General features: G+C 62.1%; 52 protein-coding genes and 1 other RNA gene. 21 read left to right on the top strand and 32 right to left on the bottom strand.

Annotated features, from left to right (window positions below; genetic code table 11):
* Positions 1 to 259 precede the first annotated feature (259 nt).
* Positions 260 to 1,789 (bottom strand): terminase family protein, encoded by a 1,530-nt coding sequence (locus tag K8I61_13235; GenBank protein ID MBZ0272996.1) that lies wholly within the window; start codon positions 1,787 to 1,789, stop codon positions 260 to 262.
* 110 nt (positions 1,790 to 1,899) lie between these two features.
* Here K8I61_13235 and K8I61_13230 point away from each other — a divergent pair, with 110 nt between their 5' ends.
* The 7 genes from K8I61_13230 (at position 1,900) to K8I61_13200 (ending at position 4,599) form a co-directional block, all read left to right on the top strand.
* Positions 1,900 to 2,091 carry a hypothetical protein gene (locus K8I61_13230; protein ID MBZ0272995.1) on the top strand — a complete coding sequence of 64 codons (192 nt, stop codon included), beginning with the start codon at positions 1,900 to 1,902 and terminating at the stop codon, positions 2,089 to 2,091.
* A 15-nt stretch (positions 2,092 to 2,106) separates the two neighbouring features.
* Complete coding sequence (locus tag K8I61_13225) at positions 2,107 to 2,538, top strand: hypothetical protein (protein ID MBZ0272994.1); 432 nt, start codon at positions 2,107 to 2,109, stop codon at positions 2,536 to 2,538.
* A gap of 3 nt (positions 2,539 to 2,541) precedes the next feature.
* Positions 2,542 to 2,796 carry a DUF5049 domain-containing protein gene (locus K8I61_13220; protein MBZ0272993.1) on the top strand — a complete coding sequence of 85 codons (255 nt, stop codon included), beginning with the start codon at positions 2,542 to 2,544 and terminating at the stop codon, positions 2,794 to 2,796.
* A gap of 162 nt (positions 2,797 to 2,958) precedes the next feature.
* Positions 2,959 to 3,147, top strand: a complete 189-nt coding sequence (locus K8I61_13215) for a hypothetical protein (protein ID MBZ0272992.1) — start codon at positions 2,959 to 2,961, stop codon at positions 3,145 to 3,147.
* Complete coding sequence (locus K8I61_13210) at positions 3,134 to 3,364, top strand: hypothetical protein (protein MBZ0272991.1); 231 nt, start codon at positions 3,134 to 3,136, stop codon at positions 3,362 to 3,364. The genes K8I61_13215 and K8I61_13210 overlap by 14 nt, the downstream gene beginning before the upstream one ends.
* The gene (locus tag K8I61_13205; GenBank protein ID MBZ0272990.1) at positions 3,361 to 3,657 is read left to right on the top strand and encodes a hypothetical protein; all 297 of its coding nucleotides are present in this window, start codon (positions 3,361 to 3,363) and stop codon (positions 3,655 to 3,657) included. Before K8I61_13210 ends, K8I61_13205 begins: the two co-directional genes overlap by 4 nt.
* Positions 3,658 to 3,660: 3 nt before the next feature.
* Positions 3,661 to 4,599: a tyrosine-type recombinase/integrase gene (locus tag K8I61_13200; GenBank protein MBZ0272989.1), complete on the top strand. Its 939-nt coding sequence runs from the start codon at positions 3,661 to 3,663 to the stop codon at positions 4,597 to 4,599.
* A gap of 131 nt (positions 4,600 to 4,730) precedes the next feature.
* On the opposite strand, the gene K8I61_13195 is transcribed toward K8I61_13200, so the two are convergent.
* The 17 genes from K8I61_13195 to lexA form a co-directional block, all read right to left on the bottom strand.
* Positions 4,731 to 5,291 carry a hypothetical protein gene (locus K8I61_13195; GenBank protein MBZ0272988.1) on the bottom strand — a complete coding sequence of 187 codons (561 nt, stop codon included), beginning with the start codon at positions 5,289 to 5,291 and terminating at the stop codon, positions 4,731 to 4,733.
* Between the two features lie 100 nt (positions 5,292 to 5,391).
* Positions 5,392 to 5,643, bottom strand: coding sequence for a helix-turn-helix domain-containing protein (locus K8I61_13190; protein ID MBZ0272987.1), 252 nt, complete (start codon positions 5,641 to 5,643; stop codon positions 5,392 to 5,394).
* Complete coding sequence (locus K8I61_13185) at positions 5,640 to 5,963, bottom strand: hypothetical protein (protein ID MBZ0272986.1); 324 nt, start codon at positions 5,961 to 5,963, stop codon at positions 5,640 to 5,642. The genes K8I61_13190 and K8I61_13185 overlap by 4 nt, the downstream gene beginning before the upstream one ends.
* 28 nt (positions 5,964 to 5,991) lie before the next feature.
* On the bottom strand, positions 5,992 to 6,366 hold the full coding sequence (locus tag K8I61_13180) for a DUF4406 domain-containing protein (protein ID MBZ0272985.1): 375 nt from the start codon (positions 6,364 to 6,366) through the stop codon (positions 5,992 to 5,994).
* Between the two features lie 11 nt (positions 6,367 to 6,377).
* Positions 6,378 to 7,160, bottom strand: a complete 783-nt coding sequence (locus tag K8I61_13175) for a hypothetical protein (GenBank protein ID MBZ0272984.1) — start codon at positions 7,158 to 7,160, stop codon at positions 6,378 to 6,380.
* The gene (locus K8I61_13170; protein ID MBZ0272983.1) at positions 7,157 to 10,573 is read right to left on the bottom strand and encodes a PriCT-2 domain-containing protein; all 3,417 of its coding nucleotides are present in this window, start codon (positions 10,571 to 10,573) and stop codon (positions 7,157 to 7,159) included. Before K8I61_13170 ends, K8I61_13175 begins: the two co-directional genes overlap by 4 nt.
* Positions 10,566 to 12,785: an AAA family ATPase gene (locus tag K8I61_13165; protein ID MBZ0272982.1), complete on the bottom strand. Its 2,220-nt coding sequence runs from the start codon at positions 12,783 to 12,785 to the stop codon at positions 10,566 to 10,568. The genes K8I61_13170 and K8I61_13165 overlap by 8 nt, the downstream gene beginning before the upstream one ends.
* Entirely contained in the window at positions 12,782 to 13,225 is a 444-nt protein-coding gene (locus tag K8I61_13160; GenBank protein ID MBZ0272981.1) for a hypothetical protein, read from the bottom strand. The genes K8I61_13165 and K8I61_13160 overlap by 4 nt, the downstream gene beginning before the upstream one ends.
* Positions 13,225 to 13,692 (bottom strand): DUF669 domain-containing protein, encoded by a 468-nt coding sequence (locus tag K8I61_13155; GenBank protein ID MBZ0272980.1) that lies wholly within the window; start codon positions 13,690 to 13,692, stop codon positions 13,225 to 13,227. Before K8I61_13155 ends, K8I61_13160 begins: the two co-directional genes overlap by 1 nt.
* 15 nt (positions 13,693 to 13,707) lie before the next feature.
* Positions 13,708 to 14,442, bottom strand: a complete 735-nt coding sequence (locus K8I61_13150) for an ATP-binding protein (protein ID MBZ0272979.1) — start codon at positions 14,440 to 14,442, stop codon at positions 13,708 to 13,710.
* A gap of 13 nt (positions 14,443 to 14,455) precedes the next feature.
* Positions 14,456 to 15,463 (bottom strand): PD-(D/E)XK nuclease family protein, encoded by a 1,008-nt coding sequence (locus K8I61_13145; protein ID MBZ0272978.1) that lies wholly within the window; start codon positions 15,461 to 15,463, stop codon positions 14,456 to 14,458.
* 26 nt (positions 15,464 to 15,489) lie between these two features.
* Positions 15,490 to 15,699: a hypothetical protein gene (locus K8I61_13140; GenBank protein ID MBZ0272977.1), complete on the bottom strand. Its 210-nt coding sequence runs from the start codon at positions 15,697 to 15,699 to the stop codon at positions 15,490 to 15,492.
* The gene (locus tag K8I61_13135) at positions 15,696 to 16,565 is read right to left on the bottom strand and encodes a hypothetical protein (protein MBZ0272976.1); all 870 of its coding nucleotides are present in this window, start codon (positions 16,563 to 16,565) and stop codon (positions 15,696 to 15,698) included. The genes K8I61_13140 and K8I61_13135 overlap by 4 nt, the downstream gene beginning before the upstream one ends.
* A gap of 116 nt (positions 16,566 to 16,681) precedes the next feature.
* Complete coding sequence (locus K8I61_13130) at positions 16,682 to 16,894, bottom strand: hypothetical protein (GenBank protein ID MBZ0272975.1); 213 nt, start codon at positions 16,892 to 16,894, stop codon at positions 16,682 to 16,684.
* A gap of 103 nt (positions 16,895 to 16,997) precedes the next feature.
* Complete coding sequence (locus K8I61_13125) at positions 16,998 to 18,155, bottom strand: hypothetical protein (protein ID MBZ0272974.1); 1,158 nt, start codon at positions 18,153 to 18,155, stop codon at positions 16,998 to 17,000.
* Positions 18,109 to 19,305: a hypothetical protein gene (locus tag K8I61_13120; protein ID MBZ0272973.1), complete on the bottom strand. Its 1,197-nt coding sequence runs from the start codon at positions 19,303 to 19,305 to the stop codon at positions 18,109 to 18,111. The genes K8I61_13125 and K8I61_13120 overlap by 47 nt, the downstream gene beginning before the upstream one ends.
* A 20-nt stretch (positions 19,306 to 19,325) precedes the next feature.
* Complete coding sequence (gene lexA / locus K8I61_13115) at positions 19,326 to 19,961, bottom strand: transcriptional repressor LexA (protein ID MBZ0272972.1); 636 nt, start codon at positions 19,959 to 19,961, stop codon at positions 19,326 to 19,328.
* 166 nt (positions 19,962 to 20,127) lie between these two features.
* Here lexA and K8I61_13110 point away from each other — a divergent pair, with 166 nt between their 5' ends.
* Genes K8I61_13110 through K8I61_13095 form a run of 4 tightly spaced genes read left to right on the top strand, consistent with a single transcriptional unit; the run spans position 20,128 to position 22,754 of the window.
* Complete coding sequence (locus K8I61_13110) at positions 20,128 to 20,328, top strand: hypothetical protein (GenBank protein ID MBZ0272971.1); 201 nt, start codon at positions 20,128 to 20,130, stop codon at positions 20,326 to 20,328.
* Complete coding sequence (locus K8I61_13105) at positions 20,325 to 20,795, top strand: DUF2924 domain-containing protein (GenBank protein MBZ0272970.1); 471 nt, start codon at positions 20,325 to 20,327, stop codon at positions 20,793 to 20,795. Before K8I61_13110 ends, K8I61_13105 begins: the two co-directional genes overlap by 4 nt.
* Positions 20,792 to 22,324 carry a recombinase family protein gene (locus tag K8I61_13100; GenBank protein ID MBZ0272969.1) on the top strand — a complete coding sequence of 511 codons (1,533 nt, stop codon included), beginning with the start codon at positions 20,792 to 20,794 and terminating at the stop codon, positions 22,322 to 22,324. Before K8I61_13105 ends, K8I61_13100 begins: the two co-directional genes overlap by 4 nt.
* Positions 22,317 to 22,754 (top strand): hypothetical protein, encoded by a 438-nt coding sequence (locus K8I61_13095; protein ID MBZ0272968.1) that lies wholly within the window; start codon positions 22,317 to 22,319, stop codon positions 22,752 to 22,754. Before K8I61_13100 ends, K8I61_13095 begins: the two co-directional genes overlap by 8 nt.
* Here the strand turns inward: K8I61_13095 and K8I61_13090 are convergent.
* From K8I61_13090 to K8I61_13070, 5 genes are all read right to left on the bottom strand, one after another.
* The gene (locus K8I61_13090) at positions 22,751 to 24,406 is read right to left on the bottom strand and encodes a hypothetical protein (protein MBZ0272967.1); all 1,656 of its coding nucleotides are present in this window, start codon (positions 24,404 to 24,406) and stop codon (positions 22,751 to 22,753) included. The two genes, K8I61_13095 and K8I61_13090, sit on opposite strands and share 4 nt — an antisense overlap.
* A gap of 374 nt (positions 24,407 to 24,780) precedes the next feature.
* Positions 24,781 to 25,139, bottom strand: a transfer-messenger RNA (tmRNA) gene (gene ssrA, locus K8I61_13085).
* Positions 25,140 to 25,278: 139 nt separating this feature from the next.
* Positions 25,279 to 26,064: an acyl-CoA dehydratase activase gene (locus K8I61_13080; protein MBZ0272966.1), complete on the bottom strand. Its 786-nt coding sequence runs from the start codon at positions 26,062 to 26,064 to the stop codon at positions 25,279 to 25,281.
* 27 nt (positions 26,065 to 26,091) lie between these two features.
* Complete coding sequence (locus tag K8I61_13075; protein MBZ0272965.1) at positions 26,092 to 27,408, bottom strand: 2-hydroxyacyl-CoA dehydratase family protein; 1,317 nt, start codon at positions 27,406 to 27,408, stop codon at positions 26,092 to 26,094.
* Positions 27,405 to 28,499 (bottom strand): 2-hydroxyacyl-CoA dehydratase family protein, encoded by a 1,095-nt coding sequence (locus K8I61_13070; protein ID MBZ0272964.1) that lies wholly within the window; start codon positions 28,497 to 28,499, stop codon positions 27,405 to 27,407. The genes K8I61_13075 and K8I61_13070 overlap by 4 nt, the downstream gene beginning before the upstream one ends.
* 290 nt (positions 28,500 to 28,789) lie before the next feature.
* On the opposite strand from K8I61_13070, the gene K8I61_13065 reads away from it, so the two are divergent.
* Positions 28,790 to 29,893, top strand: a complete 1,104-nt coding sequence (locus tag K8I61_13065) for a saccharopine dehydrogenase NADP-binding domain-containing protein (protein MBZ0272963.1) — start codon at positions 28,790 to 28,792, stop codon at positions 29,891 to 29,893.
* 2 nt (positions 29,894 to 29,895) lie between these two features.
* Here K8I61_13065 and K8I61_13060 read toward each other — a convergent pair whose 3' ends face one another.
* The gene (locus K8I61_13060) at positions 29,896 to 30,951 is read right to left on the bottom strand and encodes a saccharopine dehydrogenase NADP-binding domain-containing protein (GenBank protein MBZ0272962.1); all 1,056 of its coding nucleotides are present in this window, start codon (positions 30,949 to 30,951) and stop codon (positions 29,896 to 29,898) included.
* A 109-nt stretch (positions 30,952 to 31,060) separates the two neighbouring features.
* Here K8I61_13060 and K8I61_13055 point away from each other — a divergent pair, with 109 nt between their 5' ends.
* Positions 31,061 to 31,861: an SDR family NAD(P)-dependent oxidoreductase gene (locus K8I61_13055; GenBank protein ID MBZ0272961.1), complete on the top strand. Its 801-nt coding sequence runs from the start codon at positions 31,061 to 31,063 to the stop codon at positions 31,859 to 31,861.
* On the opposite strand, the gene K8I61_13050 is transcribed toward K8I61_13055, so the two are convergent.
* The gene (locus K8I61_13050) at positions 31,827 to 33,272 is read right to left on the bottom strand and encodes a glycosyltransferase 87 family protein (GenBank protein MBZ0272960.1); all 1,446 of its coding nucleotides are present in this window, start codon (positions 33,270 to 33,272) and stop codon (positions 31,827 to 31,829) included. The genes K8I61_13055 and K8I61_13050 overlap by 35 nt on opposite strands.
* 5 nt (positions 33,273 to 33,277) lie before the next feature.
* Positions 33,278 to 34,735: a B12-binding domain-containing radical SAM protein gene (locus K8I61_13045; protein MBZ0272959.1), complete on the bottom strand. Its 1,458-nt coding sequence runs from the start codon at positions 34,733 to 34,735 to the stop codon at positions 33,278 to 33,280.
* 334 nt (positions 34,736 to 35,069) lie between these two features.
* Here K8I61_13045 and asnB point away from each other — a divergent pair, with 334 nt between their 5' ends.
* Positions 35,070 to 36,989, top strand: coding sequence for an asparagine synthase (glutamine-hydrolyzing) (gene asnB / locus K8I61_13040; GenBank protein MBZ0272958.1), 1,920 nt, complete (start codon positions 35,070 to 35,072; stop codon positions 36,987 to 36,989).
* Positions 36,990 to 37,056: 67 nt separating this feature from the next.
* Complete coding sequence (locus tag K8I61_13035) at positions 37,057 to 38,004, top strand: flippase-like domain-containing protein (GenBank protein ID MBZ0272957.1); 948 nt, start codon at positions 37,057 to 37,059, stop codon at positions 38,002 to 38,004.
* Positions 38,005 to 38,043: 39 nt separating this feature from the next.
* On the opposite strand, the gene K8I61_13030 is transcribed toward K8I61_13035, so the two are convergent.
* Positions 38,044 to 38,238, bottom strand: a complete 195-nt coding sequence (locus K8I61_13030) for a hypothetical protein (GenBank protein MBZ0272956.1) — start codon at positions 38,236 to 38,238, stop codon at positions 38,044 to 38,046.
* A 515-nt stretch (positions 38,239 to 38,753) separates the two neighbouring features.
* On the opposite strand from K8I61_13030, the gene K8I61_13025 reads away from it, so the two are divergent.
* Together K8I61_13025 and K8I61_13020 are read left to right on the top strand one after the other, a co-directional pair.
* Positions 38,754 to 39,758, top strand: coding sequence for an SGNH/GDSL hydrolase family protein (locus tag K8I61_13025; protein MBZ0272955.1), 1,005 nt, complete (start codon positions 38,754 to 38,756; stop codon positions 39,756 to 39,758).
* Positions 39,755 to 40,573, top strand: coding sequence for a formylglycine-generating enzyme family protein (locus K8I61_13020; protein ID MBZ0272954.1), 819 nt, complete (start codon positions 39,755 to 39,757; stop codon positions 40,571 to 40,573). The genes K8I61_13025 and K8I61_13020 overlap by 4 nt, the downstream gene beginning before the upstream one ends.
* Positions 40,574 to 40,586: 13 nt before the next feature.
* Here the strand turns inward: K8I61_13020 and K8I61_13015 are convergent, their stop codons facing one another.
* From K8I61_13015 to K8I61_12995, 5 genes are all read right to left on the bottom strand, one after another.
* Positions 40,587 to 42,620, bottom strand: a complete 2,034-nt coding sequence (locus K8I61_13015) for a glycosyltransferase family 39 protein (GenBank protein MBZ0272953.1) — start codon at positions 42,618 to 42,620, stop codon at positions 40,587 to 40,589.
* 197 nt (positions 42,621 to 42,817) lie between these two features.
* Positions 42,818 to 44,374, bottom strand: coding sequence for an HD domain-containing protein (locus K8I61_13010; GenBank protein MBZ0272952.1), 1,557 nt, complete (start codon positions 44,372 to 44,374; stop codon positions 42,818 to 42,820).
* Positions 44,371 to 46,554 carry a hypothetical protein gene (locus K8I61_13005; GenBank protein MBZ0272951.1) on the bottom strand — a complete coding sequence of 728 codons (2,184 nt, stop codon included), beginning with the start codon at positions 46,552 to 46,554 and terminating at the stop codon, positions 44,371 to 44,373. The genes K8I61_13010 and K8I61_13005 overlap by 4 nt, the downstream gene beginning before the upstream one ends.
* Positions 46,551 to 47,894, bottom strand: coding sequence for a protein kinase (locus tag K8I61_13000; GenBank protein ID MBZ0272950.1), 1,344 nt, complete (start codon positions 47,892 to 47,894; stop codon positions 46,551 to 46,553). The genes K8I61_13005 and K8I61_13000 overlap by 4 nt, the downstream gene beginning before the upstream one ends.
* A gap of 9 nt (positions 47,895 to 47,903) precedes the next feature.
* Complete coding sequence (locus K8I61_12995) at positions 47,904 to 48,074, bottom strand: hypothetical protein (GenBank protein ID MBZ0272949.1); 171 nt, start codon at positions 48,072 to 48,074, stop codon at positions 47,904 to 47,906.
* Between the two features lie 164 nt (positions 48,075 to 48,238).
* Between K8I61_12995 and K8I61_12990 the strand changes: the two genes are divergently transcribed.
* From K8I61_12990 to K8I61_12975, 4 genes are all read left to right on the top strand, one after another.
* The gene (locus K8I61_12990; protein ID MBZ0272948.1) at positions 48,239 to 48,922 is read left to right on the top strand and encodes a hypothetical protein; all 684 of its coding nucleotides are present in this window, start codon (positions 48,239 to 48,241) and stop codon (positions 48,920 to 48,922) included.
* A gap of 85 nt (positions 48,923 to 49,007) precedes the next feature.
* Positions 49,008 to 49,253 carry a type II toxin-antitoxin system VapB family antitoxin gene (locus K8I61_12985; GenBank protein ID MBZ0272947.1) on the top strand — a complete coding sequence of 82 codons (246 nt, stop codon included), beginning with the start codon at positions 49,008 to 49,010 and terminating at the stop codon, positions 49,251 to 49,253.
* Positions 49,243 to 49,653 carry a PIN domain-containing protein gene (locus K8I61_12980; protein ID MBZ0272946.1) on the top strand — a complete coding sequence of 137 codons (411 nt, stop codon included), beginning with the start codon at positions 49,243 to 49,245 and terminating at the stop codon, positions 49,651 to 49,653. Before K8I61_12985 ends, K8I61_12980 begins: the two co-directional genes overlap by 11 nt.
* Before the next feature lie 46 nt (positions 49,654 to 49,699).
* Positions 49,700 to 51,829, top strand: a 2,130-nt coding sequence (locus K8I61_12975) for a hypothetical protein (GenBank protein MBZ0272945.1), incomplete at its 3' end; no start/stop codon positions are given.

Raw genomic sequence — 51,829 nt, 5'->3', positions numbered from 1 at the left:
ATGGGTTCCTCGAGATAGAACTCCCACGCCTTGGCCGCGCGCTCGTGCCACTCGGCGGGGATGGAGTCCTTGACGCCGTGCTTCTCGAACACGTTGCCCGCGAGCGACGCCGCCGATCCCATGCGCGTCGGGTCGAGGATGATGGCAAAGGCGGCCAATGGTTCGACTTCGCTCACCACAGAAGGTTCCGGAATGCTCGGAACCTGGGGAGTGTTCTTCTTCGGTACTGTCCGCTCACTGTTATTCACTGTCTCTCCCTTCAAAAAATCGGCTTGGTCGCCAGAGGCAGCAAGAAGACCTCTTCAAAGTGCGTCCCCTGCGCCGCGAACGCCTTGCGGTCCTTGGCCAGCAGCGCACAGCGCACCGCATCGATGATGTGGTCGCGGCCCTTGCTGTAGGTCACGCGGCCGTCCGTCATGGTGTAGGTCTGCGTGGCAAATTGCTCTTCGATCTGGCGGTCGTCGCGCGGGAAGGTAATCAGCCTGCGTCGCAGCGCCGCATTAATCAGCGCGGTCATGTGTTCCTTCGTGCGCTTCTTGGTCGGCTTGCCCTCCGTATCGAAGCTCACGATGGTGTTGCCGCCGAAGTCGAAGCCCATCAGCCGACCGAGAAAATGGCGGTCCTTGAACTTGTCCAGGCTCGTCAGTTCCTGCGCCACGGCCAGGCCGTTGCCGCCGTTGTCCAGGCCGATGCCCGCGAACTCGAAGTAGATGTCCAGGATGCGGATAAGTTCGGAGAGCCACGGGTACGGCACCTGCTCGCCGTGGACGCGCAGCACCATCGTGAGGCCGAATTCATCCTCGCGGAACACCACCAGTTCCGTCGGATCGCTCGTGTAGCCGGTGTCGATGCCGAGCCAATAGGCGCCCGTTTTCGGCGATAGATTCACGAGCATGTCGAAGCGCTCGCGCACCGCCGCCTCGTCCTCGCATCCCTCCAACTCCTCGCTGGTGATGACGACCAGGCGATAATCCGGCACTTCCTTGCGGCAGGCGTGGAGCGCATCCAGATCGAACGCGCCGAAGCTCGGCTTGCCGTGCTCGCCCGCGACCTCGTGCTGCCAACCCGGCGTGTCCTTGCCGCCGTAGAATTCCACGAGTTCCGCCTCGCGCTCGGGCGTCCACGTCGGGTTGATCCACGACGGCCAGCGGAACACCTTCCACTTTTTCGTTTCCGTCAGCCGGTAGTAGGTCGTATCGCGCAGGCCGTTGGGCGTCGAGTAAATGCGGAACTTGCCGCCCGCGTTGAGGCACTGGCGCAGAGCATTCCACGCCCTCTCCGGAATCCACGCGCCCTCGTCCACCCAAAGGCGGTCCACGTGAAGCGACCGAAACGACGCTTCGCCATAGGGTCCGGCGGGCCGGAAGTGAAGCACCGTGCCGGTGGTGAACTCGATCCGGAAATAGGGACTGCGCTTGATCTTGGGCGTGCCGTTCTTGTTTTTAGCGATGGACGCTTCCAGGTCCGGATTCGCGCCGATCTGGAACTCCACCTCGTCGATGATCGTGTCGAGGTGCCCTTGGTGCGGCGCGGCCACTAGGCCCATGCCGTTACGCGTGGTGAAGGCGTAGTGCAGGACATCGCCCGCCAACGTGATCGACTTTCCAGAATCTCTGCCGTCCAGGTGGATGATGTTGCCGCGCTCGCACCGCAGGTCCTCGGCCTGGTGCTTCCAGAAAACGCGGCGCGATCCGTCGCGGTCGTGCAAGTACGCCTGGCCCCAGAGCACGGGGTCGCCCAGGACGCGGGCGATCTCATGGCGGTCCTTGGGTAGTGCGGTACTGACCATCATGCCGCCTCCCGAAGAATCTCGCATTCGGTCGCAGAAAGTCCTTGACTTGCCCGCCACGTGAAGCGATGTGACACGTCGTAAGCTGCTGAATCGAAAGGAGAAACAGCATGAAGAAAGACAGCGTAAGAGTGGGCGGGACGTATCTGGCCAAGGTGTCCGGCGCGGTTGTGCCGGTTCGCATTCAGGCCGAACACCCGCGCAACGGCTGGGTCGGCGTCAACACCGTCACCCACCGCGAAGTCCGGATCAAGACCGCCGCGCGTCTGCGGCGCGAAGTGAAGCCCCAACAAACCAACTGAGCGAAGGAGAACCCCATGAGCACGAAGACCATCACGATCAAACAGGCCGCCGAGAAGTACGTTGCCCACCTGAAGGAACTCGGCAAGAACGAACGGACCGTCGTCACGTATGGGCGGCACCTCGACCTCGCGGTCGAGCATTTCGGCGAGGGCAAAGACATCGCCAAGTTCTTGCCGGTCCACATCGCCGCCTTCTTCAAGAGCGACGCCGTCAACAAGCTGATCCGCGAACCCAAGAAAGAGGGCGAGGCGCGCCAGGAGCGGCCGCGCAGTCACCACACCATCGACCAGACCAAGCGCGTCTTCCGCATGATGCTGGTGTTCTGCAAGGACCAGGGATGGCTCGATAAGGTGCCGCTGCCCAAGGACGAACTGGCGAAGGTCAAGGAAAGCGCCGAGGCCGATCCCGCCGCTGACGGCGAAAAGCCCGCCGCGAGCGCCGAGTAAGCCATGTCGGACGCCAACGGCAAAGTCCCCATCCCACCCGAGGTGCTGAAGGGCATCGAGGCCGTCCGCGTCTCCGGGCGCACGAACATGCTCGACCGGAATGCGGTCGCCGCCATCGCCCTGGACCTTGGCCACGTCGAGGCCGCCTTCTGGCTCGACGACAAGGCCAACCGCAAGACCTACGCCGAGGGAATCTTCCGAGGCTTCCGAGCCTGCGGAGAGCAGAGTCGAACCGAGGACAAGACAGTCACTCCATAACGCCCACCACGAACACTTTCCCACCTCTTGCGCCCGCCAACGGGCGCTTCTCTTCGGGCCGGAAAAGTTCGCATAAGTGGTTGTTTTCCCTTGACTTTGATGTGTCCCGAAGCCCTCATGCGGCGCGTGAGCACGAGGAACCAAAACAGAAGGGAGAGCCAAGTGACAGAGTTCTACCAGACGCGCATGGGGCACACGTTCTACGAGCACACCATGCCCACCATCGCCCGCGAGCTTGAACGGCTGAACACCGTCCTGGAGCGCATCGCGGCGGCAATGGAAAAACAAAATGCTGGCCAGGACGCAGGCCAGGAAAATCCCAACCAGGAGGTCAACGATGCCAAAGCCTAAATTGCGACGCGGTATGGTCGCGCGGTACGTGGGAACGGTCCACACCTTCATGACAGGACTCAAGGTGAGAGTGAACGAGCCGATCCTGGGCGACAACGGACGGCCCACCGGACTCTGGGACGTCGCACCGTGGATCGAGAAAGAACAGCGGTTCTCGTGGGTCACGAGCGATGCGCGGCGCGAGGATCTGGTGCCGCTGGACGAGGACAAATCATGAACGCCATGCCGGACAAAAACTCGGTCTCCATCGACCTCGCGGCGGTTCGTGACGAGATCGCCGCCGCCCACGAGCAGACGTCTCGGTGGGAGCAGTCGCTCGACCAACCGCCGAGCACGGCCGCCCACTGGACCAAGCTGGCGGGATTCGCAGGACCCAACCTCAAAAAGGCCATGCGCGCCGGGATCGTCCATATCGAGATTCCGGCGGATGCCACGGGCGGGAGTCGCCACGGCAAACCGCGATTCGTGATCGAAGCCGCCCCCGGCTCTGACCCTGGAAAGGAGCAGTGAATCATGCAGACCCTGCGCGACCCTCTCCAGACCCCTGCGACTCAGTACCACCCGTCCCGAACACTTTCGGAATTGATCGAGAGCTACCTGACGCGCCTGGAGGCCGACGGCAAAAGCCCGCACACCCTCAGCTGCTATGGCCGGGATCTGCGTCTGCTGCTCGCCTTCGCGGGCGACGTGGACGCCTCGGTTCTGAGTGCCGATCTGCTGGCGCGGTTCCTTTTGTCGGCTTCGGTCACCACGACGCACACGGGCGCGCCCCGTGGCGAAGCGAGTCTGGGGCGCATAAAGGCCTGCCTCCGCAGCTTCGGGCGCTACGTGGCCAACGTGGGCGCAACGAGGCGCGACCCCGCCGACTGGATCAAGATCAAGCGGCACGACCGGGAAGCGCCGTCGTTCCTCAGCGCCACCGAGGTGAAGGCGCTCGTCAAGGCGGTCGCCACGCGCAAGGGCGTGGCCGCCGAGCGCGATCTGGTCATGCTGCGCGTCCTGCTCGGAACGGGCATCCGCCTGGCGGAACTGGTCGGCCTCGACATCGGCGACGTGCGCCTGGACGAGAAGCAGCTGCGCATCCGGCGGGCCAAGGGAGGCAAGGCCCAGGTGCGCTTCCTGAACACCGAACTGCGGTCGATCCTTCGCAAGTACACACAGCGCCGCCGCAAGGAGATGGCCGAGACCGACGCGCTCTTCCTCTCGAATCGTGGTCGGAGGATTTCCACCCGCCAGGTCCAGGAGCGCATGGGCCTCTGGCTCGCCTGGGCCGGGCTCGACGGTAAGATCACCGTCCACGGCTTGCGCCATACCTTCGCCACGCTGCTCTATGGCCGCACGCACAACCTGCTGCTCGTCGCCAAAGCCCTCGGCCATGCCCGCGTCACAACCACGCAGGTCTACGCCCACATCACCGACGACGATCTCGAGGACGCCCTCGAGAGCCTCTGAGCCGCCCGGCTTTTTATTCACAGAAGGCGTCTTATGCGCGGAACGGCGGAAGGCCGAACCGCGACAGTCCGCGTACTTGCGCCGACCACCGCGAGCGACTTCTGCGCGATAGGTTTCGTGTTCTCGCAGCATCAGTCCTCCGGTTTTTCCTTCGGCGCCTTGATTGGCGCCTCGCCGCGCACGCTCTCCAGCAGCGCCACGGCCCACTCAGCGGGCGACGTCTGCGGCCCGCCGCCAGTGTCCCGCTGCGCCCGCGTGGTCTTGAGTGATTCAAGTTGCTTACGCAGCAGCACATCGAACTCGCCGATGGCCGCGTCAGCCTTGCCCTCGATGGCGCGGTACCACCGCGTGAAGTAAAACGACGCCATCGCCGCCTGAATCTGGTCGGTCGAGTCATTGAGATCGAAGTCACGGCGGATCGCATCGAGCGTCTGGTCGAAGAGTTCCTTGTCCTGCTCGTCGAGCAAACGCTTCACATACGCGCCGTGGGTCAGACCGTGCAGATTTCCCTTCGGACTTCCGCCTTTGTTCTTGGGATTCGCCCCGTGAAAGCGGCAAACCGTGTATCCCTCCACGGCCGGGTGGGTGCAGCGCTCGCCATTGCTCTTCATTTTCGCCTTGCAGCGCCGTATGCGCTTCTTAAAGCGGATGACGACGTCCTCATCCTTCAAGTTCGCATCAGAATCGACCATTTTTTCTCCTTCACATTAGGGCTGCGTCCCGCCGTTTTGCCGACCGGCGGACGGCCTCGTGCCCCAAGACTAAACACTCCCTGACCACGATCTCCAAACCCTAGGCTGTGCTTTTCTTTAGTACGAAATGCGACAGCACGCGGTAGACCGTGGCGCGATGGATCATCATCCGTTCGCTGATTTCCGTGATGGTTTTGCCTTCCGAGTGCATCCGGAATATCTCCAGGTTGCGCCGGATGCGGGCCGCCGCCGCTCGACGCGGCAGATACAACAACCCGCCGCGCGGCACGTGCTCGTAGACCTGAACCAGCAGGTCGGGCGGCAAAACGTCCTTCGCGTTTACGTGCTTCACGCATTTGCTCCGACGGCCAGCGCGCTCACATCGACCACGTCGCGCTCGACGGGCAGGTTGTCGCGCAGGTCCTTCAGAAACTCGTCGCGGTCGCGTTCGCCCATGCTGTTGTAATCGGGGCACGAGACCATGCGGCGCTTGAGGACCGTGTGGTAGCAGTAAGTCCGTTCCTTGTTCGAGGGCGTCTGCCAATTGCCGACGGCGCAGCGGACGCGACGTTCGGCATTAGCGCCGCGCTCGGCCCGTTCGAGATAAACCTTGCAGTGCAGGCAGTTGGCGCAGTGGATGATGCGAGTCGATTTTTCGGTGCCGGCTTTCATGGGTCCTCCGTTGGTGGTGGGGTTGTGACTACTCATTGGCGCATCGCTCGTTGGCGCTGGCCGGTGGAACAAACTCGATGTCGGAGAAAATGGGCAGGCCGCATGCGCGAGCCACTTCAATCTCGCGTGCGGTTCCCTGGGACGCTTGCCATCCGTCGACCAGGACCACGAGGTCAGCGCGTCGGAGCATCTCGATGCCGCCGTCCATGAAGACTGTTTCGGGGGCCGCGCCGGACATGAACGCGGAATTCAAATGCGGGCAGATGACCGCATAACCGAGCGACCAGAGGTGTGCGGCGACTTCGCGGGCCGCCGCAATGTTCATGGCGACGTCGTTGTGGGTGCGGCCGCGATACGGGCCAGCGACGTAGGCGATCTTTATCGGGGTGTTCGGTGCGGTCATCGTCATCTCCATCAAAACAGCGGGGCCTGGTGCTGCTGCGTTGTCGGTTGCTGGGGTTCGGGTCTGGGTGCCGGTAAGGTCGGAGGCGGCAAGACCGCTGGCGATTCGTCCGCCGGTTCCCACGGCTCTTTCTGCGGCCCCACGTAGGTGATCTCGGTGCCGGGGAACGCGTGCATGATCATCGAGATTTTCCGCAGGTCCTCGGCGGATATCTCCATGCGGGCGCTGCCTGCCTGGTCGGTGTATTCGGGAACGAGCGTGAATTCGCCGACCGAGGATTTGACATGGACCTCGACGCCCAGAGCCTTGAACGACGCGACGTCTTCGGGCGTGAGTTCGCGGGAGACTCGTTCGGCGGCCGCGTGTTCGGCAGCGGCTTGGGCGAGGCCGCCGTCGTGCTCCATGATGGCCGAGCGTTCTTCCCAGGAGTCGACCAAGCCGAGGGCATGGTCATGGCGCGGGGGCGGATACGATTTCTCGTCGAGCGTGGCGATGGCATCGAGCAGCGCGGGCTCGCCAATGAAATCGATAGCCCACTCATGGACCGCGCCGAATTTCGCTCGCAACGATTCCCAGGTTTCCTTGGGCAGCTTTCCGGCGTCGAATGCTTTCTTCGCCCGCTCCATTCGGCGGCGGAGCCAGGCGTAGTACGGTGCATCGAGCAGGCGGAAGACTTTACCTGGCTCGTGGGGATAGATCATGTCTTGGACGTGGAAGTCGCCCGAGGCATCGGCTACGGTTTCCAGAGTTGTGGACACGCGGAGTCGGACGTGCAGCTTGCGCTGTTTGCTCATGATTCTTCCTCCTCGATATCGAATGCGGCAAGATCGGCGACGATGTCTTGCGGGTAGTGCGGGTAGTTCGATTTTGGGTCGGAAGCACTACCCGCAGGACATTTCTCTTTGTTTTCAAAGTCTTGCTGGCCGTGCGGGTAGTGCGGGTGGTTTTTTGAGGTTGATGCATCGCATGTATGTGCGGGCGCGTGCGCATGCGTATGCGTTAACGTTTCAGGTACACTACCCGCACTACCCGCAGCGCATTCCAACTGACCGTTTTCATGAGTATTTTGTATGCGGGTAGTGGGGTCGGCACTACCCGCACCACTACCCGCACTACCCGCAAACAGCGGATGGACTGAGGCGGTGCGGTTCTCGCTTTCATCGACCTTCTCAAGACCGTATTCCCACTGCTTGGAATGCCGCTCCCGGCTCATCTTGATCCGGTACAAATCAAACTGGCGATCACGCATCGTGCCGAGAGCGCGGCCAAGACGGATCTTCTGCGAGCGCGAGCCGCCATCGCCGATAACGGTGCCGAGAAGGTCCTTGGCGGTAGCGAGGCCGAGCAGATCGGTTGTCGTGACGAACCGGGGACCAAAGCGATCCCACCATGCCGCGACGAACTCGCGCCATTCACTGCCCTCGGTGTCGGCGATCTCGTAAAGCTCTTCGGCGTTGGCGAGGAAGCCGGGCACCTCGAGCCATTGGAGAATTCCGCCGACGACCTTGGACCATGACTCGAAGGAGCCGAGCACCTGGTCTGTGTTCGGCATACCCGCCGCGACCCAACCGCGAATGATGGTGAGGACAGCGCGTACCAATGCGGGGCGGTTATCCATGACCCACTGTCGCAGCGGGTTGTGCTTGAAGCCGCGCCGCCGTCCCGGTCGATCCATCTTGGCGTCCACACGGATGCGGATGCTGCGGCGGGCGTTTTCCATCGAGAGCGCGGGATTGTTGGCCGTGGCGAACCACATGGCGCGGTTGGGCAACCGGAGCATCTGCGAGGTCTGGAGCAGGCGGTCCGTCCAGATATCCGCCGTGATCGCCGCCGCGATCTGCGACGACAGAAGTCCCTTGCGCAGGTTGTCCACCAGCACGATCTGGGGGGCGGAAGCGAGAATCGCCGTGATCTTTTTGCGCGTGTCGTTTTCGTCTCTGTCGAACGTGGTCACATCGGCGCCGTGCCCCACGCACACGAGGGAAACGGTTTCGGCCAGAAGCGATTTGCCGGTGCCGGGTGTCGGTGCTTCGATAAGATGGATGGGCAGCGGGCCGTGGATCATGCGGCGCACGAACGTAGGAAACAGCGCGGCCATCGCGTGGCATCTGTCCGCGTCGGACGCAAACGGAAAATCAACAAGCAAGTCGTCGAGCAGCAAGGAGCGTGCTTCATCGATCTCATGCGAAGTCGGATTCGCGGGAATATCGCCCACGTCGAAATTGAGAGGACGATGCATCCAGAGTCGCGCCTCGCGGTGGTAACCTGGCGCGGCGATCAAAGAGCCGTCGTGGTCGAACATGGGAGTGGACGAGACCGTTTCAAGGTGCGGCAGGGTCGGGTCCGGCAGTGCCGCCATCACCGCGACGACGTTCCGAGGCGGATGCACGGGAACTTCCATGTCCTTGGTCTGAACGACCCAATTGGCAATCTGTGAGAGGTGCCCGAGAAGTGCGGTCTCACCGACCGGCATGATCACCGGCGCATTGTCGGTCTGGGCTAGGCGCACGAGCCCGCCGGTTCTCTGGAACAACTTGGGCGGATAATTGGAGGCGTGGACCACCGCCCACGCGTCCCCCGTTTCGTATCGCAATTGACGCTTGACGACGACGGTGGGGAGGCGAGGGCGATCATCATAGGTGTCCAAATTGCGCGAGAGAGAACCGCGCGGGGTGTCCAAATCGCCGTTTTGGACAGGGCGTGACGTGTCCAAATGGTTCGTTTGGACAGGCGAAGTGTCCAATTGGACAGGCTCGCGGGTATCCAAATCGTCCATTTGGACAGGTGATGTGTCCAAACCCCGGTACTTGCCATGTCCAAATTTCTCGATCTGACCCGATTTGGACATGCGGTTGAGGGTTTTTTGGACAGCCCAATAATCTTTGTTGAGCCGCTCGGCGATCTCCTTGGGACTCAGCGCTTCCGCTGATTGCGTCAGACATCGCAGGATTTCAGCGCGCTCCGGAGTGGCGGCGGCACTTGTCACCGGCAGCGCCGCCGGATCAATGTCCATGAATGCGGCGATCTCTGCATCGGTCGGCAGCGGCGTTCGCTGATGCGCGGGCGGCGTCCATCCTGCTTTCTTCGCCATGTCGAACAGCGTGCCGAGCGTGACGCCGCCGCCGGACGTGAAGCCGTCCCACTTGAGCGATGGTTCCCCGGCCACATACTTCTCGCCGCGCGCGCTCCACGCTTCCCAGATCGCGAGGCCCGCCTGCGCGTCCCAGTGGTGGAGCGCCATGCCGATATGGAGCCAGTCGTCGTAGGAGCAGTCGGGCGAGATGTGGTCGAGCGCCGCGTGGACCACGGCAGAATCTGTGGGTGCGAAATTTCCGGGAGCCGAGGGTGGACTACTTTTGGGGGCCGACGCCTCTTTTAGTACACCCTTCGTTTTCAAGACGAAGCGCCGGATTTCGTCGGGTACCTGCGCGAGGATATCCTGGAGCCGCGCGGCCGCCAGACGGTCGAACCCATCGGGCGCAAACGGGACAAGGCTTCCGCCGTCCTCAATCCGATAAAACTGATTGCCGCCGTCCTTTGCCCCGTACCAGAACGGCAACCAAACCATGTTGCCCGCGCGGAACGGTTTGTCGCTGACGCTGTTCTGCTTCGGGAAGCATTCGATTCCGCGGCCGGCCCGGATGTCGGCGGATTCGCCGCTGACAAGGAAATGGCCGGTCGGTGCAACGAAATGCGCGAGCAGTCGCGCATCGGCAGCGGGCACTGGCGCTTCGAAAAACACCCAGAGATGCCAACCGTGGCCGCTGCCTGACTTTTCAATATGCGCCGGGATACCGAGCGCACGGCAGCGTTCCACGCAGGCGAGCATCGTCGCCAGTGGATCAGCCAGCGGCAGCGGATGGCCCGGCCCATCGAAGTCGAAGCAGAGCCAGACGGTCGTATTGTCCGGGGCCACGGCATAGCTGCCGACCCGATCAAAGCCGCGCTTGTCCGCGACGAGGCCGTTGGTTTTGCGGTTGATGTAGTTGAGCGCCGGGGCCTTGCTCGGATCGGGGCCGGAAACGTGGAAAGCAATCAGCGCGTCCAGATATGCATCGCCCGTCACCGGACGCGGTTGCGTGATGCGTTCCTGGGTCTTGCGGTCGATCCACGACTGCCGGGCCGCCACGATGTCAATGCGCGAGAAAAAGTATTCACGCAGTAGGCGGCATGCGGTCGCAGCATCAGGACGAGGCGGGTTACTCATTCAGCGCCTCTTTGAGGGAGGCGGCCTCGTTATCTTTTCGCCACAATCCCAGGAACGTACTGCGCTGGTCGTTGGCTTTCTTCGTGGCGCAGTTCCGCACGCCCCAGCGGTCGCCGATGACGATGGTAGTTTGCTTGGCGCGGGAGACGCCGGTGTAAAACAAGTTTTGCGAATGCATGAAGCTGTGGCTCTTGTGGACGATCACCACGGCGCAGGGGAATTCGCTGCCCTGGCACTGATGGATCGTCAGCGCATACGCGAGTTGCAGATCGTTCAGATCGCCCTCGGCGCGGCAGAGGGTCACCTCGGCGTTGTCGAAGCGCACGCGCAGATCACCGTGGGGCAGCAATTCCAGAACGCGCCCGATGGCTCCATTCATGATGCCGAGGTCATAGTTGTTGCGGCGCTGGATGACTTTGTCGTGGAGGAGAAACGGCGGCCTGCGTCCTGGTGGAACGGCGGGCGCCTCGACGCCGTAGAGCTTCCGCTGAATCAGACTCTGCAGTTCGATGTTCAATTCGTCGACGCCCAGGATGTCCTTGCGCTTGGGTGTCAGGAGTTGAACGTCGTCCAGCAGGTCATAGCCGAGCTTGTCGGCCAGGACCGTCTCATACAGATCCCGAATAAACCGCCGCACATCCCACGGGTCTGTGAACTCGTCGATGCAATACCAGGGGCGGCGACCACGCGCATCGACGTGAGCCGAGGTCTTGGCGACGCTCCCCCGCAGGATCGCTGTGCTGTTTTCCTTGAGTTCACCGGCCTGTCGAACCACGTCGGTCAGCACGACGCCAGGCACGATGCCCGTATGGATCATGTCACGTAGCAAATCGCCGGGGCCGACCGGCGGAAGCTGGTTGTGATCGCCGACAAATACGACGGCGGTTTTCTCAAGGTCGATGGCGCGAAGCAGACGCCACGCCAGGTGCAGGTCCACCATCGAGGTCTCGTCAATGATGACGACATCGGCGTCGATGGGGTCGTCGGGGCCGCGCGACCACTCATGGCCGTTGAAACCGAGAAGGCGATGGATCGTGAACGCCTCTTTGCCGACAACCTGTTCGAGGCGCTTGGCGGCTTTGCCGGTCGGTGCGGCGAGCATGACCTTGATGAAATGCTGGTCCAGCAGCTTCGTCAGTGCGCCTACGGTGAAGGTCTTGCCGCTGCCCGCGCCGCCGGAAATCACGGTGATCTGGTGCGTGAGCGCGGCGACGACGGCGTCGCGTTGTCGTGGATTTAATTCGGGACAGAGTTCGCCGTCCCGGACCTTCTGCCAGACGCCCAGCAGGTCGAACACGCAGGGATGGTCCTTGTCCCCGCCCCGCAGCCACTGCTCGACCTCGCGCTCCATCGTCCGGATGTCGGCGCGGGCAATGAGAAAGCGGCCGTCATAGGAATCACAGGAAAGAGCACCATTGGTGATCAAGCCGCTCAGTTCCATCTCGATGATGTCGCGGCTCTGGAGCGAGTCCATGACCAGCAGCTTGTTGGCGCGCTCGATGAGATCAGCTTCTTCAATCCAGGTGTGTCCCTGGTCGAGGGCGTCATCGAGGCAGTCGAGAATTCCGGCGCGCACTCTCGGCGGAAATTCCTTGGGTATGCCCACCTTGCGGGCAATGGCGTCCACGGTTTTAAATCCGTAGCCCCGCAGATCCCGGACAATCAGATACGGATCGCTCGTGATGATTGCGACAGCGTCGTTGCCATATTTGTCGATCAGCGAGCGCACCTGGTGATGCGTGAGGCCGAAGGCGGATAGCTCGGTCGCGGCCGCATTGATGACCTGGTGTCGCATCCATTCGGCACGAATATTCTGCGCGGCCTCGAGCGTGATCGGCCCGGCCTTGGCGACGGCATCGGGATTCTCGACGATGACGCGACCGAAGTCCTTCCCGAACGCCTGGGCGATCCTCCTTGCTTTGACCGGACCCAGCCCGACGAACGCGGGATTGTTGGCGAGATAATGAGCCAGGCCATCGACAGACAGATCGAGATCGTGCGTGAGCGTGTCGGCCTGAAACTGCTTGCCATACTTCGGGTGATTCACCCACGCGCCCTGGAGGATGACCTGCTCGCCGACGGCGGCCACGACATTCCCCGCGAAGCTAACTTCCTCGCCGTCGTTCTTTTTCAAGCGACCCGCCGAATATCGGGACGAGGCGAAGTAGAGCGTCTCCACGCGGCCGCGCAGGTATTGGGTCGATTCGTTCATGGATTACTTTCCGCTTTGATTTTCATGGCGGCGCGCTCCAGAAACTCCTCGGTGAACCGGCGGGCCGCCTGGCGGTCGCCGCAAAAGAACACCGGCACGCGGTGGTCCACGCAGATGGAAACCGCCGCGCCGAACACAGAGTGGGGATGTGCGCCCGATGGATATCGGGCCGAGAGAACGTCGGGCAGGTTCGCCTCGACGACGATGCACGCCTGGGGATAGTCCGCGAGCTTCGTCAGTTCCTTCTTGAACCGCTCGCGGTCGCGGATCACCGAATGGACGAAGTCCTCAAGCGTCTTGCGTTCGACCGCGACCGCCGATTCGAATCCCACGACCGAGTAATCCCCGGCAGGCAGTGCCTGGCGCACCACCTGCCGGGAACCGAAGGTGTAGGGAACCTGCTCGCGGGTGTCGATGATGATGGCGGCCGCGTCCATGATCAGAATGCCGACAGCGGGCCCTTGGCCGTGCTCTGATAGTCCGCGTCCGGATTGTCCAGGACGATGCGCTTGTTGATGTACACGTTGGCGTACTCGCCGCGCGTCTTCTTCGTGACTTCGAGGGCCACGTCCAGCAGTTCACCGAGACGCCCGGGCAGATCGGAGAGCTTGCCGAGTTCGAGGCCGCAGGCGAGCAGGTCGGCCTTGAGGAACTTGATGTTCTCGCTCGACGCCATGACGTTGTTTCGGAACATCATGCGACCGCGTTGCTGCGGGCCGAGCACGCGCAGGTGCCATTTGAGCATGGGCGCGCCGTTCTGCGTGCGGACGAGTTCGACCTTCTCAACCTTGGCCTGGTACTTCCCGTCCGGGACTTCGTCGAACTGGTTGGGCTGCACATCGGCGGCCGCGTAGTCGGCGTCGTAAACGGAGAGATCAGTGGAATCGACGGGGGGTTGGTTCGACATGGATTTGTCCTCCTCTTATTGGGCTTTCTTGTTGGTGTTGGCGGTGGTCGGAGCCGGGCGCCCGAAGGCCTCGGTGAACTTCCGGTAATCGAGATCGATCACTTCGGGCAGACGCCCCGTGCGGTCGCCCGCTTCGTAGTTCGGACTCGGCTGCGTGCGGATGATGCGGCGGATAGTTTGCTTGCCGTCATCGGCGCGAATGAAGTCCTGGTCGAAAAATAAAATCATGTCGGCCATGCCGAGGATGAGTTTGCGAGGCTTTTCGGGAAGCGACGGGACAATCTTGTGGAGCGTGCCGGTGCGCGTCTGGATTTCCTGGACGGTCGCGTGGGAGATCAGCACGAGGCCATAAGGCAACATCGACAGCTTCATCAACACGCGGGCGAACTCGCCCAGGATCAGCGCATAGCCCTTGCCGTAGGCGAGATCCGCTTCGTGCTCGATCTTGTTCTTCGCGCAGATGTGGTTGCGGCACAGAAGCCACAAGTTGTCGACGGTGTCGATGATGATGTTGCGGAAGCCGTGTTTGCCTTCGGCCAGTTCGCGGCAGGCTTCGAGGAAGGCTTCCCAGTCGGGCAGGTCGACCTTGAAAATCGACAGCGCGTTGTGTCCGGCTTCCGTCGCCAGGAACACGGCGTCGGGGAATCCGGCGGCAAAGGTGGTCTTGCCGATCTTGGGCATGCCGTAGCCGAAGATCGTGAACTCGCTGAGTTCGGTTTTCGGTTTCGATTTTTCCTTTGGCAGAATCATGTCCATCTCCTCTTCAAAAAACGGGCGTGTTGCTGGTTGTTGTTGATGTGTCGGAAAGCTCGGTGTGGGGCGGTTCAATGCGATAGTGGTTGTCGCGGACGAGCGGCGAGAAATCGCTGCGGCACAGCGGGAAGTAGCTGCACGGGCGACCGTACTGAAAGCACTGAGACGTGTTCTGATACCAAACGTCGCGGCGGCGGGCGTCGAGGAAGTTCTGCGTCAACTCCCAGAGTTCGGCCTGTAGCACCGCGAAGCGGTCGCGGGAGATATACAGAATCTCCCGGTGGAACATCCCAGGCTCGATGTATTTGATCGCGAGACGAGCCTGGAATTCATCGTCGGTTTCCGGCATGCGGCGCTGCGCCGTGGTCTTGCCGGTTTTGGATTTGGCGATGAGTTCCGCGCGGCGGGCTTCGTACTCGGCCTCGGTTTCGCCCTTTGATTGTTGGAGCTTGGCCTTGATGAGGATGTTGTAGATAACGCCGCTGACGCGGATGCCCAGGGCCTGCTCGACATACCAGGCGTACAGCGTGATTTGAAAATCGGTCCACAGCCGTTCGAGGTAACCGGAGTCGAGCAGCGACGCGGTCTTGTGTTCCAAGAGAAAATGCTCGTCGCCGATCCGGACGATCCCGTCGACCTTGCCCGCCAGAAGGAAACTGCGCGACGTGGCGGCGGTCGCCGGGTTGACGATCTCGCCCTCGAATTTCTTTTCCAATTCAACGACCGCAAATTCCTCGGACGGATACCGACCGGCGTATGCTTGCATGATTGCCGTCGCCAGGTGCCAGTCGCGCTGCTGATCCTCGTCGCCAGCGCGGTTCGGATACGCGCGGTCGATCAGGTCGAGCACCTGCGCGAGGTCGCGGTGCCGATGCCAGCACTCGAGGAACTGATGGATCGCGGAACCGAAGCGAAGGTTCGGATCGGATTCCAGGGCAACAAGGAAATCGAGATACCGCAGCTTGCAGGCCATGCGGCAGTTGCGGAACGAACTCCACATTGAATATGTGGATATCATTCTCGTGTCGGGGCGATTTTTCGCACTCACCTTGGCACCTCCTGCTCGGCCAACTCCCGGCAGAAGAGCGCATACAACGCCGCGCCGCCCGCATCCTTTCCGGCCTCCTCGACGAAATACTCGAAGCCCGGTTCGATGAGGTGTTCGAGTTCCCATCGCCGGAAAAGACCGGGGACGCGCCGGTATTGCTTGGTGTCGGCGTTCTTTTTCAGAAGCGCTTCAAGGTCGAATTTCATGCGACCCTCCCGTTGACGTTGGATTTCGCGGGGGCCTCATTGCCCCTTTGAATTCCCAAGTCATCGGGAATCGAAAACGTGACAGCGTTCGGTGAGATTTTTTCGGCGGCCTTGCGAAGACGGTCTTTGGCGCGATGAAATCGTTGACGAAACGCGGCGGGGGATACTCCCTCCTCGGCGGCCATCTCGGTGAGGGTCTTTCCGAACACGATGTGGTTCACGAGCAGCGCCGCGTCTGGTGCGGACAAGCCTGCGTCCCGAACCAGGCGCGTCTTCAGATCGTCGAGGGATGTGTCGAAGCAGTCCGTTGTCGGAAGTTGAATCGGCTCCCGAAAAGCAGGTCGTTTCGGTTGAGCAATCTCCCCGTCGTCGGACTCGATATCGTCTGCGGCCGCGTCGGCAAGTTGAAATAGTATGTCGAAGCTGACCGTCCCGCTTCGTGCCTTGATTTCTTTCAGCGCCGAGCGGCGCGCCTTGGTCCAGACCGCGACCATGAGCCGCTTGGCGAGCCCTGCCTCGCTCCACAGCGGTTCGTAACCAAGCCGGTCGCACAACGAATCCCATATCGCGCTGGCCGCTTCCGCGTCCGAAACGAATGACTTGCGGACGTGGCAAAAGACCCATTCCATCGTCGGCCACAGGCCGAGCGCCAGGATCGCAAGCCATAACGTCGGGGAGGGTCCGGCGGCGTGCAGTTCCCGCAACGAGCGGATGACGTCATCCTCTTCACCGGTGGGATGCGATCCGTAATCCAGCAGCCACTCGACAAGGTGACCCGGCGAATCGAACCGTTGAAGACATGACCGAGTACCCTTCGCCTTGTCGAAAGCCTTGATGTGGCATGCGGTGGTGAGTTCGAGTTCCATTCCTCGCCGAAAATCCTTCCAGGTGAAGCCCATGAAGCACCCGCTTTCCGGCGGGCGTCTTGCGCCTCACGATGGCCGTTGATGGACCTCCTTGGGCCTCAGGTTGGGTTGTGCTGTTACGCGGTCCTGATCGAAGCCTCGGCTGTTCGTTGGCCGTCGGCGGGGCCGCTCAGATCGATTTCCTGCATGGCTTGGCAGCGGCGGCAGGTGGTGAGCACGGAGCCGCCGGTCACGACGAATTGGAGGGTTTTGTAGCGGATGAAGAGCTTGCCGTTCTTCTCAACGGCCAGCAGCAATCCGCATTCGGGGCAGCGGTGTTCGGTGGTCATTTGTTCCGTCCTTTCCGCGACGTTTTTTCGTCGCTGGACGGAACGCTACGAGATCGATCTGGTTGACTTGTGGTTGAGTTCTGGTTGGTTTCTGGTTGGCGGTCTAGGAATCGGACTCAAGCGGAAAAATCAAGGCATATTTCAGGCCGGGCTCTGGTGAAAAGTGATAGGCGGTGGATGCGTCGTCCACCTTCACCGTCTTGATATAAAGGTAATCGGGCTTCTTGGACTCCGGATCGATGGCGCTGCGCGTCCGTTGGACTTGCTCGGCCATCGCCTTATCCGGATCGGTGGAACTGCCTCTCGCGATGTGACTGAGAGTGTTGAACTGCTCAGGGAGGAGCGCCGCTCCTCTTTCCACCAATTCTCGAAGAACCTTCAAGTGGTACATAGCTCGGAACTTTTCGGGCTGCTTGCGTTTGAGCTTTGGATACCAAATCTCCTGCCGGATACCATCGACGATCAGGTCGTAACCGGATTTCCGAAGCCCCAGTATTTCGTCCATCTCTTGCTTGGTGATCCCATTGCAGCCTTCATGCGAGAACAACTTGGCAACGTGTCCCGGTTCGACAACTCCACCGTGTAGAGCCCTTTTACGAAATACCTCCAGGAGATCCGCTGGAGGGGCTGACGCGACCAACGTCTCGCCATTCCACACGATGGATTCGTTTAACGGCAAAAGGCGACTGCGATGGTTGTTCAGCATTCTCTCGTGCTGGTCATCCAGATATTCGGACGAAGGAGTCATTAAAATGAACGGGGTTGTTTGATCGGCGAGCAAGAAATCAAGCGCCCGTAGAAACTGCTCCTCGTCCGGCGCGAGCGACAGAAAAACGGGAAAGGCTTGATTGGCGATTGGAACGTAGCTGCCGACTCGCCATAGATGCCAAAAGGAATCGTCTCTAGATGGCCTGACGCTGAATTGCAATTGACTGGCCAGATGTTTGGCGAAGGTCGCCACGTCAAACTTGTGAATGATCACGTCCTTGCGGGTCAGTTGCAGCGTGTCACATTCCGGCGGGCTTTGGCCGCAGAAGGCGGCGAACCGATCATGCTCATGCTGCACGATGCGTCGCGGGCAATTGACGTCCCCGGGCGATGGACATGGATACGATTTGGCAAGGCTGTCCGTCGGCTTGAAAAAGGAACGGACAGCGTCCCATTCCTCTCTCAAGTCGCGTCGCCATACCGCTTCGACGTCGCCCAGGTCGGACCTAGACTGAAGCAGTCGCCAAAACCGGGTCAGGGTGGATTTCGTCATCTTCCATCGACTCGACTATGAATTTGCGCTCTTTCATCCAGGTGTACAGCAGCAATCCGTCCTCGTCGCGGGTGAATTTGGTTCCACGCGGGACACGGATCGTAAAAGAGCGCGTCGCCTTCACGTCGGCGTACTTGACCTCGAACGTTGCGCTCGTATGGCGGCCGCCTTTCGGAAACTCCTTGTCGCGAGCTTTGTAGGCCGCAAAAAGGTCATCCGCCTTCCGCACCTCGATCTCGTTTTGCTTCCCACCCCAGAAAAAGGTCAACTCTTTGAGCGTAACCCTTTCCAGTCCTGGAATATCGGAGCATGCCAAACAGTCCTCGCCCTTCTCGAACAGCGGTTCGAGCGTGTACTTGTCATCTTTCTTGAAATAGTCCCCGTCGCCGAAAAGGTGCTGGCCGAATGACTCCCGATAGAGCGCCGTGGCCTTGGCGTTCTCAGCGTTGATTCGAAGGTCCCCGACTTCGGGATCGTAGACGACGACGTCGAAGTGCTCCGGTTGGAAATAGACCGCTCCGGATTTTCCCTTCTTGATCGATCCCTCGCGGCGGAAGGGCAACCCGTGCCGAATCATGAACCAGGTACCGTCCTTGTGTTGCAGCGTGAAAACCTTGCAATTCCGTTCCCGTTTCATCTTTGCGAGCCAGTCATCCACATCGGCGACGATCTTTTTGAGCGCGGTCGGATCGACCTTCGCAAGCGGCGCTGAGATGTGACTCGGAAACGTTTCGAACGAACGCCGAGTCGCGAGGTTCTGTTCCGCGTGTTTCTCCTCAAGGAAGTCTCTATCCTCAAGCCACGTCTGGATTGCGACCTCCATCGGAGTTGGATCGGACAAGAAATCGAAAGATATCTGCTCGCCCGCCGGACGCTTGTGGTTCTCGTCCAGGATTCTGGTCATGTCCTCAGGCTTGGACATCTCGTGGATGAAGAACAACGCCTCGATCAGGTTGTCATCCATCTCGGCATCGGGCGCCGCCAGAACGGACGCCAGCTTCTCGTAGTCAAAATCCGTGGCTCCATCGAAGACAATGCCTCGCGAGGTGAAGAAAGGCTCGTGCGGCGCGAACAGCTTTTTCAGCCACTCCGGTCGCGCCTGCTTCAGAACTTCCACATGAGCAAATCGGTTCCATTTAACGGTCGCCATTGCGTTCCCCCCTGTCCCTATTAATTGATGTCAACCACGGGGCCGCGTTGAACCCCGATGACCTTCCCTTGAACCAAGATTTCATCGAACCGGAAAAACGTCGGTTTAAGTTTCTTGTTGGCCGGTCGAAGTTCGACCTGGCCCCTGTGCAGATAGAACCGCTTGACCGTCGCGCTCTCGCTATGGATGAGCGCGACAACGATCTCACCATCCTCAGCGAACTGACGCGGCTCGCAGATGACCAAGTCGCCGTCGAGAATGCCCGCCTCGCGCATCGAGTCACCTTTGATGCGCAACGCGAACAGGTCGGGCTTCATGTACATGGCCGCGTCGACTACGACCGTACCCGCCCACTCCTGTTGGGCGTATATCGGCAACCCCGCCGCGATGCGGCCGATGATCGGAATCTCTCTCGACCGATGTTCTGCCTGGGATTCTCCCGCGCGATTCAGCAAATGGACGGTGCGGCTGTATGGGCCTTCTCGGCGAACGTAGCCCTTGTCCTCCAACGTCTTGAGCATCTGGAGAACGGCGGCGTGACTGATTCCGAGGTCGGCACCGGCGCTTCGCAGGCTTGGAATCCTGCCGTGCCGCTTTAGCTCGCGCTCCAGGTAGGTGAGTAGTTCACGCTGCCTGATCGTCAATTCTTCCCGCATGTTCTCGCTCCCTGTTTCGGGTTCCGGAGAATGGGAAATCGTAGGGCAGCCCACTTCGAATGTCAATGCAAATGTGAAGGCAAAAGGAAAGATGGAAGCAAGAGGCTGTCACGTTTTTCGGCGCGGATGACTTGGGAAGTCAGGAGCCTTTTGAAAGGGAGAATCCATGACGACAAGTCGATCCATTGCCCAAGGCGGGGCCATTTCTGATATCGCCTCAATCCTGGCCACAGCCATCGTGCGCATGCATCTGCGCGATGTGCGTAACCGTCTGAAAAAGAACGTGAAATCAGAGAATGGCCTTGAGGTTTCGTCTGCTAAGAGCCTTCATCGTCTCGAACCGAAGCACGGAGAAGAGAAACGATGAAACAAGAAACCAAGGTTCTCAAGCAGATCGCGCAGCTGCCCGGTCTGTCGTTCGAGGAACTCAAGGAGCGATGGCGCGCCCTAAACGGCTCGGAGCCGCCCGCCTACAACAAGCCATTCCTCGTCAAGCGCCTGGCGTACCGCATCCAGGAACTCGCCTACGGCGGCCTTTCCGAAAACGCGAAAGCGCGGCTCGACGAGATCGCCCGTGAGAACGGCATGGACGAACTGGCGTCGCTCGACCGGACCACCCCGCGCAAAAAGGGTATGCCGGTCATTGGGACGCGCCTGGTGCGTGAGTGGAATGGCGACCGCTACGAAGTCACGGTGGTCCACAACGGCTTCGAATACCAAGGCAAGACCTATCGGTCGCTCACCGCGATCACGAAGGCCATTACCGGCACGCATTGGAACGGGCCCGCATTTTTTGGGTTGCGCAGGGGCAGCAACGGGGATGGTCGTAAATGAGAAACGGGAACAGCCAAGGCAACGGCAATGGAAAAGCCCCCAACGGCGTGACGCCCAAGGTCCGCTGCGCGATCTACACGCGGAAATCGACCGAGGAAGGTCTCGACCAGGAATTCAATTCACTCGACGCGCAGCGCGAGGCGGCCGAGTCGTACATCGCCAGTCAGAAAAGCGAAGGCTGGGTCGCTCTCACGAACCGATACGACGATGGCGGTTTCTCCGGCGGCACGATAGAGCGCCCAGCACTCAAGCGCCTGCTGCAGGACATCGAGGAGCGACGGATCGATTGCGTGGTCGTCTACAAGGTCGACCGGCTTTCTCGCTCACTGCTCGACTTCACGAAGATCGTCGAGACCTTCGAGCGTCAGGGCGTGACGTTCGTTTCTGTGACGCAGCAGTTCAATACGACGACATCAATGGGGCGCCTGACGCTCAACATCCTTCTTTCGTTCGCGCAGTTCGAGCGCGAGATCATCGGCGAGCGCATCCGCGACAAAATCGCCGCCTCCAAGCGCAAGGGAAAGTACACCGGCGGCATGCCGATCCTCGGATACGACGTGGACCGCGTCGCCAAGAAACTGATCGTGAATCCCAAGGAAGCGGAACTGGTGCGGCACATCTTCAAGCGGTTCGTCGTAGCGCAATCTGCGACGTTGCTCGCCAGGGAACTCAATGAACAAGGACGCCAGACGAAATCGTGGACCACGGCGAAAGGCGTCGTCCGGCCCGGGCAGCCGTGGCACAAGATGCACCTGTATCGGCTGTTCAACAATCGCATCTACGTCGGCGAGATCGTCCACAAGGACCAAGTCTATCCGGGCGAGCACGAGGCCATCGTACCGCGCGATCTTTTCAATAAGGTCCAGGCCATCCTCGAAGAGAACTACCGCATTCGTGGAAACAAGGCTCGCGCCAAGACGCCCGCGCTGCTCAAGGGCATCATCAAGTGCGGGCACTGCGGCGGGTCGATGGGGCCATCGTTCACGAAGAAGAACGGCAAGACGTACCGCTATTACGTTTGCATCCAGGCGACCAAAAAAGGGTGGGACACCTGTCCGGTGAAAAACGTGTCCGCGGGCGAGATCGAGGGCGCGGTCATGGCCCAGATGCGCGCGGTGTTCCAGTCGCCGGAACTCGTCGCCGAGACCTGCCGCGTCACCCGGCAAAAAGAGAACGAGGAAATCGAGCGCCTGAAAAGCGAACGGTTCGACCTGGCGGGCGAGTTGCCCACGGCCAGCAACCCGCTGCGCCAACGCGACATCAACGAACGGATCATTGAGATCGACGCCACGGTCGCCGCGATGCAGGCCAACCCCCTGTCCGAGCAGCAGGTCGCTGACGCACTGAGCAACCTCGACGCGGTGTGGGACGAGTTATTTCCAGCCGAGCAGGCGCGCATCGTGAGCCTGCTGATCGAACGCGTGGTGGTGAGCGAGACCGGCGCGGAAGTGGTCATGCGGTCGGATGGCCTACACTCGCTCGTCGACGAACTGGGCGACCGCGAGGAAAGGATCAGTGTCGATGGATGAGCAGGACGAGAAGATCACCCTCCACCGTGACGGCCAGAGCATCCGCATTCACATCCCGCTGAAGTTCAAACGGCGCGGTGGGCGGAAGGAAATCATCGTGCCCGAGGGATTGGAGAAGTTTCTGCCACGAAAGCAACCCGCCAAATATGCGCTGCTCGTCGCGCTGGCCCGCGCTTTTCGATGGAAGGAATTGCTAGAGACCGGGCAGGTCGCTTCGATGAGCGAATTGGCAAAGATTTTTCGCGTCGATGCGTCATACTTGAGCAGGATTCTCCGCTTAACGCTTCTAGCACCAGACATCGTGGAGTTTATTCTTGAAGGACAAGAGCCTTCCGGATTGTCGCTCTCCAAAATAACAAAACATATTCCACTTCTTTGGTTGGATCAGAAAACCTCTTTTGGAATAATTAAACGGCCACAAGTAGTTTAATCGCTATCACCTTTCCATAACTTTAATATTTTCAATCTCTCTTTCCCCAAGTAGAATGGAAATATAAAGGCGACGGCTCCAAAACCACAGGCGTACAGAACCCACGAGTTGACCGATTTCTGTAAAAAGTTACTACCTTCTCCATATTGATTCACATATCTACCAACCGCAAACTCCAAAAGGAGAAAGACAATCCCGCTCATGGCCGTTCTAATCGTAGTGGATTTTACCAATCTATCCTTTTGGGAAATTTTTTTAGGATGAGATACGAAATCGCCATCACCATCCTTTTTACTGTCAGTTAAAGCGCCCCTCTTCATACTATCGTTTTCCAGAGGTTCCAAATAGATATTCGAAACTCGTACGTTTCCGCAGACCGTAGAGAATCCCCAATACCATTGTCCTCGTGTTGTGTACGCCAATAATCTCTCATCCGAAGCAATAAGCACTGGCGACCCGTCATAGAATATTCTGACTGTTTTACCTTTAATTTTAACTTTTACTTTATGGTTCTGTGAAATCTTAAAAGATGGTTTGTTTTTGTCTTCACGGTGGATGTGTTCTATTTTGTCATTTTTTAGAATATCAACTCTAAACCCACCGGATTCCCACGGGCAATAAATAACCAAGTGGTCAGAGGACTGATAGTTTTCTGTAGGGCTTTTTGCAAAAACTACAAGGCGTATATCTGTCTTTTGCAACGATAAAAAGGAAAAGTTGAAATTAAACACTGCCTCTTGCTGTCGCGCTACCCTGCTATTCCAAACGTAATATGCGTCTGGACCGATATCAGGTGCATTTAGTTCCAGAACATCTCCGCTTTGAGCCCAGGTCCCCTTGACAGAATACCATAGTTTGTCTGGCTCTATAGATGGTTCACTTGTGTCAGCATCCATCGCATCAGACGGTTCAATTTTGGATGGAGTGGTTATATTGTAAGAGTTGATGCCAACTATTTTACATTTACCTCGAAGTCTGATCCCAATAATAGTGTCAAGAGTATAAATGCCATTAAATGCCTGTTTTTTTAAAACCAAAGGAACATTAACCCTGATCGATTGCCAACCCTTTTTAATATTCAACGTGGGAGCATAGGCCTTCCATTCATAGGAGCCATCTCCGTGAGGCCCAATATCCTGATCACTTTTTACTGTCGTAATGTTAATACATTTATTGCACAAAACGCCACTTTTATCGCGTACGGATACCATAATATATAACCCGCCGATTATTAGTTGGTCGTCTACTATGAACTCGACAAGTTCGCCATTATTTTTGCTTCTGTTAAAAGAGAAATCCAAACATCCAGGTTCTAAATCATACGCAAGGGCAAAAATATTGTTGTCAACATTGTAAACATTTGCTTTTGACAGTTTGCAGTTGTCAATATTGAAACCTGACCAACCATACTTTTTTAAAAGACTTAAAATTGCTTCTGTTTGATCTGATAACTTGTCCAGATCATAAGATAGATAAGAAAAATTCACTATTCGCAATGGATTTACTCGATTCTTCCATTTATTGTAACAACGCCTTCGAATCCCGTTAATTAAACGCGTCGCAAAACAATGACCCTTTCCACCAGCTTCCCATTCCAGGTCCATAATAGGTGTCTTTACCGTAACTTTTTTCAGCGTTGCTTTATCCTGCATTCAATTACTCCGGCCGCACTTTTAGCTTTTTGTTATAATTGAACATTGCCCCAGCGTTTCGTAAATTTGGACTGGTACTGCAAAATGGAGTCGAACTCTCGATAAAATGCCTCTCGTAACTGTATGATTTTCCAGCACTCTCATCTTATGGACGAGGTGGGGGCAGTCCAAAGGTTTCAGAGAAAGAGAGGGAGAAAGGGCGATTTTAGAGGCAAGATGGCCGATTTGAGACTCAACCGCGTCCATAAGATCGGGCGAGCCGAGACTCGTCCCACCTCTGGAAAAACCTTTTAGTTCACGCGCTTGTGTGTGCTCCTGCAAAAGCCCCTCGCATTTGACCCAAATATAGAGAGAACGAGTTCAAAAAGAAAGAGTGGTGGAGGTGGCGGGAGTCGAACCCGCGTCCGGAGGCGGTCCGCGCGGCGGTCTACGAGTGTATCACCATGATTTGGGTCTTTGGTCGGCGTGCGCCCATGGGCAGGCTCACGCTCTCCGCAGCCGAATGACGATCTCGCCTTCCCGGGATCCGGCGGCCCGGTTCGGCCAGCCTGCTAAGCGACGCGCCATCCGCCCCCGCAGGCAGGGGACGGTGGCACGGGCTACAAGTGGTTATGCAGCCAGAGCGAAGTTGTCGTTGGCAACTATCAGTTTGTCGGCTTTTAACGTGGCCAACCGACAAACCACGACTCGCACGCACGCGCTTCAACGTCTCCGTCGAAACCGTGACACCCCCATTTTCAAGGAACCCGCGATCCGAAAATCGCTGCCCGGCCTTTCGCCGAACATTAAATAATGGGGTCGCGGCGCGCTTTTGTCAAATTTTCGCTCGCCGAGGCGGTCGGGGCCAAGGAGCGTGAGGCGCGCCGGCGCCTTCAGGCCACCGAGAGGGCCGCGCCAAGCGCGCCGACCAGTTGCGGATCGGGCAGGACGGATATCGGCTTTCGCAGGGCTTCGCCGAGCGCGTCGATCATGGCGAGGTTCAAGGCGACGCCGCCGCTCATGAATATATCGGCTCCGTCGGTCATCTTTCCCGCCAGCGACGCGACGCGCGTGGAGAGTGATTGATGCAGCCCGCGCACGATGCCCTCGACGGCATGGCCCTCGGCCACGAGCGAGATGACCTCGCTCTCCGCGAAGACCGTGCACGTGTTGGACACGGGAACGCCTGATGGCGCGCGCCGCGCGTGCTCGGCGACCTGGTCGAACGGGATCTGGAGGCGGCCGAGAATGACCTCGAGGAACCGCCCCGTGCCGGCGGCGCACTTGTCGTTCATGACGAAATCGAGGACCTCGCCCGCGGGCCCGATACGGATGACCTTCGTATCCTGCCCGCCCATGTCGATGAGGACACCGGCGCGCCCGGCAAGGGTGAAGGCGCCGCGCGCATGGCAGGTGATCTCGGTCAGAACCTTCGTGGCGTTGACGCGCTTGCGTCCGTAACCCGTCGCACCGACGGGCGTATCGGGCTCGGCCCCGGATTTTTCCATAAGCTCGGCCAGCCGCGCGCGCGTCTGCTCTTCGACGCGCGGGTTCGCCGGCTCAACGGCGCTCGCAAGGACGCTCCCGTCCGCGTCGATGACGACGCCCTTCCAGGTGGTGCTTCCGACGTCGACGCCAATCGCGGCGGGAGGATGGGATTTTATTTCGTTTCCGGTCAATGGAATTCGATTCTCAACGCTCCGCGCTCACGCGAAGCTCTCCATGAACGCGCCAACGCGGGTGTCGCCCTGCTCGGCGGACCAGGCGCGCGGGTCGTTGTGGTCGGCCTCCAGGACGAGAACGCGGATGCCGAGCTCGCGGCTCATGCGTTCCTTGAGGTCGAGCTGCCCGATCGAATACGGCTTGCACGAGCGGTCGCTGTGCAGGATCGCGCCGTCCACGGAGTACGTTCTCGCGAGACGGTTCATGATCTGAAGGCGGTTGTTCAAATCCTGGTTCAGGATGATGTACGTGTAGGATCTGGCCGCGGAGTTCCACGGATCGGCCGGATCGATTTGCGCGCCGGCCTCGGCCCAGGCGTTGGTGTACGTCGTGACGACGAAGTTGAATCCCTCGTTGGCGAGCTTCGTTGAAAGGTCGCGTGTGTTGTACCAGATGGGAAGGTTGTCCCAGAGCAGGCGGTACTTCTCGTTCTTGATGCCGCCGACGCCCTTTTGAACGCGGTCCTTGAGTTCGTCGAGGAGCAGGCGGTAATAGGCGTTGCACTCTTGGGTGCCGCGCAACGCGACGATGGGCGCGATGTGGAAGAATCCGTCGATGCCGGTCCAGGGGGACGGTTTCGCCGTTGCGGTAGCCAGGCAGTCGCCCCAGAGCTTCGTGCCATCGCGGGCGAGTTCGACGACCTTCGCCAGCTCTTCCATGTCCACCTTCTTGCCGGCGACCTTCTCGGCGACGTCGATCAGCTCCATGAGCTGGTCCTTGACGTACTCAAGCTGGTGCGGCTTCGCCGGGCCGTAGAGGTATGGCGTGTCGATGAGGACGAGCGGGCAGCCGAAGTACTCCGCGAGGCTCCGGTACCAGTAAAGGACGGTCTGGCAGATGTTCGTGCAGCATGCGAGCAGGTCCGGCCTGGGGAGGCGGCCGACGGGAGTCTTTCCCGTGATGACGCACCCGATGTCGGCGCGCGCGTAGGAACAGAGGTCGCGCGAGTAGCCTTCCTTCTCGACCGCGTCGGAGAGCTCGGGCGTGAGGCGCTGGACCCCGCAGATCGCCGCGTGGTTTTCCGGGTAGACGCAGTGATAACCCAGCGGACGCAGCACCTCGACGGGAAAACCGCTCGTGACCCAGGCCACCGGCACCGCGCCATCGGCGTATCGGCCCTTCAGGTAGTGGATCGACATGATGTCCTTGAGCTTGCGCAGGCACTCGAACGGCGGGCCGAAGGGATTTTCTTTCGGCTTGCGCGCGCGGCGCTTTCGGTCGGCCTGCCAGTTCTGAAGGGACATGAGCATGGGCCCGACGACGCGGCCCGCGACCTCGTATTGGATGCGCCTTGTGATCATGCGCGACTCCCGGATCCAAGCATTTCGACGAAGGCCTCGATGCGCGTGACGGCCTGCCCGGGCAGTTCGGTTTCCAACTCGCCTTCGAGGTAGAGCAGCGGAGCTTTTTTCGCGGAGAACGTCTCGCGGAGGCCGGGGACGTCGAAGAGCTCCGGCTCGCAGAATTTCGGCTCGTGGACAATGACGCCGGCCGCGCCGCCCTTGTCGTACAGGCCGGCCAGCCAGGCCATCCGGATCGACCGGTTCGACGAGCGCGTCGGACAAGGCGGCGCCTGAAAGTACGCGTCGGCGAGATCGCGGAAGGGATCCTCGCCGGCCTCGGCCGCCGGGCGCACGACGCGCCGGCCAACGGCCGCGTAGTCGTCCACGGCGACGAACGCACCGGCGTTCCCGATCGCGTCGAAGATCGACATCGGCTCCGGCACGTAGCCGGTGATCATGATCGGGATGCCCTTCTGGACGGTGTCCGAACGAAGGTTCTCCCGGGCCGCGCGAAGCTCGTCCAGGTGCTCTTCTGGCCAGAGATACTCCCCGCGGCGCAGCAGCGTGTAGAATTCGCGGTCGTTCATTTCGATCCGCGAGCGATTGGCGAGAAGCTCGGCGCGCACGTCGTCGATCTCCCGGTGCAGGCGGACCGCGTCGCGAAGGCGCGTCTCGTCGAGCGGCTTGCCCGCGAACGCCTCAAGCTCCCCGGCGAGGCTGCGCATCTCCTTCTCGACGAAGGTGTGCGAGCTTGGTCGCCATTCGCCCTTGGGGTGAATGAAGCGGAACGAGGGTTTCGTCCAGCCGCCCATGTCCGGGGCCTGCGTCGCGAGTCCCTGGATCGAGTCGCACGTGTGCGGGAAGAGCGCGCCGTCAACGGCGTCGGCGCCGCCCGAGGCCATGAACGCCAGGGCGTTGCGGGCGACGGCGCAGACGTACGCCTGGAGCCGGCCGGCGTCGGGACCGCGAGGCGTGCCGGGAGGGCCCCACATCTCGACCGCGAGGATATCGAGGGCCGTGAGGATTTCCTTGGGATAGTGAACGGGAAGGACGGCAAGGACCTTCCGCCCGAATATTTCCTTCTGTTCACGGATGTACGGGTTGCGCATGGTGCGTCCGCGGGACGGGCCCGGAAGCCCGCCAATGAAGCGGTGAATTACGTAATGGTATTCACATAATCGTGGCCGGGATGCAAGAAAAGCGGCCCATTTTTACAAACAAAACGCGTAAAAAACGGGACCGGAATTGTCCCCTTGCCTGCGAGCAAAAGGGAGCGTCCCAAACCCGAAAAACGCACGGCGCCAGTACTTCGCGCACCCCCGGCGTCCATCCTTGGTCGACACGCGCGCAATGTTAAGCTGCGCCGCGCGCAACACTGGAAAAAAGGGGCAACATACCCATGACACAAACCGCAACCATCCTTGTCCTCGGTGCGTACGGCCTCGCGGGGCGGGCGATTGTGAAGCGGCTTGTCGAGAAAACGCGATTTCCCGTCATCGCCGCCGGGCGCAACGCGGAAAAGCTCCAGGCACTCGATATCGCGGGCGCCGGGGATCGCGTCCGGCGGCTCGTGCTCGACGCCGCGGATCGCGGCGCGCTGCGCGATGCGTGCGCGTCCGCGAAGATCGTCATCAACGCGATCGGGCCCTACGCCGTGCACGGGGCGGGTATCGCGCGCATCGCCATCGACGCGGGTTGCTCGGTCATCGACTGCGCCAACGAGCAGATCCACTATCGCAACCTTCGCGCCCTCGACGAGGACGCACGGGAAAAGGGCGTGCTCCTTGTGACCGGGGCCGGCGTGATCCCCGGCATTTCGACGCTACTTACCGCAAAGTTGCTCGACGATGTCGCGGGCGGCGGGTCGGTCGATATCTTCTATCTACAATTTCAACACGCCTACGAGGATTCCGGCTTCGGATCCGTGATGGGCGGTATCCTGGACGCTTGTCATCGGCCCACCGCCGTGGTCGACGGGGAGCAAACGCCCGTCGTGCTGGGACGCTCGCATCGGACCGTCGGGTTCGATGCGCCCTTCGGCAAGCGCCGTGTGTTTGAGATTCCGACGATCGACACGCTGGCCCTGTCCGCGGGCTACTCCATGCGCGACGTGCACACCTGGTTTTATCTGGGCGAGCAGCCGATGTGGCTTTTTCCGGTGATTCGCTTGCTGCAACCGCAACGGCGCGCCTGGGCCTACCGGCTCCTCGAGGCGATCGCCCGCCCGCTGAACGACAAGGAGTTTCAACGCGCCCGGAAAGAAGGGCTCCCCCGCGAGGTGCTGCTTACCGTCTCGGTCGCAAACGGCGAGACGGCCCGCAAGGCCACGATGGTTTTCACCGACGGCGCGTCGCCAACGGCGTTTCTCCCCGTGCGCCTGGCGGAGTTACTCGCGTCCGGCAAGGCGGGGAGCGCGGGCCTTGCAACGCCGATCGATCTCGTATCCTTCGATGGGTTGGGGGTCGACGCCGAGGCGTTCGTGGTGCGTGTGCATTTGCCCTGACCTCACTCGATCCGCACCACGCACCCGGAAAATGTCGTGACGTAATCCGCGCCGAAGGCTTGGGACGGCGACACGGCGCCGGCGGGCGCGCCGCCTTCGAGCATGCGGCGTACGGATTCGACCGCCGTCTTGGCGGTGAGCGCATATGTCCCGCGGGTGGTCAGCGTGCCCTCGATCGCGCGGCCGTCTGCGTCCTCGGCGCGCGCCCAGAGCTCGCACTTTTCGCCGGCACCGGGCTTTTCGGGCAGGCGGCCTCCGAAGCGGTCGACCATCTTCTTGAGCGCCCGGACGCCACCCGGCCGTCCGAGCAGCGGCGCGAGCGCGCGGATGACCGGCGCCGCGACAATCGCCGCGCGCGGCACACCCGCGTAGATCGTCACGTCCTTGAAACCGAGCGAATGGTACGCGGTCGATACGTCGCCCCACGGGATGCTCATCGCCCAGCGCGTGCCGTCCGCGAAGGCCACCTTGCGGCGAAACGCGAGCATCGGGGTGCGTTCGATGCGCCCGTTCCGGCGGATCGCGCCGCCGTGCGGCAGCGCCTCGATCATCGTCTTGGCCGTCCCGCCGCTGACGGGGCTTTTCGAATCGAACGCCAGTTCGAGCGAACGCGCCGCGGGCAGGCGTTCCTTCAGCATCGCGGCCAGTCCGTCGGACGGCACCACGTCAAACCCGACGCCGGGCATCAGCGTGACGCCGCGCGTTTTCGCCTCGTCGCCGCGCGCGAAGATCGCCTCGAAAACCTCGAGCTCGCCGGTGATGTCGAGGTAGTGCGCGCCGGCATCGAGGCACGCATCGACCATCGGCCGGCTTGTCGCCGAAAACGGGCCGGCGCAATGAAGCACGGCCGCGCATGCGGCAAGGCTCGCGCGGGTCGCGGCGGGATCGTCGAGCGAGAAAACGCGGTGCGGAAGTTTCAGACGATCGGCGAGTTCGCGCACCGGCTTTTCGCTTCGCCCCGCGACGATCGGCGCCATGCCGCGCCGCGCGGCTTCGATCGCGATCAGCGTGCCGGTGTAACCGTTCGCTCCGTAAATCATCCAGGTCTTGTCGCTCATGGGGTCCCCTTGTGCCGCCGTGTCCGAAGCCGCGCGCGGATCGTCCACCGCGTTTGACCGATCTTATAGCAGGGCGTAAGGAAATGGGCGCCGTTTTCCGGAGACCGCCATGCCCCTTGCCGCGTCGCCCCATGTCGTCATCACCGGCGCCGGCGGCGGATTCGGCCGCGCGCTGGCGCTTGCCCTCGCGCCGCGAAAAGCGCGGCTGGTGCTTGCGGACAAGGACGAATCCACGGCGTTCGAAACGGCGCGGCTCGCGTCGGAAGCGGGCGCTGCGTCGGCCGTCGCGGTCGCCTGCGACGTGACGCGGCCGTCGGATTTCGAACGCCTGTCCGCCGCCTGCCCGGATCGCATCGACCTTCTGGTCAACAACGCGGGCGTCACGAGCGCGGGGGCAATCGGCGAGTTGTCGCTTGCGGCGTGGCGCTGGACGCTCGATATCGACCTTTTCGGCGTCGTGTACGGCTGCCACGTTTTCGTTCCGCGCATGCGGGCGCAGGGATTCGGCCACGTGCTGAACATCGCCGCGGCGGCCGGGTTCGTGAGCGCCCCGATGATGGGCGCGTACAACGTCGCCAAGGCCGGCGTCGTCTCCATTTCCGAGACACTCGCCGCGGAGCTTGCCGGAACGGGGGTCGGCGTCACCGTCGCGTGCCCGACATTTTTTCGCTCGGACATCGTCGACGCGGGGCGATTCGAAAACGAAAAGGCGAAAGACGCCGCGCGCCGCCTGATGAGCGGCGGGATCGACGCCGACCGCGTCGCCCGCCGCGTTCTGCGCGATGTCGAACGCGGCCGGCTCTACAGCCTGCCGATGGCGGACGCGCGATGGCTCTGGCGACTCAAGCGCCTCGCGCCCGCGACGTTCACGCGCATCATCGGCGCGTGGGGCCGGCGGCAGATGCGCTGACATCGGCGCCGGCCGCCCGCCCGACATCGTCCGGCCGCGTCACGACAAGAAAGAGAACAAGCCCCGCGAGGCGGTGGTAACTGAACGGGAAGACATTGAATGTCGGAATCGCGAGCATCAGCGCGACAGCAAGCGCGGCAAGCGGCAACCGCGCACGCGGCACGGCGATGAGCGCGTATAAGGCGATCGGAAGCGCGAGCACGTAGTGGTGCTCCCACACCATCGGCGATACGAGCAGCATCGCCGCGATGGCGTCCGCGGAATGCGCGGCGATGCGTCGCGCGGATGCCGCCGCGTCGTTTGAGGCGCCCGCGCGATCGCGAAATCGCCTTTCCCGCTGAACGAAACGCACCGCAAGCCAGGCGACAAACGCCAACGAAATCGCGTAGGCGATCACCGCGAGGACGCCCGCGCGCGAGGCCATCGCCGCGTCGCCCGCGCCGGAAACGTGGCGATACACGTTGGCGACCAGGCTGTGCACGCTGTTGTCGCGCAGGTTTCGGCCCGGCGGGAAGTGGGCGAGGTGGCGGAAAAACGCGCCCCATATCCGCCCCGTTCCGGCAAGGGATGCCGCGCCGACGAGCCCGGCGACGAGGCCGACGATCGACCACGCGAGGAATGTTCCTCGTTTCAGCGCCGCGAACAGGCCGATGAAGATCGCGGGATAGAGCTTGATGTGCGCCGCCGCGGCGATGGCGAAACCGGCGACACGCGGACGCCGTTCGATGAGCACGATCCCCGCGAGCAACAAGTCGATAACCCAGAAATTTACCTGGTTGTGGCGGATCGTGCGAAGCACGGGATTGGAAATCACGATGAGCACCGCGGGCAGGACGCACGCGATCGTTTCCCGCGCGCCGGCCATTTCGGCAAATCGCCGCAGCAGAAAATACGCGCCGACGAGAAGCGCAAGCTGCGCGACCTGGTAGAGATAAAACACGGCCGACCACACGGCCTGCGGATCGGCGTCGCCGATAAGCGCCGGCGCGATCGGCGTTAGCGCCCGATACGCGCCCGCGAGCGCGCCGGCCACGAGCGGCGGGTAGAGATAGCAATCGCCGTAGGGGCTTCGCAGGTCGAGTACCGCGGCGGCGGCGCGCTGGTAGCACAGGAAGTCAAAGGAGGGCGCCGAGAATTCGCTGAAGATCGGCAGGTAGATAAATGCCAGCGCGGCGGGGACCAGGATCGGCAGCGAATCCGCGGTTGTACGCGGTCGGCGATCGCGCCACGAGAAGGACGCTGCGGCAAGGACGGCAAGCGCGCCGAAAAATCCGAACAACTCAAACGGCACGTTCGCCTTGCCGTAGGAGTCGGAGATAAGGGTTGTATCGACGGATGCGAGTTTGAGCGGGGCGAGGATGGCGACGGCGGCGAGCGCGGCAGCCGCAAGCAGGGTCGCGGCGCGCGACACGCGGCCTAGAAGAATCCGTTGATGGCGATGCGCGCGGACTCCAGGATGTTGTCGGCGCGCAGCCGCTTGATCTGCTTTACGATCTGTTTGGGGCGAAGGTAAAAGCGGCGCAATGCCTTTTTCTGCAAGCCGCGAAGCTGTTCGATATCCTGCGTCGGGGTGACCCAAATCGGATCGACGTCCGTAAAGCAGATGTACGACGAGTAGCGCTTCCAGACGTCAATATCCACCGATCCGTCCGGGCGGACGCCGGTGTCGAGCTCGCCGGTGGCGCGAAGCTCCTCGAAAAGCGGCGAGCCGGGATACGGCGTCATGATGGAAAACTGCGCCATGTCGAGGTCGAGCGTGGTCGCGAAGCGAATTGTCTCGAGCGATTCCGCGTACGTCTCGCCGGGCAGGCCGAGGATGAACAATCCCTCGATGCGGATATTCGAGTACGTGCGGATCGTCTTGACCGCCTCGGTGACCCGCGAAAGTTCGGACATCTTGTGTACGGCATCGAGCAGGCGCTGCACGCCGGACTCGATACCGAGCGACAGTTCAAAACAGTTGGCCGACGCCATCGCCTGGATGAGCGGCGGCGTGATCAGATTGACGTGCGCGTCGCAGCCCCACTTGAGCGAAAGGCCGCGTCGTTTGATTTCGTCGCAGATCTCGATGACGCGGCGCGGGCGGCCCATGAACAGCGGGTCCATGATGTAGACGTAGGAGGCGCCGTAGTCGCGCTCGAGCATCTCCATCTCGTCCACGACCTTTTCCACGACGTTGTATCGCTGCTTGCGCTTGGCGTGCACAACGCAGAACTCGCAGCGGAACACGCACCCGCGCGAGGTGACCATCGTCTTGCCGTGGTCGCCGTTTTCGGTGACGTAGTTCTGGTTCGAGATTTCCGTGAGGCTATAGAGCTTCTGATTGACAAGGTCGCGAGCCGGATACGGCAGGCGGTCCAGATCCTCGATGACGATCGCGGGCGAGGTCTGCCGCACGACGCCGTTGTCGAGCCAGGAAATGGACGGAATGCCATCGAAGTGCCGGCCGTTCGCGGCCTGACGCAGAACGTCGACAAACGTATCCTCACCTTCGCCGTGGACGACCACGTCGCAACATCCATTCATCAGATATTGATCGGCATAAACCGAGGCATGGACGTTGCCGAGCACGATCAGCACGGAGGGGTCTTCGGCCTTGATCCACCGGCCAAGCTCCCACACGAGCGCGCCGGAACATGTGAGCGTGGAGATGCCGACGGCGTCGGGGCCGATCTCGCGGATGCGGTCCTTGATGCCGTTGACGTCCAGGTCCTCGGCGTGGGCGTCCACGACGTGGACCTCGTAACCCGCCTCGCGCGTCGTGGCGGCAATGTACAGCATGCCGAGCGGCTCGTACTTCTGCACGAACGCCTCGCCGACGCCGAACATCGACTCCATCTCATCGGGCGGATTGACGAACAGGACTTTCTTCATCGGCTCGAGTAACGCTCCTTGTCAAACCAAAGCGACGCCGACGCGTGCGGCCAGCGTACGCCTTGAACCGCGAGTTTGGCCCTATTTGAAGCGGTCAGATTACCTCATTTCGGCACGATTTGGGAACAACGCGCGGCCGATTGATCGGCGAATCGGCGTGGATGCCGCTTTCTGGCCGATTCCTCACAAAATCTCCGGGGTTGTATTCTGCGCTCGCGACCGGTACCAAGGGATGTCGCGAATGAACGACGTTCGATTTTCGCCGGCGTCCCTTGGCGGGACGGGGCGCTTTTGGCCTGCGTGGCCGATGTGATTTGGAGCAAGAAAGTACGACATGTGCGGCATTGCGGGCATTGTCTCGCTGGGTACCCCCATCAGCGAAGACGACCGGCGCGACATTCGCCGGATGACGGAGCTGCTTCGGCATCGCGGTCCGGACACGACGGGGTATTTCGAAAACGAAGACGTGTGTTTCGGCAACACGCGGCTTTCGATCATCGACCTGTCCGACAACGCCGGCCTGCCGATGACGAACGACGATCGCGGGGTGTGCGTCACGTATAATGGAGAGGTAACGAACTTCCGCGAGATCGCGGACGAGTTCGCGCTCGGCGAAAAGTACCCCTTCCATTCCACCTCGGACACGGAGGTCTTTCTCCACCTCTACGAGGAGCTTGGCGTCGAAGCCCTCTCGCGGCTTTCGGGGATGTTCGCCCTGGGCCTGTACGACAAGGCTCGCCGCAAGGTGTTCGTCGTCCGCGATTTTTACGGCATCCGCCCCTTGTTCCACATGACCGCCGGCGACCGCCTGTATTTCGCGTCCGAGATCAAGTGCTTCATGGACCTGCCGCGATTCGACGGCACGCTCGACAACGAGGCCGTCTTTCATTTCCTGTCGCTCGCGTACATGCCCGACGTACACACGCCCTGGGCGCAGGTGCGCGAGTTGCAGGGATCGAACCTGATCGAGATCGACCTGGCCGAAAAGCGGCAGACGCTGCGGCCGTATTACGAGATCCGCTACGCGCCCGACGAGTCGCTGACCGAGGCCGACGTGCGCCCGGAGCTGCACGCGCGCATGCGCGATTCCGTGCGCCGCAACCTGATCTCCGACGCGCCGCTCGGGCTGACGCTTTCGGGGGGCTTCGACACGAGCAGCATCCTGGCGCTTTGCCGCGAGCTTGGCGTCAACCGCGAGGTTCACACGTACTCGATCGTCATGGACGAGCCGAGCTTCGACGAGTCGCACTACCAAAAGATCATGGTGGATTTCGCGCGGCCGATTCACCACGAGATCCGCGTCGGCCCGCAGGACGTCGCCAAAACGCTCGTCCGGCACATGGCGTTCCTGGACGAGCCCAACGGAGACGGCGCGGCGATTCCGTCGTTCCTGCTCGCCGAGCACGCCCGGGAACACGTGCGCGTGCTTTTGTCCGGCGAGGGCGGCGACGAGATTTTCAACGCCTACGAGACGCACATGGCGTTCAAAGCACGGAAACTCTATCGGCGGTACGTGCCGGGGCCGATTCGCATGCTGGCCCGCAAGACGGCTCACGCGCTGCCGGTGTCGATGGAAAAATTGTCTTTCGATTTCGTGGCCAAGCGCTTCACCACCGGCGCGGAAATGAGCGCGCCCGAGGCGCATTTGTACTGGCGCCACGTGCTGACCGACGAGGACAAGCTTCGCCTGATGCCCGGCTCGGAGGCGTATCGGCCGACGCACGCCTTTTTCTCGGACATCTTCGACGCATCCGATTTCAAGTACGGGCTCGACAAGATTTCGCTGGTCGATATCCGGCAATACTTCATTGGCGACCTGATGGTGAAAAACGATCGCATGATGATGGCGCATTCCATCGAGGCGCGCTTTCCGTGGATGGACCGCCTGCTGCTGGAGTACGTCAGCACCATCCCGCCGCATCTGCGAATGAAGGGATTCACGCGGCGCTACGTGCAGAAGCAGGCGATGAAGGGCTCGGTGCCCCGGCGCATCTACCGGCGGCAGAACATGGGCCTGGAGATGCCGCATTCGATCTGGTTTTTCCACGGACTCAAGCCGGTGGTCGATCGCTACTTCACGAAGAAAAACGTCGAGCGGTTCGGCATCTTTTCCTGGCCGGTGCTAAAAGAGCTGCTCGACGATCACTGGGCGAAAAAAAAGGACAACGGCCGCGCGCTGTGGTGCATCCTCATGTACATGATATGGTTTGACCTGTTCGTGGAGAACAAGGATTTCAAGGACTACCTCGCCTGACACGCGCGCGCGATACGACGCGCGCGATACGAACCGCGACCGTGAGGGAGCGGGTTTCCGTCCGGCGATGACCCCCTGCGCCGACCCGGCGCCGGAGGCGCGCCGCCGATCGTGGACGGGCCTTGTCCCTGTCCTCGTCAGCCTCCTGCTGCTCGGCGCTCTGCTGACGCACTTCACCGGCGGCGACCTGCTGGCGCGCGTCTCCGCCGGATGGCTCGTTCTGGCGCTTGCCGCGTCGTTTTTTCTGAACAATCTCGTCGGCGCGCTGAAGTGGCGCGAGGTGCTGCGCCTCTCCCGCATCCAGGCGTCGTATCGCGAACTGTTCCCGCTCTGGTGCGGCCTGCAGACGGCGAGCTTCTTCATGCCGTTTCAAAGCGGGCATCTGCTCTACGTGCTGGCGATCCGGAAGATCAAGAATCTCAATCTTGTCGAAGCGGCGGAGACGATCGCCTACGACAAGTATCTCTCCGCCGTCGGCACGTGCGCGCTCATCGCCGGGGGGCAGTTTCTTTTGCCGGCCGGTTGGCCGTGGCCGCGCCTTCTCGTCGGCGGCGCGGCGGGCGCGTTCGTCATCGCGTTCTTTTTCGATACCCGCATCCTGCGCCTGGCCGGCCGCATCGAATGGATCGCGCGGCGCTCGCGCCTTGTCGGGCACGACGCGAGCGTTGCGCAAAAGTTGCGGCTGCTGGCGCTGGCGGTCGTTTATCAGAGCTCGGATGTGGTGACGTTCTACCTCGCGTTTCGCGCGATGGCGATTCCGGTCGATACGGCCGTCGCCGTCGGCGCGTTTCCGCTGGTGCTTCTTCTCAGCTACGTCCCGATCACCTTCAGCGGCATCGGCGCGCGCGAGGCTCTGATCGTCCTTCTGATCGGCCGCGCGCTGTCGTTTGACGAGTCCGTCGCCTCGGGGATTTTTGTCGACCTCGTGGAATACGTCTGGCCCGCGCTCGCGGGCGTCGTTTTCGTGCGCGGCCTGCTGAGGCTTTTGCCGAGGCGCGCGGAGGGATCGGCATGATCCGCCGGCGCAGACCCAATTCCGCCGAGCGCATATTTTTCAAGATCGACGCGTTATGAAAGAAAAAGGGAAGCCGCTGAAAGCGGCCTGATATTCGGCGTCACGGGCGATGAGGCGGCGTTCGATGGCGACGATTTCACTGCGGTCGACGACCAGAAATCGCCGGATGAACGTCGTCGGGGTCGTACAGCCCGTGCGCCGCCCGTATTCTGACCGCAACATCGGCGCGTTCAACGTGGAATTCGAATATTTACTCGAATACGCCCATTCCACAATGTTCGGTCAGACAATTGCTTTTACATGTCAAGAAAGGTGGCGCTAGGTCATTCGGCCCTCTTTCGCACGATTTATTGGCGGCGCAGGCGCAACCGCAGTTTAAATACGCGTTGTAACAGTCCGCGGACTGCTGCAGCGCCAAATTGTCCATGCACGAGTCGAAATGAAACGAGTTGGAATCGGTTCCCATGTTTTGACATCTGGCGTATTTTGCGCAGAATTCTTCCTCCATACAGGAAGGCTCACCCGTTTCATTGTCCGAGTCATCATCGTCGTCGTCGCCGCACGACGCCACGATAATTGACGCGGCGAAACCGCAGACGAGAAAAACCAGAGCACCGACGAATCGAATTCCCATTTTTTCGACCTCCAAAATAAGTCTTGACCAAATTACAGCAATAGGTTTCGCATAACCATACGAAAATGCTATACAAAATCTTAAATTGGTTAATCGATTATCAGGCGATATGAGGATGAGGCGACGAAAAGCCGGTGCGTACCGTGAGAGCGCGGCCGTGGCGGTCCTCCTCGCGTTCGCCCTCATCGAAGGCGCCGCGCGGGTGGTCGCGGCGCGGCCGGGGCTCGATCCGCGCGCGATCATCGAGGAGAACACGCGCGTTCCCTTCGAGGCGTTCGAGGAGCGCGAAAACACGCTCGGCCTGCGTGCGGCGGAGATGTACGAGCTGCTCGGCCGGCCGGGAAAGCGCGTGCTGTGCATCGGCGATTCGACGACGTGGGGATTCGGCCTTGACCCCGGCAAGGCGTGGCCCGCGCGCCTGGAGGCGATTCTCAACGAGCGAAGCGCCGACAGCGTGCTTGTTCTGAACGCCGGGCGGCCCGGCTGGGCGACGCACAGCGCGCGCGCGGAGATCGTCGAGCAGCGCGGATTGATCGAACGCTTTGAGCCCGAGATTGTGGTGATCGGCCTGGGGTGGAACGACATCTCGTTCGTGCGCGAGGGCGTGGAGATGACGGCCTTTCGCGTGTGGCGGCATCGCGCGCGGTCGTTAATGATCGACCGCATCCGCTTTCTGACCTTTTTCGAAGCCGCGACGCAGGAGTGGCACGACGCGCGCCACCGCGCCCGCTACGAGCGCTATCCCGTCATCCCCGATCACCCGGACGTGGAGGGGTACGCCGAAGGGCTGACCGAGTTCATCCGCGCGGTGCGCGCGCGATCGCCCGCGCGGATTCTCGTGCTGGGGCAGCCCGCCGCGCCGGGGAAGATCGGATTGTTCGTCCGCAACTTCCAATCCAACGAAGCGATGGAGAGCTTTTATCTGCACAAGTCGATCATCGCTCGCGCGCGGACGATCGCGGCCGACGAGGGCGCGGCGTTCGCGGATCTCGCGCCCGTGCTCGAAGCCGCGGGCGGCGACGATCTCTTTCTCGAATTGATGCACCCCAACGCCGCGGGGTACGAGGTGTGGGCGCGCCATCTGGCCGAGCGATTCGTCGCCGAGGGGTGGGCGCCATGACGCGAGCGCTTATCGTTTCAATCGCGATTCTCGCCGCGGCGATCGCCCTCGCGGATGACGCGCCGGTCGATATGATCGCCGTTCCCGCCGGAGCGTTCACGATGGGAAGCGAGCGCAATCCGGACGAGCAGCCCGTGCATCGCGTCCATCTTGCGGCGTTTCGCATCGACCGCACGGAGGTGACGCAAGCCGAATTCGCGCGCTTTCTAAACGAGATCGGCGATCACGAAACCGGGTGCGGCGGGCGGCGGTGCGTGACGATCGAGAGCGAACACCCGCGCGCCGTGATCACGAGGTCGGCGGACGGCTATGCGGCCCACGAGCGTTTTGCGAATCACCCGGCCACGTTCGTCACCTGGCACGGCGCGTCGGCGTATTGCGCAAGCCGGCAAAAGCGCCTGCCGACGGAGGCCGAGTGGGAAAAGGCCGCGCGCGGCGACGCGGACCCGGCGTTTTATCCGTGGGGCGAGGAGAACGATGCGGCGCGCGTGGTCGACGCCGATACGCGATACGGCGGCCGGCAGCGCACCCGGACGGTCGGTTCATTTCCGGCGAACGCGAGCCCCTTTGGCGCGCTCGACATGGCGGGCAACGTGATGGAGTGGGTGAGCGACGCGTATCGATCGGACTGCTACGCGCGCCATGCGAAAGAGAATCCCGTTTGCGTCACGGATCCCGAAACCGGCGCGCCTCGCGTCCTGCGCGGCGGGTCGTTCTACAACAATCTCGACGGGTTGAAGGTCGGAAAGCGCTATCACGACCTTCCCGACGCATCGCAGGGAAATTACGGATTCCGGTGCGCGGCGTCGCCGTGAACGCGAGCGGCGGTCATTCGTCCTCGTCCAGATCCGGCCAGCGCTCCGCGATCGGGAAGGACCAGCGCGCCTCGGCCTCCTTTCGCGTGAGCGGCCGGCCGAGGTTCCAGATCTCGCGGGCCGTGGGGTGGATTTCGACACCGACAAACGGGATATCGCCGGGCAGCTTTTCGTCGGGCAGGCCGTCGCGATCGCGGTCGCCGGACCGAACGACAACCGTCCCCCTGTCGCGCACCTCCCAATAATTCACGATGCCGTCGTTGTTGTGATCGCCAAGGTGCATGTAATCGCGCCCCTTGACGTCGATGAGCGCCCAGACCTCCCAGTGGCTGTCCTGGTTGTCGTCGTCCTTGCGCTCCACCAGCACCTCGTTGATGCGCTTCTCGTAGTGGTCGGGCACGCCGTCTCCGTTTTTGTCGGACAACGTCTCGACGATCTTCGGCTCGCGTTTGTAAACGAGAAGTCGCCCCAGGCCTTCGGGATAGTCAAATCGCCCGACGAGGCGAAAATGGTTTCGGCGGGTCTTGAAATAACGAATCACCTCGAGCGCGGGACGCGGGTTTTCCCAGGTGGGGTAGTTGATGTACTGGACGTCCTCCTCCCACATCGAGTGCAACACGACGATCCCCGAATTCGCGAAGTACAGCTTCATGTCCGCTAGCCGGCTGACGCCCGCGATCGCCGCGCCGATGCCCATGCGGGCGATGAGGTTGTCGACGCGGGCGTAAGGATTGCGTTCGCGGAGGCGGTAACCAAGCGCTTCGGTGTAGGGCGAGTTGATCAGAAGGACGACCGGGCGATCGGTCTCATTTTGTTCGATGATGAAGTCGGCGAGCTTTTCCGTGGACCAAAAGAGCGTTCGAGCCCGCGGCATGCCCCGACGCTGCAGGCGCGCGTGGAAATCGTCGAAATCGAAGGCGTCTTGCGGAAGCGACGCGAGATGAAGGCCGAATCCCGCCGCCGCCGATGCCAGCACGCCCGCCGCGCTCACCGCCGCGAAGACGCGCGAGCGATTCTCGCATAAGCGCGCGAAGCCGGCGGTGATCGCCACCCCGATCGCGGGAAGGATCGGAAGAAGGTAGCGCGCGGAAAGCTCCGGCTGATACCAGTCGATGGCCAGAAGCGGAATCGCCGGCCAGACGGCAAGGCACGCCCATTCGCGAGATTTGCGCGCTGCGAGAAGACCGCCGAACGCAAGCGCCGTCAGGATCGGACCGGCGGCGCTTTGGTAGAACAACTTCGGGTAATAGAAAATGCGGTACTGCACATCGCCCGATTCCTTGATGACAAAGGTGTGCATCGCCTGCCAGTAATCGAGAAAACCCGGCAGGATCGGGATGTAATACGCGAGCGGCACGACGCCGCCGGCGACGGCAAACAAGGCCAGGTGACGCCGGACGACGGCACGCTGTTCGGCGGCGGTTATCCAACTCCACATCAAATACACGGCAAGCGGCGGGCCGACGTAAACGACAAACGTCTGCTTGACGAGCATGCCGGCGGTGACGCACAGCGCGAGGCCGAGCACCGCGGGGCGGCGGGTAAAACCGTCCGAGGCGAAAAGCACGGCCATGAAGCACGCCGTGAGCGCCGCCAGCGGCAGGTCGGGCATGTAGATGCGCGAAAAGGCGTCCAGGTGCGGAACGAAAAGTGCGAGCGCCGCCGCGAGAAGCCCCGCCATGTCGCCCGCCATGCGGCGCGCGATGAAAAACGTCGCTACCAGCAGTAGCGCCAGATAAACGGCCAGCGAAAATTCCGCCGCCTTGGAGTGGTCGATCGAAAGCAGAAACGGCAGCGCCGTCAGGTGGATGAGCGGCGGGTAGTCCCAGGGAACGATCGAATCGAGAAAGGCCGTCAGCGCCACGCCGGGACGCGCGCCGGCCACGGCCTCGGCCAGATAGCCGGAGATGGCCGCCAGGTTGGCAGGGTCATAAACCGGCGGGATTCGGTCGGTCAGAAGTACGGAAAAAAAGCGAACCCATCCGAGCCCGACGATCAGCAAAAGAGCAAGCGCGACAAGACGCCGGCGATGGGGGCGCGGGTCCATGATTTCGAACCTTGCGGCGGATCGGCGCACGCGTGTCAATGCGTCCGCGCGCCCCGCCGCGTCGATTCGGCCATGTCTTCCGCGGGCGCATGGCCAACTTACGCACAACGACGAAACTTTCGGCGATCTTTGAAAATATCGTCCGCGCTGTCAAATTTCGCTGACGGCGCGGGGCCTGCCCGTTGTCGCCGGCCGCGCTATTCCCCCGCGTCGCTTTCCTCGCCCGTATTCCTGATGTGAAACGGGTAGTAATCGAGCGGATTGAACGGCACGTCCTCGATGGGCAGCACGCCGGTCAGGCGAACGTCGCCGTCGGTGCGCCGGCGGACCGGCATTTCGAGAAGGACGCCGTCGGGCGTCGATACGGCGGCGACGATCGGGGTCAGCGGGTTTCGGCCGGACGGGCGAACGACGACGCCGACCTCGCCGTTCGACAACGTGACGACAAGGCCCGGCGGATACACGCCGAGTGACGCGATGAGCTGGTCGAGCAGAGGCGCTTCGCCGGTCCCCCGATATTCCTCGCGCAGCCGGGCGAAGGCGTCCCGGGGCAGGAGCGGATTTCGATGGCCGGTGTTGCCGATCAGCGAGTCAAACGCCTCCGCGACGCGCACCAGGCGCGTGACGAGATTGATCTCCCAGTTCCCGTCAGCGGGCGGATAACCGTTTTTCCCGCCGATGTGATGCTCGAACGCCACGACGACGGCGAGCTTGTCGAGCTCGATGACGCGGTCGAGGATGTCCGCGGAGATGAGCGGATGCCGTTTCATCACCTCGAATTCCTCCGGCGACAGCTCGCCGCCGCGATCGACAAGCGGCTGGCCCTCGTGCCCCTTGCCGAGGTCATAAAGAAGCGCGATGCGGACAAACTCCGCGACCTGCGTCGGCTCGGAAAACACGGTCGCGGCGACGCGCCCGCCGAAGATCGCCACGTTGACCGCGTGCCGATACGAATATTCGTCCTGCCGGCACGCGACCGCGAGCGCGGTGAGGTCGTTCGGGTGTTTGAGCAGAATCTCGGCGAGATTCTTCGAGATGCGGTTCAAGTCGCGCAGGTTGATGTGCTCCGGCCGCGTCGTGCCGGTCATCATGTCGGCGACGAACATGGCGGCGTAGGCGTAAACGCGGCGCGCGTCGGGAATCATGCGGTCATCGATTTTGACGCGGATGCTCTGCACCAGACCGCCGCCTTCGTCCTCCTCCTCGCGTTCGCCGCTTTTGGGCGCCTCGTCCACGAGCGGCGGCTCGATGACGATGCCGGTGACGTTCGCCGCGGCGAGCGCGTCCACGAGCCACTCACGCCTTTTGTCGCGCCCGGTCATCTGCCCGAGAGCGGCGACGAACTCGACGACCTGCCGCAGATCGACGCCCTCTAGGAACGTCAGCCCGCCGATCTCGAGGCGGCGCAGGAGCGCGTGGAATTCGCCGCCGGAGGCGCCCACCTCGTAGATCGGGAGCTGATAGACGAGAAAGCGGCGCAGCCCGACGTCGATCGTCACCATGCGGCGGTTGATGAACAAGGCGCGCACGCGCTGCAAAAGGTCGCGCGACGCGGAGATCGCCAGGCGATGTTCGCGCGTGTACAGGCGGTAGATGCCGCTGGCGTAGCCGATCGTCTCGATCAGCGCGGACGCAAGCTTGATCATCTCCGCCGCTTCGTCGGTGATGCGGCGGAAGCGCTCCTGGCCGGCGCGGCGCGTGCGGGCGCTCGCCGCGGGCGGGCTTGCCGGGATGCGGGTTTGCGTCGAGTTCATTTGAACAACCGGTAGATCCCTTTCCCCGCGACGCGCCGGTACAGGCGGATGTACGATTTCGACGACGCGTCGCCCGTGACGCACGCATACGCGTGGAGCGCGGCCAGGCGCAACTCGTGCGGTTCGGCGCGGCCGACGATGAGCGGCCCCTTGGCGACGCGCTTCAGAAGCGGCGCGGCGCCGGCGGCGCGCATCCGGCCAAGGCCATACGCGGCGAGAACGCGCTCGGCCACGGTGGCGTCCTTTCCCGGCTTGCCGACGAGCCCCGCGAAGACCGGCGCCGCCGTCTGCGGAAGTTCGCCGCGAACGAGCTCGAGCAATGCGATCATGCGGATGGCCGGCCGCTCCGAGGCCACGAGCCGGAGGATCGCCGGCGCGCAGGCCTCGCCGCGCAACACGACGAAAAGGCGCAGCGCCGCCGCCAGGTGGCGCGGCCGAAAATCCCGGTGCGCGGGGTCCACGCGCAAGGCAAGCGCGTTGGCCGCGTCCTGTCGGACCGGCTCGAGAATTTCGGCCATCAGCGGAGCGTTCGGCATGCGGGCGTCGAGATAACAGCGTTCGATGATTTCGGCGACGGCCGGGACGTCAAGGCGCGTCAGAAGCGGCAGGAGGCGCTGGATCGTTTCGCGCTGTTCCGCGTTCTCGATATTGGTCAGCCGGGAAATCAGGTTTCCGTACAGATCGCCCCAAAGACGCCGAGCCTCGCCGGCGACGGGCCTTGGCGCTTCGATCGCGTCGAGCGCGGCCCAGAGCCTTTCGAGAAACGCCACGACATCCGCCGGCCGGTGCGTCGCGAGGCGCTGCAACTGCTCGAAAAACGTGCGCACGAGCGAGGCAAGCCGCTCGTTGTCGGATTCGTTCCGGATCATCACGAGAAGCGCGTTGACGTAACCGCGCTCGATGTGCGCTTGCAGGTTGTGCTGCAATCCGTCCAGCGCTCGCTCCACCGCCTTGCGGTGGGAGCGGTCGGCCAGCGCCTCCCACGCGCGATCGTCCGGCGGGGCGGCGCCGTCTTCCTTGCGCCCGAGCATGAACCGCCCCAGGCGCGCGTAATCCGAAATCGCGCGTCGGCCGCCGTCAGCGGCGTGTTCGCCGGCGAAGGCCTCGACGTGCTCTTGCATATCGCGCCATTCGGCGCCGGTGAGCGCGACGCGCGCGAGAATCGCCTCTCCGTCTTCCTCCGCGTCGATTTCGACGATCGCCCGCGCCCACTCCTTCGGCGAAAACGCGAAGACGTCCGCGCCCGTGAGATGCACGCCCTCGGCGCGCAGGCGGAGGATCTCCGAGAGCACCGCGACGCGGACCTCGTCGCCGATCAGCATCAGCGCCTCGGAAATCTTCTCGCGGATCGACTCGGGCTCGCGCTGTGAGCCGAAGATCATCGAGCCCTCCGTGCGGCGCACCACGCGGATCAGCTCGCGAGGGTCCACCATCGGCCCTTCGTCGGTGTCCACGGTCGCGAGTTCCAGAAGCAGCCTCGCCAGCACGCGCGGATTGAGGAGCAGCTCGACCAGTTGCGTCTTCTCGGAACGCAGGAGGTTCTTGTGCCCCATTTCGAGATCGGCGGAACGGTCCTCCACGAGCCGGTAACGCACCGGCTGCGGCCCCTTCATGTAAGCGACCACCTCGTCCAGGTCCATGCCGGTCATCCGCACGGCCTTCTGCCAGGACTGGGCGTCCGCCTCGCCGGTCTGCGTCGGCGCGAAGCCGGTCAGTTCGCCGACGGAAATGTTTTCGACGGCGTGGTCCTCGCGCAAGACGACCGTGGGGCCGCCCCGGTCGCGCAATTCGATCGGGCTCAGATTCAATACATGCGCGATCGCGGCGATCTCCTTGTTCGTCACGTTCTTGTGAAACGCGACGCGCCGGATCATGCGTTCCAGCAGCACGTCCACGAGATCGGCCACGAGCGGATGCCGGCTTTTGATCTGGAGGTCGCCGATGTAGAGCCGCTCGCGCACGATGACAAGCGCCAGCGGGTTCGCGATCTCGAAGCATTGGTCGAGCGCCTCGCGGAAGCGGGCGAGGTTGTCGCGCGTCGTGTCGTTCTCCGCGGTGAAGAGGCGATACGACTGCCGCAAGACGCCGAAGCGCTGGATGAACGTCGTGACGAGCGCGTCGTATTCCTTCGCGCGCGGCGTCTCTTCCGGTGTTTCGACGGGGATTTCGGTTTCCGTCATAACGGATCCGGATCCTTAAGCGCGCGGCGAACGCTTGTCCCCGGGCGGCCGGGCGCGCTCGAAGGCGGCCGGCCCGGCAGCGCCACGTCCGCGTTCGGCATCATGGTGGGCGCCGCGTCCGGCGGAATCATGGTGGGATCGTCGGGTTTGACCGCCGGCGCGGATCGGCGCGGCGATCGCTCCGGGAGCGCCTCGACGGGATCGTCGATCGTCGTTCGTTTCACAAGCCGCCGTGGCCGGCCCGATGCGGCGGCGCCCGGCGCGGGGCTCCGGCGGTCTTCTCCGATCGCCCGCGCGAACAGGCGCACGCCGTCTTCCTTGCGGCCCAGTTCGAACAGCGAAAGGCTCTTGTTCAATAACTCGTCGGCCGATTCGGGATCGGCCCGGAGCGCGCCCGGATCGGTCCACGAAACGTCGCCCCCCACTTCGCGAAAAACCTCCGCAAGCGCGCCGAACAGCTCGGCGAAATCGGCGTACCGTGCCTCGGGCTCCTTGCGAACGCACTTGAGAACGATGCGATCGAGCCGCGGCGGGATGTCGCTGACAGTCTCCGAGGGCGGCGCGGGGATGCCGGTGAAATGCGCGGCCTTGATATCGCGCAGCTTGTCGCCGCGAAAGAGTGGCTTGCCGGTGAGCACTTCATGCAGCACGCACCCGAACGAATACACGTCGCTTCGAAGATCGGCCTCGCTCGAATCGCGCCACTGTTCGGGCGCCATGTAACGCGGCGTGCCCACGATGGTGCCCGCTTGCGACAGATCGCTGTCCGAGGAAATCCGCTGAAAGCGCGTGCGATCCAGCGCGTCGCCCTGGCCGTCGGGCATTGCCTTGGATAGCCCGAAATCGGTGATTTTCACGCGGAGCCGATGGTTCACGAGGATGTTTTGCGGCTTCACGTCCCGATGCGCGAAACGCAGCCCGCGCGCCTCGAAAAACCGCTGCGCGCGCACCATGCCGTTGCAGAACTGAAGCGCGAAATTGAGCGCGACGGTGACGGGCAGCGCGCCGCCCCGGATCCAACTCGAAAGATCGACGCCGCGATCCTTCGCGCCCTCGACGAATTCCATGAAAATGAACGGGAATCCGCCGATGCGTTTGACGTAGAGCGCCTGCAGGATGTTGGGATGTTTGCCGAGCTCCACCCAGAGGATTGCCTCGTTATAGAAACGCGCCGACGCGCCGGGGACCTTGTGCAACTCGGGCAAAAGCGTTTTCGCGGCCACGCGCACGGGGCGGCCGCCGGCTCGTGTGTCCTCGCACAGGTACACGATCCCCATGCCCCCGCGCCGCACGTCGAAGACGAGGTAGCGCTCGTCGATCAGATCGCCTTTTTCGTACATGCGCCGAACCTATTTTTGCTCGTCGTCGCCGGACTCGGGCGGCGGGAGAGGCTTGCCGGTCGCCAGCGCGCGCTCGACCGCCTGGAAATACCGTTCGATCTTCTTGCGCACGATCTCGTAGCGCAGCCCCGCCTGCCCCTGCAGAATCTCGTATTCCTGATCGATGGACACATCGCTCATGGATCCCGCCCCGCTCGATGCGATGGTATAACAACTGATATCTATCGCGGGTACGATCAAAATAAGCAAGTTGACGGCGGTCAATTCCGCACGATCGCCATTGGCGAGCCCCGAGTTCGCGCCGCCTCTTTGATTTCCACGCCTTGGGGGACATAGTTCGGTGTATGCGAAACGGACGCCCGATTCTTGCCGCTCTGCTGATCGCGGCGCTGATGCTTTGCGTTTCGTGTTCGTGCGCGGATAGCGACGACGACGACGCGGACGGTGACGACGCGGCGAAAGACGATGCGGATGACGACCACTCGATCGACGACGATGAATCGGACGACGACACGGCGCCGGACGACGACGCGGACGATGACGACGACGACGACGATACCGGCGACGACGACACGTCGGACGATGACACCGGCGATGACGACGACGACGCCTGCGGCGCGTGGCATGCGCAAACGGCGTGGCCCACCGAAGGTTATCTGCTCGCGTTCAACGCGGTCGGGCAGTTCTTCTACACGTGGGTTACGGGTGCGGAAGGCGTCGCGCACATCGAGTCGTGGCTCGCAAGCGCGCCGTCGGCCGACACGCTCGGCATCCCCGGCGGGCCGATCGAACTCGACGCGACGCACAACCCCGGCTACGCGTACCGCCACGACCCGGACGGCGTGACCTTCGGCGACGTGTGGATCGAGCTGTGCGACGCCGCGCCGTGTTACGTGGAGCAGGACGCCGCCGGCTGGCTCGCGAATCCGACGACGTGGTGCCCCTGGGCCGCGCGCGTGAAACTCGTGTGGGATTGCACCGGCGGCGGCCCGGACTGCGGCGCGCCGGTGTTCGTGTCGATCTTTTAAACAGGTCCGCGATCGTGTGAAATCGGCTCACTTTATGTGTAGCAATCGTGCACAAATTATGAGACGATTCTGTGCGGAGGTGAATATGAGGACCAACGTGACGCTCGACGAATCGCTCGTGAGGGAACTGCAAAAGCTGTCCGGCGCCAAAACGAAAACCGCCGCGGTGACGCAGGCCGTCGAGGAGCAGATTCGGCGCGCGAAGTTAAAAAAACTCGTGAGCTTGTTTGGCCACATCCAGGTGGACGAGGAAGGCCTGAAACGACAAGCGAAGGCCGACGCGGAACGCGATCGGCTGATATCGGGGAAGCGGGGGAGGCGTGGGCGCTGATATTGAAGGTGTTTTTATCGACACGTCGGCCTGGATCGATGCGTTTCGCGATGAAAACTCCGCCGCGGCGGCCACGATTGGCCATTTGACCCAGCAGGGGCAAGCGCTGACCGGCGGACCCGTCCTGTTCGAGATTCTCCGCGGGCTGCGGCCCGACGAACGACGTCGCGTCGTGCCGCTTCTGGATGCGATTCCGCGATTGCCATTTACCGAAAAGGATTGGACCGAGGCGGGTGCGCTTGATATGCGCTTGCGAAGTCGGGGCACGACGTTGCCGCGCCTGGATGTGTTGATAGCGCATATTTGCCTTAAAAACGCGCTCCCGATTTACACGCCGGATCGTCATTTCGATGCGGTGCCGGGGCTCGCGTTGTACAGGTCGCCGTTGCACCGTCAATGAGGTTTTGTACGTTGTGAAAAGTCAGAGCGGCGCACGAAAATTCGGCATGTTCTGGGTGTTCACCCTTTCCATTCTGGTTTGCGCCCTCGGCTCCTGCTCGTGCGGCGACGATGACGACGACGATGCGTCGCCCGACGACGATGTATCCGACGACGATGCCAGCGATGACGACACGGACGATGACCCTGCCAACGGCGGGGACGACGACAGCGGCGACGACGATTCGGCGGACGACGATATCGACGACGACGCCGACGACGACACGGCTGACGTGTTGCCAACGCAGGACCCCGTCGAACCGGGCGAGGACGTGCTTCCCGCGGCCGTCGAGTCGTGCGCGATCATCGGCGAGACGCAGTGCGTCGGAGGACTCGTGCACGAGTGCGCGATTTACGATTCCGGCGCGGGCGATTTCGCCGACGATCCGCCGGCGCTTCTCGAACAGGTGTTCTACCTCGATCGCTACCACGATCTTTACCTGCGTTCCGACAATTCCGGCCTGACGTTCCGCACCACGTCGAGCATGGCGCCGGGCACGCCGGAGTCCGTCTGGGCCGATCCCGCGAACTTCGAAACCTGGCGCGACTGGGGCGACGGCGCATTTTACATGGGCATGTATCTGTCCGCCGCGGCGCTGCGCTACGCCTCCACCGGCACCGGCGCGGACTACGCGCGCATGGTCGATCTGCTGAACAAGCAACTCGTCAACTGGCGCGCGACCGGCGTTCCGGGATACATGTTCCGCTCCATCGCCGCGATGCTCGAGGACGGCGTGCCGATTCCGCACGGCCATCCCGAGTACAACCTGCGCGAGTACAAGACGCGATCGAACCACGTGCTCTACGAGCTTTCCGGCGCGGCGCTTGCGCACCTGCCCGCGTACTACGCCGGCGGGGTGACGATCGACGACACGTTCTACCCCACCACGCCGCTCGCGGAGGGATCGCCGAGCCTCGATGCGTTTTCCGGCGCGATCGCGGGCCTGGAACGCGCGTGGGCGCTGCTCGGTCCGGCCGATCAGGCGCTCAAGGACGAGATCGCGGAAAACGTCGCGTGCAGCCTCACGCGCCTTCGCAAGATGCGCATCACGAACCTGTCGCAAAACGCGCTCGTGAAGCTCGCGCTCGAATACCTCACGTCATCCGGCGGCCTGCACCCGGACCCGGACGACATCGACTTGACGACAATCGACACGATGATCGGCTACGTGCAGGAGGCGATTCCGCCGGGCGCGCCGGGCGATTTCGAGTTCGGCTGCCCGGCCGATCTGCCGTTTGAGGTCGATCCGAAATACGACTGGGACGCCGCCGATCCGATCACGCTCGTTCGTCTTCTGGATTTCGCGAACGCGATGTCCGGCCAGGGCGATCGCCCGATCGACTTCACCTACTTCGTCTCGCACCGCGGCGGCGACGTGGCGTATCTGCTCAACTACGCGATCTTCGCGTATCACGCGACGGGCGAGGATCAATACCGCCGCTTCATCCGCGAAGGCCTCATCGAGGAAATCGACGGATACGCGATCCTGCAAACGCTCGGATCGTTCTTCATGCCGCCGTTTTGCGGCGACTGGATCGGCGGCGATCTCATCCACCCCATCGTCTCGCTCGCGCTGCAAATGCTCGGCGACGATCCGCTTGCGGACGAATTGCGCCGCGCGGCCAAGGAGGAACTGAAGGACAAGCTGCTCGCCAACGACGGCAACGCGTATTTCGGCATCACCTACGGCGCGGCGCTGGCCGAGCTCGATGATCCGGGCGCGTTCGACGCGGGCCTTGCGGATTACGTCGATTGGGCGGCGGACGAGCTGCGTGCGTATCGGATAAGCGAAGCGTATCCGCTCGACCCAAAACGCACCTACACGCACGACTACATCGCGAACCCGCTGCCCGATCCGGACTTTGCGCCCGTCTCCCCGACGCAGGCCGACATCGACGCGTGCGAGGCGGGGCTCGAGCTATTCGGCTACACGATCATCCCCGGCCCGGGCATCCACCCGGACTTTCAACAGATCTCCGCGAACCCGCTGCCGGTCGGCCTGCGCGTCGCGCACGACCTCATCTGGCACTTTTCGCCCTTCAACCTCGCCCGCGACTACGGCTCGGCGCACGGCCGCAACCATTTCATCCACGCCGACCTCACGCTCCCTTTCTGGCTCGCGCGCGTGGAGGGACTG

This window comes from bacterium (genome assembly GCA_019912885.1).
Lineage (GTDB): Bacteria > Lernaellota > Lernaellaia > JACKCT01 > JACKCT01 > JAIOHV01.
Note: the sequence above shows the minus strand (reverse complement) of the source record. Positions and strands in the feature narration are given on the sequence as shown.

Excerpts from the sequence above, each read along its gene's own strand:
- K8I61_12990 (MBZ0272948.1), top strand. The coding sequence starts at position 48,239 with ATGCGAAACGGACGCCCGATTCTTGCCGCTCTGCTGATCGCGGCGCTG.
- K8I61_13070 (MBZ0272964.1), bottom strand. The coding sequence starts at position 28,499 with ATGCGCAACCCGTACATCCGTGAACAGAAGGAAATATTCGGGCGGAAG.
- K8I61_13000 (MBZ0272950.1), bottom strand. The coding sequence starts at position 47,894 with ATGTACGAAAAAGGCGATCTGATCGACGAGCGCTACCTCGTCTTCGAC.
- K8I61_13055 (MBZ0272961.1), top strand. The coding sequence starts at position 31,061 with ATGCCCCTTGCCGCGTCGCCCCATGTCGTCATCACCGGCGCCGGCGGC.
- K8I61_13020 (MBZ0272954.1), top strand. The coding sequence starts at position 39,755 with ATGACGCGAGCGCTTATCGTTTCAATCGCGATTCTCGCCGCGGCGATC.
- K8I61_13220 (MBZ0272993.1), top strand. The coding sequence starts at position 2,542 with ATGTCGGACGCCAACGGCAAAGTCCCCATCCCACCCGAGGTGCTGAAG.
- K8I61_13045 (MBZ0272959.1), bottom strand. The coding sequence starts at position 34,735 with ATGAAGAAAGTCCTGTTCGTCAATCCGCCCGATGAGATGGAGTCGATG.
- K8I61_13130 (MBZ0272975.1), bottom strand. The coding sequence starts at position 16,894 with ATGACCACCGAACACCGCTGCCCCGAATGCGGATTGCTGCTGGCCGTT.
- K8I61_13205 (MBZ0272990.1), top strand. The coding sequence starts at position 3,361 with ATGAACGCCATGCCGGACAAAAACTCGGTCTCCATCGACCTCGCGGCG.
- K8I61_13155 (MBZ0272980.1), bottom strand. The coding sequence starts at position 13,692 with ATGTCGAACCAACCCCCCGTCGATTCCACTGATCTCTCCGTTTACGAC.
- K8I61_13175 (MBZ0272984.1), bottom strand. The coding sequence starts at position 7,160 with ATGAGCAAACAGCGCAAGCTGCACGTCCGACTCCGCGTGTCCACAACT.
- K8I61_12995 (MBZ0272949.1), bottom strand. The coding sequence starts at position 48,074 with ATGAGCGATGTGTCCATCGATCAGGAATACGAGATTCTGCAGGGGCAG.
- K8I61_13225 (MBZ0272994.1), top strand. The coding sequence starts at position 2,107 with ATGAGCACGAAGACCATCACGATCAAACAGGCCGCCGAGAAGTACGTT.
- K8I61_13195 (MBZ0272988.1), bottom strand. The coding sequence starts at position 5,291 with ATGGTCGATTCTGATGCGAACTTGAAGGATGAGGACGTCGTCATCCGC.
- K8I61_13125 (MBZ0272974.1), bottom strand. The coding sequence starts at position 18,155 with ATGACGAAATCCACCCTGACCCGGTTTTGGCGACTGCTTCAGTCTAGG.
- K8I61_12985 (MBZ0272947.1), top strand. The coding sequence starts at position 49,008 with ATGAGGACCAACGTGACGCTCGACGAATCGCTCGTGAGGGAACTGCAA.
- K8I61_13145 (MBZ0272978.1), bottom strand. The coding sequence starts at position 15,463 with ATGATATCCACATATTCAATGTGGAGTTCGTTCCGCAACTGCCGCATG.
- K8I61_13005 (MBZ0272951.1), bottom strand. The coding sequence starts at position 46,554 with ATGACGGAAACCGAAATCCCCGTCGAAACACCGGAAGAGACGCCGCGC.
- K8I61_13105 (MBZ0272970.1), top strand. The coding sequence starts at position 20,325 with ATGAAACAAGAAACCAAGGTTCTCAAGCAGATCGCGCAGCTGCCCGGT.
- K8I61_13060 (MBZ0272962.1), bottom strand. The coding sequence starts at position 30,951 with ATGAGCGACAAGACCTGGATGATTTACGGAGCGAACGGTTACACCGGC.
- K8I61_13090 (MBZ0272967.1), bottom strand. The coding sequence starts at position 24,406 with ATGCAGGATAAAGCAACGCTGAAAAAAGTTACGGTAAAGACACCTATT.
- K8I61_13200 (MBZ0272989.1), top strand. The coding sequence starts at position 3,661 with ATGCAGACCCTGCGCGACCCTCTCCAGACCCCTGCGACTCAGTACCAC.
- K8I61_13135 (MBZ0272976.1), bottom strand. The coding sequence starts at position 16,565 with ATGGAACTCGAACTCACCACCGCATGCCACATCAAGGCTTTCGACAAG.
- K8I61_13095 (MBZ0272968.1), top strand. The coding sequence starts at position 22,317 with ATGGATGAGCAGGACGAGAAGATCACCCTCCACCGTGACGGCCAGAGC.
- lexA (MBZ0272972.1), bottom strand. The coding sequence starts at position 19,961 with ATGCGGGAAGAATTGACGATCAGGCAGCGTGAACTACTCACCTACCTG.
- K8I61_13015 (MBZ0272953.1), bottom strand. The coding sequence starts at position 42,620 with ATGGACCCGCGCCCCCATCGCCGGCGTCTTGTCGCGCTTGCTCTTTTG.
- K8I61_13065 (MBZ0272963.1), top strand. The coding sequence starts at position 28,790 with ATGACACAAACCGCAACCATCCTTGTCCTCGGTGCGTACGGCCTCGCG.
- K8I61_13150 (MBZ0272979.1), bottom strand. The coding sequence starts at position 14,442 with ATGATTCTGCCAAAGGAAAAATCGAAACCGAAAACCGAACTCAGCGAG.
- K8I61_13075 (MBZ0272965.1), bottom strand. The coding sequence starts at position 27,408 with ATGATCACAAGGCGCATCCAATACGAGGTCGCGGGCCGCGTCGTCGGG.
- K8I61_13140 (MBZ0272977.1), bottom strand. The coding sequence starts at position 15,699 with ATGAAATTCGACCTTGAAGCGCTTCTGAAAAAGAACGCCGACACCAAG.
- K8I61_13170 (MBZ0272983.1), bottom strand. The coding sequence starts at position 10,573 with ATGAGTAACCCGCCTCGTCCTGATGCTGCGACCGCATGCCGCCTACTG.
- K8I61_13110 (MBZ0272971.1), top strand. The coding sequence starts at position 20,128 with ATGACGACAAGTCGATCCATTGCCCAAGGCGGGGCCATTTCTGATATC.
- K8I61_13180 (MBZ0272985.1), bottom strand. The coding sequence starts at position 6,366 with ATGACCGCACCGAACACCCCGATAAAGATCGCCTACGTCGCTGGCCCG.
- K8I61_13025 (MBZ0272955.1), top strand. The coding sequence starts at position 38,754 with ATGAGGCGACGAAAAGCCGGTGCGTACCGTGAGAGCGCGGCCGTGGCG.
- K8I61_13230 (MBZ0272995.1), top strand. The coding sequence starts at position 1,900 with ATGAAGAAAGACAGCGTAAGAGTGGGCGGGACGTATCTGGCCAAGGTG.
- K8I61_13210 (MBZ0272991.1), top strand. The coding sequence starts at position 3,134 with ATGCCAAAGCCTAAATTGCGACGCGGTATGGTCGCGCGGTACGTGGGA.
- K8I61_13010 (MBZ0272952.1), bottom strand. The coding sequence starts at position 44,374 with ATGAACTCGACGCAAACCCGCATCCCGGCAAGCCCGCCCGCGGCGAGC.
- K8I61_13185 (MBZ0272986.1), bottom strand. The coding sequence starts at position 5,963 with ATGAAAGCCGGCACCGAAAAATCGACTCGCATCATCCACTGCGCCAAC.
- K8I61_13100 (MBZ0272969.1), top strand. The coding sequence starts at position 20,792 with ATGAGAAACGGGAACAGCCAAGGCAACGGCAATGGAAAAGCCCCCAAC.
- asnB (MBZ0272958.1), top strand. The coding sequence starts at position 35,070 with ATGTGCGGCATTGCGGGCATTGTCTCGCTGGGTACCCCCATCAGCGAA.
- K8I61_13120 (MBZ0272973.1), bottom strand. The coding sequence starts at position 19,305 with ATGGCGACCGTTAAATGGAACCGATTTGCTCATGTGGAAGTTCTGAAG.
- K8I61_13235 (MBZ0272996.1), bottom strand. The coding sequence starts at position 1,789 with ATGGTCAGTACCGCACTACCCAAGGACCGCCATGAGATCGCCCGCGTC.
- K8I61_13165 (MBZ0272982.1), bottom strand. The coding sequence starts at position 12,785 with ATGAACGAATCGACCCAATACCTGCGCGGCCGCGTGGAGACGCTCTAC.
- K8I61_13035 (MBZ0272957.1), top strand. The coding sequence starts at position 37,057 with ATGACCCCCTGCGCCGACCCGGCGCCGGAGGCGCGCCGCCGATCGTGG.